The sequence below is a fragment of the Undibacterium sp. Rencai35W genome (assembly GCF_049340185.1).
Taxonomy (GTDB): domain Bacteria; phylum Pseudomonadota; class Gammaproteobacteria; order Burkholderiales; family Burkholderiaceae_D; genus Undibacterium.
In genome coordinates this window covers 230687-288357 of record NZ_JBMPPC010000001.1, presented here as the reverse complement: position 1 = coordinate 288357, position 57671 = coordinate 230687, and the positions used below count along the sequence as shown (strand labels likewise).

At 46.4% G+C, this 57671-nt stretch carries 52 protein-coding genes and 8 tRNA genes (2 of these 60 running past the window's edge); 9 read left to right on the top strand and 51 right to left on the bottom strand.

The features are described from left to right. Positions 1-298: the 3' end of an MASE3 domain-containing protein gene (locus ACO0K3_RS01270; RefSeq protein ID WP_422981157.1), read on the top strand. The gene continues 1658 nt to the left of window position 1, outside the view; the window shows 298 of its 1956 coding nt (coding positions 1659-1956); its start codon lies beyond the left edge, outside the window; its stop codon occupies positions 296-298. Between the two features lie 97 nt (positions 299-395). Then, positions 396-722 (top strand): flagellar basal body rod C-terminal domain-containing protein, encoded by a 327-nt coding sequence (locus tag ACO0K3_RS01265; RefSeq protein ID WP_422981155.1) that lies wholly within the window; start codon positions 396-398, stop codon positions 720-722. A 74-nt stretch (positions 723-796) separates the two neighbouring features. Here ACO0K3_RS01265 and ACO0K3_RS01260 read toward each other — a convergent pair whose 3' ends face one another. The 12 genes from ACO0K3_RS01260 to ACO0K3_RS01205 form a co-directional block, all read right to left on the bottom strand. Beyond that, positions 797-1615, bottom strand: a complete 819-nt coding sequence (locus ACO0K3_RS01260) for a sulfite exporter TauE/SafE family protein (RefSeq protein WP_422981153.1) — start codon at positions 1613-1615, stop codon at positions 797-799. Between the two features lie 188 nt (positions 1616-1803). Next, positions 1804-1971, bottom strand: a complete 168-nt coding sequence (locus tag ACO0K3_RS01255; RefSeq protein ID WP_422981151.1) for a hypothetical protein — start codon at positions 1969-1971, stop codon at positions 1804-1806. Between the two features lie 146 nt (positions 1972-2117). After that, positions 2118-2660: a FixH family protein gene (locus tag ACO0K3_RS01250; RefSeq protein ID WP_422959986.1), complete on the bottom strand. Its 543-nt coding sequence runs from the start codon at positions 2658-2660 to the stop codon at positions 2118-2120. Positions 2661-2669: 9 nt separating this feature from the next. Then, positions 2670-4082, bottom strand: a complete 1413-nt coding sequence (ccoG, locus tag ACO0K3_RS01245; protein WP_422981149.1) for a cytochrome c oxidase accessory protein CcoG — start codon at positions 4080-4082, stop codon at positions 2670-2672. A 110-nt stretch (positions 4083-4192) separates the two neighbouring features. Continuing rightward, positions 4193-5203 carry a cytochrome-c oxidase, cbb3-type subunit III gene (ccoP, locus tag ACO0K3_RS01240; RefSeq protein WP_422981147.1) on the bottom strand — a complete coding sequence of 337 codons (1011 nt, stop codon included), beginning with the start codon at positions 5201-5203 and terminating at the stop codon, positions 4193-4195. A gap of 2 nt (positions 5204-5205) precedes the next feature. Beyond that, on the bottom strand, positions 5206-5358 hold the full coding sequence (locus ACO0K3_RS01235; protein ID WP_422959983.1) for a cbb3-type cytochrome oxidase subunit 3: 153 nt from the start codon (positions 5356-5358) through the stop codon (positions 5206-5208). 105 nt (positions 5359-5463) lie between these two features. Then, positions 5464-6081, bottom strand: a complete 618-nt coding sequence (ccoO, locus tag ACO0K3_RS01230) for a cytochrome-c oxidase, cbb3-type subunit II (RefSeq protein WP_422981145.1) — start codon at positions 6079-6081, stop codon at positions 5464-5466. 23 nt (positions 6082-6104) lie between these two features. Beyond that, positions 6105-7544, bottom strand: a complete 1440-nt coding sequence (gene ccoN / locus ACO0K3_RS01225; RefSeq protein ID WP_422981143.1) for a cytochrome-c oxidase, cbb3-type subunit I — start codon at positions 7542-7544, stop codon at positions 6105-6107. Positions 7545-7754: 210 nt separating this feature from the next. After that, a complete protein-coding gene (locus tag ACO0K3_RS01220) occupies positions 7755-9677 on the bottom strand; it encodes a SurA N-terminal domain-containing protein (RefSeq protein WP_422981141.1) in 1923 nt (640 codons plus the stop codon). A gap of 72 nt (positions 9678-9749) precedes the next feature. Further along, positions 9750-9826: transfer RNA gene (locus tag ACO0K3_RS01215), tRNA-Asp, on the bottom strand. Between the two features lie 27 nt (positions 9827-9853). After that, positions 9854-9929 (bottom strand) — tRNA-Val (locus tag ACO0K3_RS01210). A 48-nt stretch (positions 9930-9977) separates the two neighbouring features. Further along, positions 9978-10250, bottom strand: coding sequence for an HU family DNA-binding protein (locus ACO0K3_RS01205; protein WP_262836663.1), 273 nt, complete (start codon positions 10248-10250; stop codon positions 9978-9980). A 353-nt stretch (positions 10251-10603) separates the two neighbouring features. Here ACO0K3_RS01205 and purT point away from each other — a divergent pair, with 353 nt between their 5' ends. Beyond that, entirely contained in the window at positions 10604-11815 is a 1212-nt protein-coding gene (gene purT, locus ACO0K3_RS01200) for a formate-dependent phosphoribosylglycinamide formyltransferase (RefSeq protein ID WP_422981138.1), read from the top strand. A gap of 184 nt (positions 11816-11999) precedes the next feature. After that, positions 12000-13604: an L-aspartate oxidase gene (gene nadB, locus ACO0K3_RS01195; protein ID WP_422959977.1), complete on the top strand. Its 1605-nt coding sequence runs from the start codon at positions 12000-12002 to the stop codon at positions 13602-13604. A 189-nt stretch (positions 13605-13793) separates the two neighbouring features. Here nadB and nadC read toward each other — a convergent pair whose 3' ends face one another. The 25 genes from nadC to aroC form a co-directional block, all read right to left on the bottom strand. Next, complete coding sequence (gene nadC, locus ACO0K3_RS01190; RefSeq protein WP_422981136.1) at positions 13794-14657, bottom strand: carboxylating nicotinate-nucleotide diphosphorylase; 864 nt, start codon at positions 14655-14657, stop codon at positions 13794-13796. 8 nt (positions 14658-14665) lie between these two features. After that, the gene (gene nadA / locus ACO0K3_RS01185) at positions 14666-15805 is read right to left on the bottom strand and encodes a quinolinate synthase NadA (protein ID WP_422981134.1); all 1140 of its coding nucleotides are present in this window, start codon (positions 15803-15805) and stop codon (positions 14666-14668) included. An 89-nt stretch (positions 15806-15894) separates the two neighbouring features. After that, positions 15895-15987, bottom strand: a tRNA-Leu gene (locus ACO0K3_RS01180). A gap of 68 nt (positions 15988-16055) precedes the next feature. After that, positions 16056-16129: transfer RNA gene (locus tag ACO0K3_RS01175), tRNA-Cys, on the bottom strand. A 127-nt stretch (positions 16130-16256) separates the two neighbouring features. Further along, positions 16257-16332: transfer RNA gene (locus tag ACO0K3_RS01170), tRNA-Gly, on the bottom strand. Positions 16333-16364: 32 nt separating this feature from the next. Further along, a tRNA-Gly gene (locus ACO0K3_RS01165) sits at positions 16365-16440 on the bottom strand. 28 nt (positions 16441-16468) lie between these two features. Continuing rightward, positions 16469-16544 (bottom strand) — tRNA-Gly (locus ACO0K3_RS01160). Positions 16545-16585: 41 nt separating this feature from the next. Next, entirely contained in the window at positions 16586-17170 is a 585-nt protein-coding gene (gene pgsA / locus ACO0K3_RS01155) for a CDP-diacylglycerol--glycerol-3-phosphate 3-phosphatidyltransferase (RefSeq protein WP_422959963.1), read from the bottom strand. Between the two features lie 49 nt (positions 17171-17219). Beyond that, positions 17220-19103: an excinuclease ABC subunit UvrC gene (uvrC, locus tag ACO0K3_RS01150; RefSeq protein WP_422981132.1), complete on the bottom strand. Its 1884-nt coding sequence runs from the start codon at positions 19101-19103 to the stop codon at positions 17220-17222. Then, positions 19096-19500 carry a holo-ACP synthase gene (gene acpS, locus ACO0K3_RS01145; protein WP_422981130.1) on the bottom strand — a complete coding sequence of 135 codons (405 nt, stop codon included), beginning with the start codon at positions 19498-19500 and terminating at the stop codon, positions 19096-19098. Before acpS ends, uvrC begins: the two co-directional genes overlap by 8 nt. A 10-nt stretch (positions 19501-19510) precedes the next feature. Beyond that, positions 19511-20269 carry a pyridoxine 5'-phosphate synthase gene (pdxJ, locus tag ACO0K3_RS01140; protein ID WP_422981128.1) on the bottom strand — a complete coding sequence of 253 codons (759 nt, stop codon included), beginning with the start codon at positions 20267-20269 and terminating at the stop codon, positions 19511-19513. Continuing rightward, positions 20266-21129, bottom strand: a complete 864-nt coding sequence (gene recO / locus ACO0K3_RS01135; RefSeq protein WP_422981126.1) for a DNA repair protein RecO — start codon at positions 21127-21129, stop codon at positions 20266-20268. Before recO ends, pdxJ begins: the two co-directional genes overlap by 4 nt. A gap of 7 nt (positions 21130-21136) precedes the next feature. Continuing rightward, a complete protein-coding gene (era, locus tag ACO0K3_RS01130) occupies positions 21137-22039 on the bottom strand; it encodes a GTPase Era (protein WP_422959958.1) in 903 nt (300 codons plus the stop codon). Then, positions 22036-22908 (bottom strand): ribonuclease III, encoded by an 873-nt coding sequence (rnc, locus tag ACO0K3_RS01125; protein WP_422981124.1) that lies wholly within the window; start codon positions 22906-22908, stop codon positions 22036-22038. The genes era and rnc overlap by 4 nt, the downstream gene beginning before the upstream one ends. 11 nt (positions 22909-22919) lie before the next feature. After that, on the bottom strand, positions 22920-23315 hold the full coding sequence (locus ACO0K3_RS01120; RefSeq protein ID WP_422981122.1) for a DUF4845 domain-containing protein: 396 nt from the start codon (positions 23313-23315) through the stop codon (positions 22920-22922). 20 nt (positions 23316-23335) lie between these two features. Continuing rightward, a complete protein-coding gene (gene lepB / locus ACO0K3_RS01115) occupies positions 23336-24247 on the bottom strand; it encodes a signal peptidase I (RefSeq protein WP_422981120.1) in 912 nt (303 codons plus the stop codon). Next, positions 24244-26037 (bottom strand): translation elongation factor 4, encoded by a 1794-nt coding sequence (lepA, locus tag ACO0K3_RS01110; protein ID WP_422981118.1) that lies wholly within the window; start codon positions 26035-26037, stop codon positions 24244-24246. Before lepA ends, lepB begins: the two co-directional genes overlap by 4 nt. A 217-nt stretch (positions 26038-26254) precedes the next feature. Beyond that, positions 26255-27073, bottom strand: a complete 819-nt coding sequence (truA, locus tag ACO0K3_RS01105; RefSeq protein ID WP_422981116.1) for a tRNA pseudouridine(38-40) synthase TruA — start codon at positions 27071-27073, stop codon at positions 26255-26257. A 78-nt stretch (positions 27074-27151) separates the two neighbouring features. After that, complete coding sequence (locus ACO0K3_RS01100) at positions 27152-29986, bottom strand: FimV/HubP family polar landmark protein (RefSeq protein WP_422981114.1); 2835 nt, start codon at positions 29984-29986, stop codon at positions 27152-27154. A 303-nt stretch (positions 29987-30289) separates the two neighbouring features. Next, positions 30290-31417, bottom strand: a complete 1128-nt coding sequence (gene asd / locus ACO0K3_RS01095) for an aspartate-semialdehyde dehydrogenase (RefSeq protein ID WP_422981112.1) — start codon at positions 31415-31417, stop codon at positions 30290-30292. A 55-nt stretch (positions 31418-31472) separates the two neighbouring features. Next, a complete protein-coding gene (leuB, locus tag ACO0K3_RS01090) occupies positions 31473-32543 on the bottom strand; it encodes a 3-isopropylmalate dehydrogenase (protein WP_422981110.1) in 1071 nt (356 codons plus the stop codon). Positions 32544-32559: 16 nt separating this feature from the next. Further along, on the bottom strand, positions 32560-33207 hold the full coding sequence (gene leuD / locus ACO0K3_RS01085) for a 3-isopropylmalate dehydratase small subunit (RefSeq protein ID WP_422981108.1): 648 nt from the start codon (positions 33205-33207) through the stop codon (positions 32560-32562). Positions 33208-33209: 2 nt separating this feature from the next. Continuing rightward, on the bottom strand, positions 33210-33332 hold the full coding sequence (locus ACO0K3_RS01080; RefSeq protein ID WP_422956494.1) for an entericidin A/B family lipoprotein: 123 nt from the start codon (positions 33330-33332) through the stop codon (positions 33210-33212). 21 nt (positions 33333-33353) lie between these two features. Continuing rightward, positions 33354-34757: a 3-isopropylmalate dehydratase large subunit gene (leuC, locus tag ACO0K3_RS01075; protein WP_422981106.1), complete on the bottom strand. Its 1404-nt coding sequence runs from the start codon at positions 34755-34757 to the stop codon at positions 33354-33356. Positions 34758-35384: 627 nt separating this feature from the next. Further along, positions 35385-36473 (bottom strand): chorismate synthase, encoded by a 1089-nt coding sequence (aroC, locus tag ACO0K3_RS01070; protein WP_422981104.1) that lies wholly within the window; start codon positions 36471-36473, stop codon positions 35385-35387. A 313-nt stretch (positions 36474-36786) separates the two neighbouring features. Here aroC and ACO0K3_RS01065 point away from each other — a divergent pair, with 313 nt between their 5' ends. The 4 genes from ACO0K3_RS01065 (at position 36787) to ACO0K3_RS01050 (ending at position 42469) form a co-directional block, all read left to right on the top strand. Further along, positions 36787-39024, top strand: a complete 2238-nt coding sequence (locus tag ACO0K3_RS01065; protein ID WP_422981102.1) for a bifunctional diguanylate cyclase/phosphodiesterase — start codon at positions 36787-36789, stop codon at positions 39022-39024. A gap of 373 nt (positions 39025-39397) precedes the next feature. Further along, positions 39398-40738, top strand: a complete 1341-nt coding sequence (locus tag ACO0K3_RS01060) for a sensor histidine kinase (protein ID WP_422981100.1) — start codon at positions 39398-39400, stop codon at positions 40736-40738. Positions 40739-40756: 18 nt separating this feature from the next. Beyond that, positions 40757-41515 (top strand): LytR/AlgR family response regulator transcription factor, encoded by a 759-nt coding sequence (locus tag ACO0K3_RS01055; protein ID WP_422959942.1) that lies wholly within the window; start codon positions 40757-40759, stop codon positions 41513-41515. Positions 41516-41956: 441 nt separating this feature from the next. Further along, on the top strand, positions 41957-42469 hold the full coding sequence (locus ACO0K3_RS01050) for a hypothetical protein (RefSeq protein ID WP_422981098.1): 513 nt from the start codon (positions 41957-41959) through the stop codon (positions 42467-42469). Positions 42470-42609: 140 nt separating this feature from the next. On the opposite strand, the gene ACO0K3_RS01045 is transcribed toward ACO0K3_RS01050, so the two are convergent. The 7 genes from ACO0K3_RS01045 to rpsF all read right to left on the bottom strand — a co-directional run bounded on the left by ACO0K3_RS01045 (position 42610) and on the right by rpsF (position 47597). Beyond that, positions 42610-43620, bottom strand: a complete 1011-nt coding sequence (locus tag ACO0K3_RS01045; RefSeq protein ID WP_422981096.1) for an inorganic phosphate transporter — start codon at positions 43618-43620, stop codon at positions 42610-42612. Between the two features lie 168 nt (positions 43621-43788). After that, positions 43789-44415, bottom strand: a complete 627-nt coding sequence (locus tag ACO0K3_RS01040) for a DUF47 domain-containing protein (protein WP_422981094.1) — start codon at positions 44413-44415, stop codon at positions 43789-43791. A 118-nt stretch (positions 44416-44533) separates the two neighbouring features. Further along, positions 44534-45922 (bottom strand): replicative DNA helicase, encoded by a 1389-nt coding sequence (locus ACO0K3_RS01035; protein ID WP_422981092.1) that lies wholly within the window; start codon positions 45920-45922, stop codon positions 44534-44536. 203 nt (positions 45923-46125) lie between these two features. Next, positions 46126-46578 (bottom strand): 50S ribosomal protein L9, encoded by a 453-nt coding sequence (gene rplI, locus ACO0K3_RS01030; protein ID WP_422956484.1) that lies wholly within the window; start codon positions 46576-46578, stop codon positions 46126-46128. Between the two features lie 27 nt (positions 46579-46605). Further along, a complete protein-coding gene (gene rpsR, locus ACO0K3_RS01025; RefSeq protein ID WP_126773305.1) occupies positions 46606-46890 on the bottom strand; it encodes a 30S ribosomal protein S18 in 285 nt (94 codons plus the stop codon). A 9-nt stretch (positions 46891-46899) separates the two neighbouring features. Beyond that, positions 46900-47199 (bottom strand): primosomal replication protein N, encoded by a 300-nt coding sequence (gene priB / locus ACO0K3_RS01020; RefSeq protein WP_422981090.1) that lies wholly within the window; start codon positions 47197-47199, stop codon positions 46900-46902. Between the two features lie 29 nt (positions 47200-47228). Further along, the gene (rpsF, locus tag ACO0K3_RS01015) at positions 47229-47597 is read right to left on the bottom strand and encodes a 30S ribosomal protein S6 (RefSeq protein ID WP_422956482.1); all 369 of its coding nucleotides are present in this window, start codon (positions 47595-47597) and stop codon (positions 47229-47231) included. A 277-nt stretch (positions 47598-47874) separates the two neighbouring features. Between rpsF and lexA the strand changes: the two genes are divergently transcribed. Next, the gene (gene lexA, locus ACO0K3_RS01010) at positions 47875-48543 is read left to right on the top strand and encodes a transcriptional repressor LexA (RefSeq protein WP_422981088.1); all 669 of its coding nucleotides are present in this window, start codon (positions 47875-47877) and stop codon (positions 48541-48543) included. A gap of 71 nt (positions 48544-48614) precedes the next feature. Here lexA and ACO0K3_RS01005 read toward each other — a convergent pair whose 3' ends face one another. The 7 genes from ACO0K3_RS01005 to ACO0K3_RS00975 form a co-directional block, all read right to left on the bottom strand. Beyond that, entirely contained in the window at positions 48615-49268 is a 654-nt protein-coding gene (locus tag ACO0K3_RS01005; protein ID WP_422981086.1) for a C40 family peptidase, read from the bottom strand. 124 nt (positions 49269-49392) lie between these two features. Continuing rightward, complete coding sequence (gene lon / locus ACO0K3_RS01000; protein WP_422981084.1) at positions 49393-51801, bottom strand: endopeptidase La; 2409 nt, start codon at positions 51799-51801, stop codon at positions 49393-49395. A gap of 208 nt (positions 51802-52009) precedes the next feature. Beyond that, positions 52010-53281 carry an ATP-dependent Clp protease ATP-binding subunit ClpX gene (clpX, locus tag ACO0K3_RS00995; protein ID WP_422956479.1) on the bottom strand — a complete coding sequence of 424 codons (1272 nt, stop codon included), beginning with the start codon at positions 53279-53281 and terminating at the stop codon, positions 52010-52012. Positions 53282-53476: 195 nt separating this feature from the next. Next, on the bottom strand, positions 53477-54103 hold the full coding sequence (clpP, locus tag ACO0K3_RS00990; RefSeq protein WP_422959934.1) for an ATP-dependent Clp endopeptidase proteolytic subunit ClpP: 627 nt from the start codon (positions 54101-54103) through the stop codon (positions 53477-53479). 14 nt (positions 54104-54117) lie between these two features. Next, positions 54118-55461: a trigger factor gene (gene tig, locus ACO0K3_RS00985; RefSeq protein WP_422981082.1), complete on the bottom strand. Its 1344-nt coding sequence runs from the start codon at positions 55459-55461 to the stop codon at positions 54118-54120. 29 nt (positions 55462-55490) lie between these two features. Beyond that, a tRNA-Leu gene (locus ACO0K3_RS00980) sits at positions 55491-55577 on the bottom strand. 225 nt (positions 55578-55802) lie between these two features. Next, on the bottom strand, positions 55803-57671 hold the 3' portion of the coding sequence (locus ACO0K3_RS00975; protein ID WP_422981080.1) for an efflux RND transporter permease subunit. 1224 nt of this gene lie beyond the right edge of the window; the window shows 1869 of its 3093 coding nt (coding positions 1225-3093); its start codon lies beyond the right edge, outside the window; it ends in the stop codon at positions 55803-55805.

The following is a 57671-nucleotide window of genomic DNA, read 5'->3' as shown; positions in this document are numbered from 1 at the left end:
GATCTTCCGGATTATCCAAGAATCACTGACGAACGTAACGCGGCATGCTAAGGCGAATAAAGTCGTGATTGAGTTTGAGCGTACGACGGACGAGCTGAGCTTCTCCATCAGTGATAATGGTCGCGGCATTGAGGAAGAAGATATGCGCAAATCACGTTCGTTTGGACTGGTAGGAATGCGCGAACGGGTAAAAGCAATGCAAGGTGAATTTTCAGTCGGCAGCAATCATGGTGAAGGTACGCGGATAGAAATCCATTTGCCGCTGGCAAGCACCGTATTTAGTGAATCCGGCGCGTGAATTACCCGAAATTTGAGTCGTCATTTGAACAATCACAGGAGTCAGCTTAAAAGCGTAAAGTGGCGTATCCTGACGATGTATTTTCTGGAGAATGATTATGTCGATTTCAGCCCTTAATGCAGGTTTATCAGGCTTGCAATCTTATCAACGCGCCTTGGATAACTCCGCAAACAGTGTTGCGAATGCCAGTACTAATGGGTTTCAAGCGCAACAAGTGTCATTTCAGGAGCAAAAAAATGGCGGCGCTACTATCACAATCAGTAATGGCGTAGAAACAGATGGCAGTTCCACTTCCCCGAGCAGCACGGATCTGACCAAAGAAATTATTCAATCTTTAGAGTTTAAAGCAGGATTTGACATCAACGCAAAAGTCGTCAAAACGGCAGATGACATACTTGGCACGATCATCAATATCAAAGTGTAATCGTTAACTACTTCCGACTGTGTTTGGCGGTGTTTTGGCAGCTTACAGCTGAGTCGCCCGCCAATCCGGCAAACTCATCTAGGCGTGATGCACAAAAAATCAGGCATCAGCGACATATCAAAATACCATAAACCTGAGAGTCCGATTGCCAGTAGCAAGCTCGCTGCAACAACACGGACATATCGCGCATAGCGGCTAATTTTTGCATATCGTATGAGAACTGGTGCCATTAACAAATAGGGCAAGGCACTCAGACCAAAAATCAACATCAACATCGCACCAGACCATGCGTCACCCGCCAGCAAAGCAAACGGTGCAACACCATACAATAAACCGCAAGGTAAACATCCCCAAGCCATACCGGTAAAAAACGGATACCGGGATGCATTACACATCGCCAAGCTCAGGATATTAGCAACAAATGAGTTCAGGCGAGCAAATAACGATGACGACGGAATCAGTGCCCGAACCAGATCTGTCCAGCCTAACAAACGCATTCCCAAATAAATTAATGCGAGATTCCCAACTACAAATAAGATTTGCTGAACTGGTAGATAAGGTCTGAACAGCATACCGGCAGTCCCCAGACTGCCAAATAATGCACCAACCAGCATATAAGTAAAAATGCGCCCGGCATGCCTTAAGATTAATGGGGGAATGACCGGGGCAACGCTGTGTACAGTAGCTTGACTGCTAGCATCAGGTGCGGTGTCCTCTACTTGGATATGGATCACTTTTTTTTGGGCAGCGTCACCCGATGATTTCTCATCACCGAGGCGTTCACTATCCGCATCACCCAGCAGACTGGCGATACCTCCGCACATACCGACGCAGTGAATCCCGCCTGCCAGACCAGCGGACACTGCAGCAGTGACGAGTGGCAAAGTCAACATAAGCAATGAAGAGTAAAGCGACGAGTGACGAACCAATAGCCCGTATGTTCTGTCAGATTGGGCATGACGATCTGTCCTTGATTCAAGTTGGATTTTTCGTCAGAACAACGGCGATGGCGGATTCTCTTGGAAGCAGCATGCCATCCGCATCTCTATGAGGTAATAGCGGTCTAATGAAAAATCCGGGTTCAATGCGTTTCCGTCATTAACAAAGCAGTTAAGCCACTGGATAATATTCCCAGCAACCAGAAGGAGAAAAAACCGATGGTATAAACACCGGTGATATGTATCTTGATGCGTTCATCCAGAATGATCAACTCCATAGGATCAACCAGACTGAAAAATAAACCTGTCATGACACAAGCCATTAAAAAAGCTGGCCACAACACGACCATCAATAATGATCGTACCCGTGTTTGGCGGTGAGTCGAATTGTGCGATTCCAAATCCTGTCCCCTTTTATTCAATGTCAAAGTTAACAGTCTCGATACTATGAGTAAAGTTATTTTGCTGCTTGTAGTTGTAAGGGTTTTTGCTCTGGATTAAACCAGTCGCCTGTCAGACGCCATTCGCTTGTCTCCAGCTTGGCGTGAAATAACTTAACCTCATTGAATGACGATGATGATTGTGCTGGCAGATGACCTTCATAACTCCCCGGCACAATTTGCTTCAACGGCAGACGCCTGACTAACTCATTCACCGACGTTGCATTTGCTGCGGCATTCGCCAAACTCAACTGAACTGTATCAGGCAATACACCATTACCGGATAGCTGCATCAGTACACGTCCGGAGGAATCTAATGTAATTGACGAGGTCAATTGAAGTGCTCGGGCACGGGCATCTCTTTGAATATCTTTATTGATCATCAAGCCTTGCTTGTAATAGTCCTCAGCAATAACTTTGTCTGCACCACGCCACGCAAGAAATCCTGTGAACAGACTTGCACACACCACAATTGCAGGCCCACCAACAACCAGCAGAAGCCAAGGTTCTTTGTACCAACGGTCGGCTTTTGGTTTTACCTGCATGAATATCGCACTCATATCATTCTCCTATTTTGGCACCAGGAACACAGCCTTTTCAGTGACTGTGATATTGGCAGCCTTACTATCCTTGACGACAAATCTGATACGGTTAGAGCCTGGCTCCGCCGCGCCGGGAGGTATGCGAACGCGCATTGGTATTGCTTTAGTCGTTGCCGCGTTAATACTCACCGTTGTCTCGCCTACGATGCGAATACCGTTGATACCTTTGACTTCAAACTGCACTTCTTTGGCAAGCTCTTCCGTATTCATGATCTGAATTTTGTAGACATTATCAATCGCACCGGTTTCCGTCACAAGCGGCATGCCACGGTCGCGGATCACATCCACTTTTAAAGGAACATGCAAAGCCAAAGACAGTCCGGCTGCGAGAATGATGAGGCCGAGAATACCGGAATAGACCAAAGTACGCGGACGAAAAACACGTCGCCACATCGCATTAGAATCAAGTTGTTTAGTCAGTGCATGATCCGTGGTGTAGCGAATTAAACCACGCTCATAACCCATCTTATCCATCACCTGATTACAACCGTCAATGCATGCTCCGCAGGCAATACATTCATATTGCAAGCCATTACGGATATCAATTCCCGTCGGACAAACCTGTACACAAATACCGCAATCGACGCAATCACCCTTGCCTTCCGCCTTGTAATCGACTTTTTTATTTCGCGAACCACGAGGTTCGCCGCGTGCAGTATCGTAAGTAATTGTCAGCGTATCTTTATCAAACATCGCGCTTTGAAAGCGGGCATAAGGACACATATATTTACAGACCTGCTCACGCATCCAGCCCGCATTGCCATAAGTTGCAAAGCCATAAAAGAGTAACCAGAACGTTTCCCAAGGGCCTAGGGTAAAGCTGAATACTTCCGCTGCCAGTTGATGGATTGGTGTGAAGTAACCGACAAAAGTAAATCCTGTCCATAAAGATAAAATAAGCCACACACCGTGTTTCAGTGATTTGATACCAAATTTACGTACGGATATAGGGGACGCATCAAGCTTGATACGCGCATTACGATCACCTTCGAACTTGGCTTCTATCCATAAAAATATCTCGGTATAGACCGTTTGCGGACAGGCATATCCGCAAAACAAACGACCTGCAATGGCGGTAAACAAAAATAACGATAATGCGGAGATCACCAGCAAGATCGCCAGATAAATGAAATCTTGTGGCCACAGAACCAATCCAAAAATATAAAACTTTCGTGTGACCAGATCAAACAATACCGCCTGCCTGTCATTCCAAGTAAGCCAGGCGGTACCGTAAAAAAGAGCTTGAGTAAAAAATACCAGTACCCAGCGCCAACTGGCAAACCATCCTTTTTGTGAACGCGGATATATTTTGCGACGCTCTTCAAATAAGGCTATTTCAGCCTCTTCTATCGGTACCGGTATGATGGGAATATGCTTCATAGTTTCTATCAAAGGAAGTGATGATATGAATTGCGAATACCCTCGCAACGACATCAGCGCTTCTGATCATTCAGTGCCAGAACGACTGACACTGAATTTATTGTGACATCTTATTTTGCTGCATCTGATGTAGTGGCCGGAGCACTTGCAACTTCTGCTATTTGCTGAACGGCGGCTACCTCTGCCGTTTTTATCACTGCCGACGGATCATTTGATAAACTCCACACATAAGCAGCGAGCAAATGAATTTTTGCAGGCGTCAAAATAGTTTTATGTGCTGGCATTTGATTATTACGACCTTTGTTAATGGTTTCCATCACGGTATCAATACTGCCACCATATAACCAGATTTTATCGGTCAAATTCGGTGCACCCAATGCCTGTGTTCCTTTACCTTCAGCGCCATGACAGGCGGCACATGCTGCAAATTTGGATTTACCCAATGCGGCCTTGATCGGGTCATGAGTGGAATTGGATAAGCTCAATACGTAGTTGGCGACATTACGCACATCATCATCGGTACCCAACGCAGCACCCATCGGCGGCATCTGGCCATGACGTCCCTCAGTAATTGTCGTCACGATCGTTTGCGGATCACCACCATATAACCAGTCACTATCAGCTAGATTTGGATATCCCTTACCACCTTGTGCATCAGAGCCATGACACTGTGAGCAAGTATTCAAAAACAGACGCTGACCAATTTCTTTTGCCTGCGGATCCTTGGCAACTTCTTTGATGTCCATCGCCAGATACTTGTTAAAGATAGGTCCGTATTGCGCTTCACCATCCGCCATTTCTTTTTCATACGCTCCGGCCTGACTCCAGCCGAAACTACCTTGCCGATCACCAAGGCCAGGATAGACAATCAAATAGCCGATGCTGTAAATAATGGTGAGATAAAACAACCACATCCACCAGCGTGGCAAGGGATTATTTTTCTCTGTTAAATCACCGTCCCATACATGACCCGTTGTTTCGGCCGGCAATGGTTTGCCGTCACTACCTATTTTTACTTTAACTGTAGATTGCGACCACAGCAACAATCCGCATGCAAAAATACTGATTGCAACCAATACTGCAATCCCTATACTCCACCATTGGTTAAAAAAATCTGCCATGATTATTTTCCGTTCTCATTCTCAATTGGCAAGCGTGCCAGCTCTTCGAATCGGGCTTTGTTTTTACTACTGAATGCCCAGTAGAGAATACCCAAAAACACGATCAGGCTGATCACCGTCACAACACTGCTGACGATGGTGAAATTAATGTCCATGTTTCATCCTCTCTCTTAGAAATCTGACTTGCTAACAGTCGTGGAATCCGGATAACGACAACGCCATTAACAGGCATAGTTCAAATTGTCGTATCCTGAATTTCCTTAATTTTTATTTTTGATCGACGTACCTAAAATCTGTAAATAGGCGATCAATGCATCGAGCTCTGTTTTATCGGCAATCTCATCCGGAGCAGCCGCGATTTGCTGATCTGTATAAGGCACGCCCAAGGTTTTCATCGCCTTCAACTTCGGAGTGATCTCTGCTTTATCGAGTTTCGTTTTTGCCAGCCAGGAATACGAAGGCATATTCGACTCAGGAACAACTGAACGTGGATCATTCAGATGATCTCGGTGCCAGGCGTCGCTGTAACGACCGCCAACCCGAGCAAGATCGGGGCCGGTACGCTTGCTACCCCACTGAAAGGGATGATCGTAGACAGACTCTCCTGCTACCGAGTAGTGGCCATAACGCTCGGTTTCTGCACGGAATGGACGAATCATTTGTGAGTGACAGCCGTAGCAGCCTTCACGCAAATAGATATCCCGTCCGGTCAATTGCAATGGTGAATATGGCTGCATCCCCTGCACTGGCTGCGTTGTCGATTTCTGGAAAAATAAGGGAACGATTTCTACCAGTCCACCGATGCTAATCGTCAGTATGACCAGTACCAATAACAGTCCCACATTTCGCTCAATCAGATCATGAGTAAAATTACGCATATAAATTCTCCTTATTTCTCTGATCAGGCATGAGCCGCAACTGGGCTCAACACGGGAATCGCATTGTTGACAGGCTTTGCAGCAGCGACGGTTTTTACAACGTTATATGCCATCACCAACATGCCACTGAAATACATCAGGCCACCAGTCATACGAATGACGTAGTACGGATAGGTTGCCTTCACTGTCTCTACAAACGAATAAGTCAAGGTGCCGTCTTCATTCACTGCGCGCCACATTAAGCCTTGCATCACGCCAGCAATCCACATCGAAGCGATGTATAAGACCACACCAATCGTTGCCACCCAGAAGTGCACTTCGATCAACCGCTTGCTATACATCTCTGTCTGACCAAATAATCGCGGAATCAAGTAGTACAAACTACCGATAGAGATAAAACCCACCCAGCCCAACGCCCCAGAATGTACGTGCCCGACAGTCCAGTCTGTGTAATGAGATAAAGCATTGACTGTTTTGATCGCCATCATCGGGCCTTCAAAGGTAGACATACCGTAGAAAGACAAGGAGACGATGAGAAAACGCAGGATAGGATCAGAACGCAGCTTGCTCCAGGCACCGGATAAAGTCATGATGCCGTTGACCATGCCGCCCCAGGATGGTGCCAGCAAAATCAGGGAAAACACCATACCGATAGACTGCGCCCAGTCAGGCAATGCGGTGTAATGCAGATGATGAGGACCGGCCCACATATAGGTAAAAATCAATGCCCAAAAGTGAACAATAGACAGTCGATAAGAATAAACCGGACGCTCGATTTGTTTAGGAATGAAGTAATACATCATGCCCAGGAAACCTGCCGTCAAAAAGAAACCGACTGCGTTATGCCCATACCACCACTGCACCATTGCATCCTGTACACCGGCATATGCAGAATAAGACTTGGTCAGAGATACCGGAATAGCCGCGCTATTGACGATGTGCAATACGGCCACAGCAACGATAAAGGCACCATAAAACCAGTTGGCAACATAGATATGTTCAACCTTGCGCTTGACTAGCGTACCAAAAAAAACAATGGCATACGCAACCCACACCACAGCGATCAGGATATCAATTGGCCATTCCAGTTCAGCATATTCCTTACCCTGGGTATAGCCAAGAGGCAAGGAAATGGCCGCGGCCAGAATAACGAGCTGCCAACCCCAGAAGGTAAAGCCCGCGAGGGCATCAGAGAACAGGCGCACGTTCGAAGTACGCTGCACCACGTAGTAGGAAGTACCCATCAAGGCACAACCACCGAATGCAAAAATAACTGCATTGGTATGTAAAGGTCGCAGCCGCCCGTAACTTAGCCAGGGTATTCCTGAAAACAACTCCGGCCAGGCAAGCTGTGAAGCGATAATCACGCCCACCAGCATACCAACTATTCCCCATACGACTGCCATGAGAGAGAATTGGCGCACTACGCGATAATTGTAAGAACTTTCTTTAGATATCGTCATGATCTCACTCTGTTAATAGAATTCATTGACAGAATAGCGAGCATGCTTACACGCGATATTGATACAAATCAAAAAGTAGGAATTAGGAAAAAAATTTGAGAAAATTTTAATCAATAATTTCCGTGATATCTGAATTTATTGAGCTTTTCATGCTTAAAGCAGACGTAAAAAAAGCACCTTACGGTGCTTTTTTTACCAAGTAAGATCCGGTTATTGCGGAGCTGCTACAGGAGGAGCAGAAACAAGCGTCTTATTGATAGTAACTTTAGATTTTTGCTTAAGCGCCTCTACATAAGAGAACATATCGTTTTGCGCGATGGCATCAGCAAACTGCGATTGCTCAATTTTACGTCGTCCCGCATCTATCGTACCGGCATTCACCTTCGCAATACGGTAAATGCTATAACCAGAGCCAGGCGTTTCAACACCAACGAATGCGGGCAATTTTTGCAGATCGGCTTTCATAACTTCAGCAAAAACTGCTGGTGCAACATCTTGATTTTTCAACCGGGATACTGTCTTACTTTCTGAGAAACCAGCAGCATTATCCGCCAATTTCAATGCCTTCAGTTTGTCCTCACCGGCTTTTTTTGCAAGAGCAACTGATTCTGTCAAAGTAACACGGGCAAGTATGATCGCTTTTACTTCTTCGAACGGACGTTTGCTCGCCGCTTTGTACTCAACGACACGACCGGAGACCAGTGTGCTAGGCGCTACTTCAACAGCTTCTGTATTGTGTTTCTTCTTGACGGACTCATCAGAAAAAATCGCCTTCAAAAACTTTGGATTATTAAACAAAGCCACTGCTGGTAAAGCAGGATTCGGTTGACGGGTCAGCACATTGGTCGTTTGTACTTGCAGCTTCAGTTTATCGGCAACTGGCTTCAAGCTATCTGCCTGTTCGTAGACGGTATTGGTAAATGTTTCTGCTGCTTCAGCATAAGCTTTAGCTGCTTTTTGTTTTTTGATGTCTGCCACGATTTGTGACTTCATCTCTTCCAAAGACTTCACACTCGCTGGTTTAATCGCCGTCAACTGGATGATGTGATAACCGAATTCTGTTTGAACGAGCTCACTGATTTCACCTTGTTTCAACTTGAATACAGTGTCTTCGAATGCTTTAGTCATTGCACCCTTACCAAAGTAATCCAGATCTCCGCCACGCTCTGCTGACACCGGATCCTGAGAATTTTCTTTGGCTAATTTTGCAAAAGATTCAGGGTTCTTGCGCACGTCAGCTAACAGCTTTTCAGCCTTCTGTTTGGCTGCCGCTTTATCTGCATCTTTTGCATCTTTGTTGGATGCAATCAAAATATGGCTGGCACGACGCTGCTCTTCAGTCGTAGCAAACTTTTTATTTTGTTCGTAAAAAGCTTGTACCTCTGCGTCGGACACAGTGATTTGCGAACTCAGCACGTCATTGTTCAATACAACATATTCAGCTTTGATGGTTTCAGGGATTTCAAACTGAGCTGAATTTTTTTCGTAGTAGGACTTCAACATCTCATCCGTCACTTTTACCTGTGAGGCAAAATCAGCTGACTGAAAATTCAAAGCCTGAACTTCTCTTTCCTGCTCGTTAATGACAGACAAAGAATTAGCGACCGTTTTTGGAACGATTGCAGTGGACTGCACGGCACCCAGTAATTGCTGAAGTGACATACTTTGACGCAAGCGCTGTGCGTAACTCTCTGGCGTCATTCCCTGCATTGCCAATAATTTTTTAAACTGCTCAACGTCACGAGTGCCATCAGGCTTGAGCAAAGCTGGCTCTGCCAAAATTGCCTGCTGCAATGCTTCATCAGATATGCTCAAGTGTTGATTAGCTATTTCGACATTAATCACCTTACGTGTGATCAGATCATCCAGAATATTTTGGCGAGCCTCAGCGGTATTCAACAACTTGGAGTCGAATTGCGGACCATACATTTGGCGCAGACGCTCCAACTGGTCACGCTGGGCTGTATCAAACTCTTGCTGACTAATCGATTGTCCGGCTACCGTCGCAACAGGCTCATTAGCGCCGCGTGAACGTGTATAGCTTTCCAGACCAAAAAAGGCGAAAGAAGGGAAGATAATCAGCAGCAATAAAAACTGCATCAATCGTTGGTGTGTACGAATATACTCAAACATGGTCAACCGATCACTCTGACGAACTGTTACCGAATATGAAAAAAGGTGAACTTGCGTTCACCTTTTTAATCTTGGCGGAGCGGACGGGGCTCGAACCCGCGACCCCCGGCGTGACAGGCCGGTATTCTAACCAACTGAACTACCACTCCTTATGTACTGCAAATGCTGAAAATTTGTGGTGGGCGCTGAGAGGCTCGAACTCCCGACCTAAGCCTTGTAAGGGCTCCGCTCTACCAACTGAGCTAAGCGCCCCATCAAATTTACAACAGTGTGGTGCTTGTCACTGCACCACGAAGTCCATTAGTTTACCGCATCTTTCAAAGCTTTGCCAGGCTTAAATTTAGGAACCTTAGCAGATTTGATCTTGATTGCTTCACCAGTGCGTGGATTACGGCCTGTTCTTGCTGCGCGTTTACCAACAGAAAATGTGCCAAAGCCGACCAGAGTCACTGTGCCATTTTTTTTCAACGTTGTTTTAACTGCGCCAATCACTGCATCTAATGCACGTGATGATGCTGCCTTTGAAATATCAGCTGTTTTCGCAATGTGATCGATCAATTCAGTTTTATTCACTTACGTCCTCCTCACAAAAGTCTAGTTTAACTTCGCGATGATGTATTCGATTATTTATTGGTCGGCCATCTATCACGGCAGGCAGAAAATCTGCATCCGGTATTAAATCAAGCCGGAAAGCCTTGTGTCAAGCGGTTTGCAGCGTTTTCCTACAATCTTCTTGGGTTTTCTTTGTGAAATCAAAAGTATAATTTCGAAATTCGGATTTAGCATGCATTTACCCTCAAAACAGCATCATCGGACAAGATCAGGCCTGTTGTTTTAAACCATCGAATCAAACTATTTAATCAAAACGCTATTTTTGATCGAAGAAATTATTCCGCAAATTAATCAATCATCCCGAGAAACAATTTATGAAAACCATACAGCAATTCGGCACACCTCTTTCCGCAAATGCGACCAAAGTCATGCTCCTCGGCTCGGGCGAATTAGGCAAAGAAGTCATCATTTCTCTGCAACGTCTGGGGATCGAAGTCATCGCAGTTGATCGCTACGAAAACGCGCCCGGGCACCAGGTTGCGCACCGCGCCTATGTAATAGATATGACAGATGGCGCGGCACTTGCCAGCCTGATTGAAAAAGAGCGGCCCGATCTGGTCGTCCCGGAAATCGAAGCAATCGCTACGCCCATGTTGATGGAATTAGAAAAAGCCGGCAAAGCCCGCGTCATCCCTACTGCTCGCGCTGCGTGGCTAACAATGAACCGCGAGGGCATTCGACGCCTTGCTGCTGAAACTCTGGCACTGCCAACCTCCCCCTATCGCTTTGCCGACAGCCTTGCAGAACTGCAGGCAGCATGTAATGACATCGGCTTTCCGTGCATTATCAAACCAGTTATGTCCTCCTCAGGCAAAGGTCAATCCAAGATTGATAGCGCAGATGAAGTGCAGGCTGCATGGGATTACGCAGCGGCAGGTGGTCGCGTAAACTCCGGTCGCGTCATTGTTGAGGGTTTCATTGATTTTGAGTACGAAATCACACTGCTGACGATACGTGCGATGGGTCGCGATGGTCAGATCGAAACGCATTTCTGTGAGCCTATCGGCCATGTTCAAGTACAAGGCGACTATGTCGAGTCATGGCAGCCGCAAATTATGCATAACAAAGCATTAGAACGGGCTCGTGATATCGCAAAGAAAGTGACCGATGATCTGGGTGGACTTGGATTGTTTGGCGTCGAATTATTCGTCAAAGATGAGATGGTCTGGTTTTCAGAAGTCAGCCCTCGCCCGCATGACACAGGCATGGTAACCATGTCGAGCCAGGTGCAAAGCGAATTTGAATTACACGCCAAGGCCATCCTTGGATTGCCAGTCAATGTCAGCTTGCGCAGTCCTGCCGCCTCTGCCGTCATCTACGGACAACATAACCACAAAGCGATTGCCTTTGAAGGCGTGGCAGAAGCATTACAGGTTGAAGGTACGGATATCCGCCTGTTTGGGAAGCCAGAGTCCTTTAGCCGCCGCCGCATGGGCGTGGCACTGGCAACAGCCAAAGATACCGATACGGCAAGAACGCTCGCTAAAGCAGCAGCAGCAAAAGTACGACCGGTGATTATTGATTGATGTGTTGAGAAATCGAAAAAATTTCTGGACGCATACCACTTAGTGAATATTTGATATCCCTAAAAGCCTGCTTTGCCAGGCTTTTATTTCAGCTTAGCATTTTGTGTGTTTCCTCCAACTTTCTTGATTTCGCCTATAGTTAGTGTTTTCGTCGTTGTTTGTTCAACATGCTCAAAGAATATATATGAAATTTGATGTTGCAATTGTAGGCAGTGGCCTCGCTGGTTTATCCGTCGCGCTGCATCTCGCCAAAACCCGTAAAGTCGCAGTGATTTCAAAACGCGCCTTGCTGGATGGCGCCAGTGACTGGGCACAAGGCGGCATTGCCGCAGTACTTGATTCGCACGACAGCCATGAACAACACATCTCCGACACATTGATCGCCGGTGGTGGCTTGTGTGACGAAGGTGCCACCCGCTACATCATTGAACATGGCCGCGAAGCAATTGACTGGTTGATTGAGCAAGGCGTGCCATTCACACGCGACGACGACGCCGAACTGGGCTTCCATCTGACGCGTGAAGGCGGTCATAGCCAGCGCCGTATCATTCATGCAGCGGATGCGACGGGCCATGCCGTACAACTGACTCTAGAGCAAATCGTGCGTGCGCATCCGAATATCAGCTTGTTTGAACACCATTACGCCATCGACGTCATTACCTCTGCCAAATTAGGCGAGACCTCGGCAACCCCGCGCTGCCTGGGCTTGTATGTACAAGATGTTAAAACCGGAAAAGTACATACCTTTGAGGCACAACATACCGTGATGGCGACTGGCGGCGCGGGTAAGGTCTATCTCTATACAACCAATCCGGATACCGCGACAGGCGACGGCATTGCAATGGCATGGCGCGCTGGCTGCCGCGTTGCAAATATGGAGTTCATGCAATTTCACCCAACTTGTCTGTATCACCCTTACGCTAAATCGTTTTTGATCACCGAAGCTGTGCGCGGCGAGGGCGGTATTCTCAAACTGCCCGCCGAAGCAGGCACGAGTGCCGGTGCGCGTTTTATGCTGGATCATGATGCACGCGCAGAACTTGCGCCACGCGATGTAGTTGCGCGGGCAATTGACTTTGAGATGAAAAAGCGCGGACTGGACTATGTCGAACTGGATATCACACATCAGCCGCCGGAATTTTTAAAAGAACATTTTCCAATGATTTATGCCCGCTGTCTGGAGCTGGGTATCGATATCACAAAACAAGCTATTCCCGTCGTCCCTGCCGTGCACTTCACCTGCGGCGGCATCGTCACCGACACGACTGGCAGAACGGATTTACCGGGCTTGTACGCCGTTGGCGAGACTGCTTATACCGGACTGCACGGAGCGAACCGGCTTGCCAGCAATTCTTTGCTCGAATGTCTGGTCATCGGCAAAGCCACAGCCCAACATATCGCAGCACAAGAACAAACTGCCTCACCAAACCTGCCTGCCTGGGATGAAAGCCGTGTATCCGATGCAGACGAAGAAGTCGTGATCGCTCACAACTGGGACGAGTTGCGACGCTTTATGTGGAATTACGTTGGTATCGTCAGGACCAATAAACGACTGGAGCGCGCCAAACACCGTATCCGTTTGCTGAAGGAAGAGATCGATGAGTACTACGCAAATTTCCGTATCTCAAACAATTTGCTTGAATTGCGGAATCTGGTTGATGTCGCCTCACTGATCGTGAATAGCGCGCTGTCGCGTAGAGAAAGCCGTGGCCTGCATTTTAGTCGCGATTATCCAGATACGTTGCCAAAAGCGCTGCCGACAGTCTTGTCACCGAAACGGAAGAAATAGTCTGCAGTGCTACAAAAATCAAAACGCGCTACCGTGTTATCACCAACACGGTAGCGCGTTTTTTATCTACTCTGGATTACAGAAAAGTGCCAAAAAGAATATACTGCCACCCAGTATTATTTAACATCCCCATCAAATAGTGCGAATCAAGCCTATTTTTATGTCGGTAGGTGGGGAGTATCGTAAAAATCAGATAATGCGCAATGAATAATCCGTGGCCTTGATATCTTTGGTCAGACTACCGATCGAAATCCTGTCCACACCTGTTTCAGCAATCGCACGTACTGAACTCTTATCGACACCACCAGATGCTTCCAGCAAAGCACGACCCGCATTCAGATCCACAGCAGCCCGCATCATCTCGGTACTAAAGTTATCCAAAAGAATCGACGCAGCACCTGCACGCAAGGCCGTTTGCAGCTGCTCCAGACTTTCGACCTCAATTTGTATGCTTACATCTGCCTGCAAGGCGTGCGCAGCCTGCATTGCTGCCTCGATACCACCTGCCGCTGCAATATGATTTTCTTTGATGAGAATACCGTCGTATAAAGCCAGACGCTGATTTTTGCCACCACCCACTCGCACTGCATATTTTTGTGCGAGACGCAGCCCTGGCAAGGTTTTTCGGGTATCAAGAATCGCCGCAGCAGTGCCCGCAATCAAGGTCGCGTACTGACGCGTTACCGTTGCCACACCAGACAGCAATTGCAAGAAGTTCAACGCGCTGCGCTCAGCAGTCAGCAAGGCACGTGCAGGAGCTGTAATTTTGCACACCAGGCTATTCGCCGTCATCAACGCACCCTCCTCCCACATCCACTCGACTTTAATACGACTATCCAGCGCTGCCATCACGGCATCAAACCAGGGTGCGCCGCACAGCACCGCCTCTTCGCGCACGATCACTTGCGCCAATACCATCTGGTCTTCCGGAACCAGCAACCCAGTCACATCACAGTCGCCTACATCCTCGGCAATAGCATCTGCGATATTACGTTCAAATGCCGCTGACAAATCCGCATCAAACGGTGCGAATACATTTTTCAGATTACTCATGGAATGACTCATGCCGGACCTATCCCTGAAAACAATTTTTGCTCTTTAGCCAAATCTGCGCCAGGGCGCACATTCGCTTTTTTTGCCGCTGCAAAATCCAGCATACGATCGATGCACAATTTTGCCTTGACACTGACTACAGGATCGACCTGAATTTCATTATGCCCCTGCTCAAGTACCTGCAATAAATTACGCAAACCATTCATCGCCATCCATGGGCAATGGGCGCAGCTCTTACAAGTGGCACTATTGCCCGCAGTCGGTGCGACGATAAATTTTTTACCGGGCGCTGCCATCTGCATTTTGTGTAAGATGCCGTTGTCCGTCGCCACAATGAATTCTGTCGCATCCATAGTTTTAGCCGCATGAATCATTTGAGACGTTGAGCCAACCACATCTGCCAGCGCCACCACTGCCGCCGGCGACTCCGGATGTACCAAAACCTTAGCGTTAGGATGCTCTGCTTTTAACACATCAAGCTCAATCCCTTTAAACTCATCATGCACCAGACAGGACCCCTGCCACAGCAACATATCAGCGCCCGTCTTCTGTTGAATATAAGAACCCAAGTGCTTATCTGGTGCCCACAGAATTTTTTTACCTTGCGCATGCAAATGCGCCACGATATCCAGACCGATACTTGATGTCACCATCCAGTCGGCACGCGCCTTGACAGCGGCGCTGGTATTGGCATACACCACCACGGTACGATCAGGATGCGCATCACAAAACGCAGCAAACTCATCCGACGGACAACCGAGGTCTAGCGAGCAGGTCGCGTCGAGATCCGGCATCAAAATCGTTTTTTCAGGGCTGAGGATTTTTGCTGTCTCCCCCATAAATTTAACACCTGCAACGATCAAAGTTTTTGCCGCATGATCACGCCCAAAGCGTGCCATCTCTAGGGAATCAGAGACGCAACCGCCCGTCTCTTCGGCCAGATCCTGTAAGTCAGCATCAACATAATAATGCGCAACCAAGACAGCCTGTTTTTCGCGCAGCAATTGTTTGATGCGCGCTTTCAGTTGCTCTTTTTCTGCCGCATTGGGCGCATCCGGGACACGCGCCCATGCCGCGGCAGTACAACTGGTTCCAGAATCCATTTGCGGACGTTCAAATTCAATGACTTTGGTTGCTTCCATATGCATTCTCAACAGGGTCAAAAACTTAGTGTAACAGCATAAAAAAACCCGCGCTCCTGTGACCAGAAGTGCGGGTTTATATTTCTTGTAGCGATTGGTGCCCGAGGCCGGAATTGAACCGGCACGCCCCGTTTAAGGAAAGCGGCGGATTTTAAGTCCGATGTGTCTACCAATTTCACCACTCGGGCACGCTACTTAAGGAACAGTGCTAATGCACCATCCATCAAAGCCTATCAAACGCCTGAGGCGCTATAAATGGAGGCGGGAAGCGGAATCGAACCGCTCTAAACGGCTTTGCAGGCCGCTGCATAACCTCTTTGCTATCCCGCCAAAACTATAATTTTAAAGTGAACAACCTAAACTTGAATTATCAAATCACGGAGACCACTTTACATCTAAAACTTAGTTCAGCCAACTCGCTGAATAAAAAAGGGAAGCTCTGCTTCCCTTCAAATTCTGGAGCGGGAGAAGAGTCTCGAACTCTCGACCTCAACCTTGGCAAGGTTGCGCTCTACCAACTGAGCTACTCCCGCATTCGAAACAAACTATACATACTTAAAAAATCTGGAGCGGGAGAAGAGTCTCGAACTCTCGACCTCAACCTTGGCAAGGTTGCGCTCTACCAACTGAGCTACTCCCGCAGAATTTTTTCTTACATTCTGTCATTAATGGAGCGGGAGAAGAGTCTCGAACTCTCGACCTCAACCTTGGCAAGGTTGCGCTCTACCAACTGAGCTACTCCCGCATCAACGACAGGCGCACATTATATATCAGCCAATTACTCTGTCAAGACATTTTGTCCGTTGTCTCTTTGATTAAAGGCCATGCGCGCCGCAAATAATAAAACATAGACCACACAGTCAACACAGCTGCAATCAGGAGCAGCCATGCGCCCCAGTACGCTGTATCAATCACATTAAAGAGTACATCGTAATACAGCAACATGGGGATAGCGACCATTTGTGCGGTCGTTTTAATCTTACCTAACGAGCTTACAGCTACCGATTTTGACGCCCCGATTTGCGCCATCCATTCTCGCAATGCAGAGATCGTGATCTCACGTCCGATGATTACAAAAGCAATGACTGCGTTGACACGATCCAGCTGAACCAGCACCAACAAAGCGCCTGCCACCATCAATTTATCAGCAACCGGATCGAGGAAAGCACCAAACGCAGAGGTCTGGTTCCAGCGACGTGCGAGAAATCCATCAAACCAATCAGTAACTGCCGCGACGATAAACACCAGAGTAGAGGCCAGCCCCCTGTCAAAAGAACTCAGCCAGGTATCAGGCAAATAAAAAACGCCGACTACTAGCGGAATAAGCGCGACGCGTAACCAGGTGAGCAAGATGGGAATATTGAAAGGCATGGATGATTTGCGTAAGGTATTTACCTATTAATTTTTGTATTATATTTGTCTAACGCAATCGCTTGTAAATTTCTTCAGCTAATTGACGGGAAATGCCGTCGACTGAAGCCAAATCATCCACACTCGCATCGGAGACTCCCTTTAACCCGCCAAACCTTACCAATAATCGTTGCCGACGCTTTGGTCCGACGCCTTCAATTTCTTCTAGCTGTGATGTTTGCCTTGCCTTAGCGCGCTTGGCGCGCATGCCGGTAATAGCGAAGCGATGTGCTTCATCGCGGATTTGCGCGATTAACATCAGCGCAGCTGATTCCTTACCTAATTCTTTCTCTGTTCTGCCATCTACAAAAATCAGCGTCTCTAAACCTACTTTACGCCCCTCACCTTTCGCAACTCCGACAATCAGGCTGATATCTAGTGCCAGTTCGACAAACACTTGCCGTGCCATTTCGACCTGTCCTTTACCCCCATCAATCAGAACGACATCCGGCATCACGCCATCGCCATTCGCGACTTTCTCATAACGCCGCATCAAGACCTGACGCATGGCGGCATAATCATCGCCGGGCGTAATGTCATTGATGTTATAGCGACGATATTCCCCGTTCTGCATTGCATGGTGATGAAATACCACGCAGGAGGCTTGCGTGGCCTCGCCCTGAGTATGACTGATATCAAAACATTCTACGCGCAGCGCCTCAAGGTCCTCCACCTCTAGCTCCAGCACACTGACTAACGCACGGGTTCTAGATTGTTGCGACCCTTGTTCAGACAGCATCCTCGCCAAAGCCAGTTGTGCGCCCTTGACTGCCATTTCCAACCAGGCACGGCGCTGCTCCTGAGGCTGAAACGATAGGTGAATTCTATGCCCGCATTGCGCTGTCAGCGCCAGAATAAGATCTGGGGCATCCAGCTCAATATTTAAAATCAAAGTCGAAGGAATAAACTGATCGACGTAATGCTGCGCCAGAAAAGCCGATAACACTTCGACTTCAATCGAGTCTTCCATCGCTAGTTGCGCATCATCGACGTGAGCAGGAAAATAAGCACGATCACCAAGATGGCGACCGCCGCGCACCATGGCCAGATTCACGCAAGCACGTCCGCCTTCGACAATTACTGCAATGATGTCTATATCTGCATCACCTGTCGTTTCCATGCTTTGCTGATGCAAAACCTTTGACAAGGCAGACATTTGGTTTCGTACAATCGCAGCTTGTTCAAATTTCAGATCTTGCGCATACGCCAGCATTTTCCGCTCTAGCGTTTGCATCACTTCAGACTGTCGCCCACGCAAAAATTTGGAAGCATTTTCAACATCTTCCATATAGTCTTCATGTGAAATAATGTCGACACAAGGTGCACTACAACGATGAATCTGATGCAATAAACAAGGGCGAGTACGATTAGAAAAAACGCTATCCTCGCAACTGCGTAGCAAGAACACTTTCTGCAAAATTTGCATTGACTCCTTGACCGCCCAACCGGAAGGAAATGGCCCGAAGTATTGATGTTTTTTATCGACCGCACCACGGTAGTACGTCATCCGCGGCGATGTTTGATTTGTTATCTTTAGATAAGGATAAGATTTATCATCGCGAAATAGTATGTTATACCGCGGACGCAAAGCCTTGATCAGATTATTTTCAAGGATCAAGGCTTCTGCCTCACTACGCGTTACTGTCGTTTCCAATCTGGCGATTTTTTCGACCATCATGGCAATACGGGGACTGCTTAAGGTCTTTTGAAAATAACTGGAAACACGCTTCTTCAGATCACGTGCCTTGCCAACATAGAGCACCTGATTTTGCATATCGAAATAGCGATACACACCAGGCAGATTCGGGAGTTTGGTAACGGTATCTAGCACCGCACTGCGCGCATCTACCGTTGAAGCCGGGATTGCCGGAGATTGTGGAGACTGATCAGACATGTGAACTATTTTTTTCAACAATCACAAATGCCACAGCATAATCAGCCTCATCGGTGATAGAAACTCTCGCCGTTAAGCCTTGCTCGCGCATCCAATCGGCTAATGCGCCATGAGTTACCAAAATCGGCTGCCCGCTAAGTGCGTTTATAATTTGTGCAGATCGCCAGGTCATCGGCATGCGCATACCTAAGCCAATTGCTTTGGAAAAGGCTTCTTTCGCCGCAAAACGAGTTGCCAAAAAACGTAACCCTCGGATCTCCACTTTAGCCTTGCGACTATAGTATTTTTTTAATTCTTCGGGGCCTAAAATCTTCTCTGCAAATCGATCACCATGACGCTGCAACGCAGCTTCGACACGTGAAATTTGCAGAATATCGGTACCAATACCGTAGATCATTTATATCCGATTAGAGGTGATTCAATCTGGCTTGCGTCACGATCGCTTTCATATCGCTGACTGCTTTTTTCCAGCCAACAAAAACTGCCTGGGCAACGATAGCATGTCCAATATTGAGTTCAGTGATATCAGGAATCGATGCAATAGCCTGAACGTTCGAGTAATGCAAACCATGTCCGGCGTTAACCTTGAGTCCACGCCTGATTCCCTCAAAAGCACCGAGTTTGACACGCTGCAACTCAGCTAATTGCTGCGCTTCATCATGCGCATCAGCATAACGACCGGTATGAATCTCAATCACTGTAGCACCGGTTTCCGACGCAGCTTGGATTTGTTGAATGTCGGAATCAATAAATAGACTGACGCGTATGTTTTTTTCTTGCAACTGACGCACTGCAGCTTGTACCTGGACAAAATATTTCACCACATCCAAGCCGCCCTCCGTAGTGACTTCCTCTCTACGTTCCGGCACCAGACAGACGTCTTGAGGCAGGATCTTGCAAGCGAAGTCAATCATTTCATTGGTGACCGCGGCCTCAAGATTCATGCGGGTGATCAGGCGAGGACGAATACGCTCAACATCTGCATCTTTGATATGACGTCGATCTTCACGCATGTGCAGGGTAATGCAATCCGCACCCGCCTCCTCCGCCATTAAGGCAGCATCTAAAGGATCTGGATAACTCGTACCACGGGCATTTCGCAAGGTAGCAACATGATCGATATTAATACCCAGGTCAATTGTTTGAGTTTGTTGATGTATGTTCATAGATTCTGCAGATCAATCAGAATTTGGCGCGTATTCAGAGACGCGCCATGTAAATGATGCGCCAGCAAAAAGCGCATCAACATTTTACTTTGAGATTGCGTTGTAGGATCCTGATAATCGCCTGCACGCATATCCAACAGAGTTTTACCTTTCACCCTAGGGCTGGTATCCGCAACTCTGGCAGGCCGGGCTCCACGTTCAGGATCCACCACATAATTTTCTTGAGGAAAAACAGCCATTTGGGTCAGAGTGCAGCGGGTAAGATCCCCGACCAGACCGGACTGCTGTAATAAGGTATGTTCAAATTTTCTCAATACAGTCAGCGCAGGCTCATTATGCGCAAGCTGATTGAGTGTTGACACATATTGATCAAATAACTCAAGATGAGGCTCGTCCCGGACTAAAAACTTGACGAGCAATTCATTCAGATAAAATCCGCACAGCAACGCCGATTTCTCTAACGGCAGCATGCCACCTACCCACTCTGCTGCGCTCAGCGTCTTGATATCTGACTTCCCGCTCCAGGCCATCGTTAACGGTTGAAAAGTTTGTAAGATATTGCGCAATTGAGAATGTGGTCGCTTTGCTCCCTTTGCCACTAAAGCCAAGCGACCGTAATCACGCGTGAATACATCGATGATCAGACTAGTTTCTTTATAGGGATAGGAATGAAGCACGAAACCGGGTTGACCAAAAATACGAATATCTTTGGTAACAATTCTTACTGGACGCGCAGTCGAGCTTGTTTTTTTTGCAGGCACCTTCGCTGTCTTTGGGCCTACTTCAGTCAAAGGTACATCTGCAATGCTATCAAGCGGCATTACATCATCTATCTTCAGGTCTATCACCTGGGTATTCATAGATACATTATTCGTAACCGTAGGCACGCAAACCAGCTTCGTTATCCGCCCAACCAGATTTTACTTTTACCCAGATTTCAAGATAAATAGGGCCGCCAAATAGTTTCTCCATGTCTTGCCTTGATTGCGTAGAAATCTCTTTCAATCTCGCACCCTTATTACCGATGACCATTGATTTATGTGTATTTCTATCGACCAGAATAGCCACGAAAACGCGCCGCAAATTACCTTCCTGTTCAAATTTTTCAATCAGCACCGTGCTGGTATAGGGCAGCTCATCTCCAACAAAACGAAATAATTTCTCCCGAACGATTTCCGTTGCCAAAAATTTTTCACTACGATCGGTAATATCATCTTCAGCAAAAATCGGCGGATTGAACGGCAAATATTTCTTAATTTCGCCTTCTAAATTCTCTAACTGAAAACGCAAAGTTGCAGAGACTGGCACTACCGCAGCGAAAGGATATAAAGCCATAATTTTCTGTGCAAAAGGCATCATGACGGCCTTGTCCTTGACACGATCAGACTTATTAATCACCAAAATGCAGGGCACGTTCTTCGGCAACAAATCGATGACTTGCTGATCCGCAGCACCAAAAGTACCCGCCTCAATAATAAAGAGAATTACATCAGAAGCGGTCAAGGTATTCGTGACCGTGCGGTTCAAGGTGCGATTTAAAGGATTCGAATGTCTGGTCTGAAATCCTGGCGTATCGACATACACATATTGAGTATTATCTTTGGTCTGAATACCTGTAATCCGATGACGTGTAGTCTGCGCCTTGCGAGAAGTAATGCTGACTTTGGCGCCAATCAAGGTGTTCATCAAAGTCGATTTACCAACGTTCGGGCGACCAACAATGGCGATATAGCCGCAGCGGAATTCGGTGTTATTCAATGGATCTATCATGCAGTTTTTGGGCGTTGGGTAGGTACGCTAAGTTCAGCGGAGGGCACAACTTGATCATTTGCGGTATCCAGCAACGATTTTTGTGAGGCACTATTCAATTTTTTTTCGTCACTGCCTTCAGTTTGGACAGTAGCAATGCCAGCAAGTTTTAATTGAGAGGTACGAGGTTTAGCTTTGCGTGATGCAGGTGATTTTGCTAATAGCCTTAGCGCTGTTTCTAACGCGAGTTTCGCCGCGGCCTGCTCTCCCGCTCTACGACTGCCGCCAGCACCAAAAACCTGGATTTCTAGCTTTGGCACCAAACATTCAATTTCAAACTCTTGATTGTGGGCAGCGCCATGAGTGGCGACTACGTTATATTGAGGTAAAGCGATTTTTTTACTCTGTAGAAATTCTTGAAGTAAGGTTTTCGCATCTTTACCCAGTGTAGTAGGGTCAACAGTGCTTAGTACCGGTGCATATAATGACTTAATCACCTCGCGGGTAGCGTCAAATCCGGCATCAAGAAAAATCGCCCCAAACAAGGCTTCAAGCGTATCTGCCAATATGGAGGGGCGACGAAACCCTCCTGACTTTAACTCCCCCTCACCCAAACGTAAAAACTGAGATAACTCTATTCTTTGAGCAATTTCATATAAAGATTGTTGCTTTACTAAATTGGCACGCACACGTGATAAGTCACCTTCATCGATATTTGCAAAACTATCAAATAACAAAGAAGCGATAACGCAATTTAAAATTGAATCACCTAGAAATTCCAGGCGTTCGTTGTGCAAACCACTGTGACTGCGGTGCGTCAAGGCCTGTTGCAGTAGCGCCGCATTTGAAAACTGATGCCCCAGTCTTTTTTGCAATAATTGGTCGTTCATATCAGCTCTGATTATTCCAGCCTTTTAGCGGGGGTACCGCCTTTAGCCGTTGTTCCCTCGTATTCTAGCAATAAGCTTGCAGGGCCAAATAAGGGGATTTTCTTTGTATAAGCAAAACTAACATCCATGCCATCATTACCTTTTACTATAGATAAATCTTTGCCGCCTATAGCATCAAAATAACCTGCGGATAACTGCTTGTCGAAAGCATTCTGGATATCCCGAACAGTATCTCCAGATTGCTTCGCAGAGACGATTGCTTTTTTTATTGACATATATTCAACAACAGTTGGTACCACTTTCATACCTAGCATAGCAACCATGAACAAAATACCTAAAGTAAGTATCAATCCAATAAGCGAAATACCGCGTTGATAAGTCAATTTTCTATCATTCATAGCTTGCATAATATGTCCGCTCCAATCAATTATTTAAAACTGCCAATTCTTTTCAGATGGCTAAAATTCATCCAGATTGCGAAAGCCTTACCAACAATATTCTGGTCGGGTACAAACCCCCAATAACGGCTGTCCAAACTATTATCCCGATTGTCGCCCATCATAAAATATTGTCCAGCAGGGACCGTACAGCTAAATCCTTCGTTATCATAATTACATAACTCTCGTAAAGGAAATGGATGGGGATCGCGCACGAACGCTGGTGATTGCTCGTCATTCAAAATACTATGTTGTACGCCAGTTAAATCTTCTTTTAGTTGCTTTGAATAACTCAGTCGCTCCTCGTCGAGAAAATCAGGTAAGACCTCATAAGAAATATCTTTACCATTTACAGATAATCGTTTGTTTTTATAAACTATTTTATCACCCGGAACACCAATCACACGTTTAATATAGTCCACTCCCGGATTTTCTGGGTACTTAAACACCATGACATCACCACGCTGCGGGTTATTAATTTCGATGACTTTTTTATTGAGAATTGGCAACCTAATACCATAGGTAAACTTATTGACCAGAATCAAATCTCCAACAAAAAGTGTCGGCAACATCGAGCTAGATGGAATCTTAAACGGCTCATACAAAAATGAACGCAAAAAGAACACCAAGGCAATCACGGGGAAAAAACTACCGGAATATTCAACCCAGGTTGGCTGCTTCAGAAGTCTTGATTCCAATTCGTTACGACCACCTTCTTCAACACGAATTCCTTCGGAAGTTAACTTAGCTTTACGTGCATCAAACTCAGCAAGCGCCTGATCTGCTGTAAGCCGTCGCTGCTTACTCCATACGAACATGTCCAAAAACCAGATAATTCCCGTCGAAATGGTAAGTACGAAGAGAATCAGTGCAAAGTTACCCAAAATCGATTGAAAACTCATTTCTCATCCACTTGTAAAATTGCCAAAAATGCTTCTTGTGGAATTTCCACAGAACCAACTTGTTTCATACGTTTTTTACCTGCCTTTTGCTTTTCAAGCAGTTTACGCTTACGGCTTATATCTCCGCCATAACATTTTGCCAATACGTTTTTACGCAAAGCTTTGACGTTCTCTCGAGAAATAATGTTTGCACCAATCGCTGCCTGAATTGCCACATCAAACATTTGACGAGGAATCAACTCACGCATTTTCGCTGCAACTGCGCGACCGCGATATTGACTATTGGCACGATGAACAATAATTGCCAGCGCATCGACTTTTTCACTATTAATCAGCATGTCAACTTTGACAACATCTGCTGCGCGATATTCTTTAAATTCGTAATCCATCGATGCATAACCACGTGAAGTCGATTTCAAACGATCAAAAAAGTCTAGTACGATTTCAGCCATCGGCATTTCGTAGGTCAGCTTCACCTGCCGCCCGTGATAATTCATGTCGAGCTGCACGCCACGTTTTGAAGTACAAAGAGTAATGACAGCGCCTACGTACTCTTGCGGCATATAAAGATTCACCGTCACAATGGGTTCACGAATCTCCTCTGTTCGTGATGGCTCAGGCATTTTGGACGGATTATCCACCATCAGAATACTGCCATCGCCCATGACAACTTCGTAAATTACGGTAGGTGCTGTCGTGATCAAGTCCATATCGAACTCGCGCTCAAGGCGCTCCTGCACAATCTCCATATGTAAGAGGCCAAGGAATCCACAACGGAATCCAAAGCCCAAGGCCTGTGACACCTCGGGCTCATACATTAAAGCAGCATCGTTCAACTTTAACTTTTCCAGAGAATCGCGCAAGGCATCATACTGATTTGCTTCAACCGGAAATAATCCAGCAAAAACTTGCGGCTGAACCTCTTTAAATCCAGGTAATGGCTCTTTGGCTGGCTTACCAACGATAGTAATCGTATCGCCAACCTTGGCTGCTTTGAGCTCTTTAATGCCGGCAATAATGAAGCCAACTTGACCCGCAGTCAGTTCGGTACGAGATAATGATTTTGGAGTAAATACGCCGACGCTTTCAACCAGATGCTGCGCTTCGGTTGCCATAAACAAGATTTTGTCTTTAGGACGCAAAGTTCCATTGACAATGCGGACCAACATCACCACACCGACATAGTTATCAAACCAAGAGTCAACAATCAACGCCTGCAGTGGCGCATCAGGGTCTCCTTTTGGTGGTGGTACTTTTTTGATCAATGACTCGAGTACATCCTGTACGCCCAATCCGGTCTTAGCAGAGCAATGCACAGCATCACTAGCCTCAATCCCAATCACCTCCTCAATTTCATTGATGGCATTATCCGGATCAGCAGAAGGCAAATCAATTTTATTCAGGACAGGAACGACCTCCACACCTAGTTCAATTGCTGTATAGCAGTTTGCAACGGTTTGCGCCTCTACACCTTGCGATGCATCCACCACTAGTAGCGCACCTTCACAGGCAGATAGGGAGCGACTTACCTCATAACTAAAATCAACGTGACCAGGTGTATCGATCAAATTCAAGTTATAGATCTGTCCATCGAGAGACTTGTAGTGCAATGCAGCAGTTTGTGCTTTGATTGTAATGCCACGCTCACGCTCGATATCCATCGAGTCCAATACCTGAGCTTCCATTTCGCGATCGGACAATCCGCCGCACAATTGGATAATTCGATCAGCAAGTGTAGATTTACCGTGGTCAATATGGGCAATGATTGAAAAATTGCGAATGTTCTTCATTAGGGGGACAGGAGGCCTATTACAAAAAAAGCGCTCTTAGCCGGGCAAAAAATCCCTAGGCGAGCGCCTTAATATTGGGTTATGCAAAATGACATTTTACCGGATTTCGCCACAGAAAGCCCAAAAATGATGTTGCAGCGGGCAAACGTTAACCACAATGAATTAAATCAATGACAATAAAACAAATTAAAAGAATACACAAAATCAAATTAAACACTTATACAAAAGGAGAAAAATGAAAATCTGCCTCCATTTTACGCTGTGGCAAACACCATTTAGGGTCGTAATCTATACGAGCAAGGTAAAGCCCGTCAGGCATAAAGGTGGGGGCTGACAGGCTGCGATCACGACTCGATATCAATTCCTCAATCCACGCTGGTTCACGCTTACCGGTGCCGACAAAAATCAAGGCGCCAACAATATTACGGACCATATGATGCAGAAAAGCGTTCGCTCGCAGACTAAAAATAAACAGAGATCCCTCCTGTTTTATTTGAACGTCATACATGTGTTTAACCGGAGATTTTGCCTGACATGCTGCAGCACGAAAAACGGTAAAGTCATGCTCGCCGACTAAAAAAGGTATCGCTGCTTGCATGCGTTCAAGATCTAAAGGCCGAAAAACCCAGCCTGCTCGTTGCGATAACAGCGCTGACCTCACTGGATTGTTATACAAAACATAATGATATGTTCTTGCATAAGCACTGAATCGCGCATGAAAATTATCGTGAGCATCAGGATCGGCAAAAGGGACTTCCGTCGCCCATTGAACTGATACCGAATCGGGCAAAAAAGCATTCACACCGTTGACCCAAGAATACATTGACCGGTCAAGCTCAGTATCGAAATGCGCTATCTGCTCTACCGCATGAACGCCGGCATCCGTACGACCTGCGCAAGCAGTGATGATTGGCGTTTGAGCAAAAGAAGAAAGTGCTTTCTCTAATTGATCCTGAACCGTTTTACCCGACGGCTGTGTTTGCCAACCCTGCCAGCAGCTACCGTCATATTGCACACCCAATACCAAGCGCTTCAATTCAAATCCATTTATTAGTCGTTAAAATAAAAACGGGCGCAGGCAAAATGCCGCGCCCGTCGTTGCGTCAGTGCGGACTCAGGATAATTGAGCCAGCATCTCCTGTGCTTTGACTATCTGATCTGGTGTTCCGCCCTTGACAACCTCATCCAGTAATTCACGCGCACCATCCTTGTCGCCGATTTCGTGATAAGCAACAGCAAGATCAAGCTTGGTTGCCATTTCAGCATTATAAGCCGGCGACTCTTGGTGATCCAAATTAACTACTTCGGACTTACTCGCTTCCGGCTCGAGATCCAGATCAATGCCGGACAAATCAAATTCAAAAGCAGCAGGCGCATCAGGAACAATCGCTTGCGACACTACATGCTCAGCAACCTCAGATACGGGCATATGCAGTTCTGGCTGTGCCGAAGACTCAAAAGCAATGTCACTTAGATCATCTGAAACGCTCTCAGGTGAGTTCAAATCTAAAGACAAATGATCAATATTAAATTGATTATCAGCATGCTCGGCATGAACTACAACAGGAGTATCGACAACTGCAGGCTCAGCAACGTGTGCATCTCCGCCCATGTCAAAATCAATTGAGGCAAAATCAACGATTTCTTCAGCAACTGGCTCTACATGTTTCGCGGCATGAGAACTTGCGGATGTGTCAGGTATTTTCGGCACTTCCAACTCAGCCAACGCCGGAGCAGTATCGGCTCCTGGTATTTCCAGATCAAAATCCAATGCACCCAAGCCCGCATTTGTATCAACTGCATTGAAGCTCATGTCTTCCTGATGCAATTCAGGCGCTTTTTCATCACCTAAACCATGAGCAGTATCAATGATACTGATAGATTCCAACATATCATGAGTCAAAGAATTTGCTAGTAGTGCATCAGGATCCAGATCCTCCAATGGCTGAGTCCCCGACCCCATCACGCCAGTCGCATCCACAGGCGCCTTACCACCGGCATACAACGGATTCGTTGGATCCAATGATATACCCATAGAAGCAGCTTGAGCCCAATCATCGCCCTCACCGCTGGTCATACCATACAATTCACCTGCCAGACGCTCGAATGATTTAGCATCTTTGCGAGTGAAATAAATTTCCAACAACTTCACTCTGACTGCATGTCTGTCCGGTTGAGTACGTAAAGCCTCCTTCAGAATTTCTTCTGCTTGGGAGTCACGTCCATAGGCAATATACACATCTGCTTCAGCAACCGGATCAACCTCATTCGCGTCCAACTGACTTGCCGATGGTGCGAAATTTGAGTTAAAGACACTATTGTTAGTGTCGACACTCTGACCGCCGGTAGAGCCAAACATTGAGTTGGCTTTCATGCTGGAACCAGTCAGGATGCTATCCTCAAACTGTTGTAATTTTTTCTTACGCTGGCTTGCGAAAATACCGTAACCACCAAGTAAAGCCAATAACACACCTGCACCAGGTAGCAGGAAACCACTATCCATCAAGCTGTCAAAAAATCCTGGCTCAGGAGGCGGTGGAGGTGGCAATATTTTTTTCTTGACCGGTGTTTTTACAGGTGGCGCAGATGCGGCACCATCTGCACTGGCCACGCTAGCAATTACAGGCGCCGGACTGGACGCGACAGCTGGTGCTACAGCCTGCACTGGAGTAGAAGCTGACGCTGGCACCGATGCCGCTGGCAATGGGGAAGACGCAGAAGCAGTTTTCGCTGATGCTGATGCCAATTTTGCGGCAGCTTGTTTGTCACTTAAATCCTTGTTTTTAACTTCAAGAATTTTTTGTAAGCTTTCAACGTTCTTCTCTAGCTCTTTTACTCTGGCATTTGCATCTGCTATTGCTTTGTCTTTTGCAATTTTATCCTCATCGATCGCCTTGCCTGTCGCCGATTTCGCTGAAGCACTAGGAGCCGCTTTTGACAATTTCAGCTTATCCAGTGACTCATTCGTTGCCGTAGGAACTTCTCTAACTTTGGCGGTAATAACACCACTGGCAGTTTGCTTAGTGGTGGCTACTTTCTCCGCCGGGGCAGTCGCGACTTGTCCTGCGAGTTTATTTCTATACGAGCTAAAGTCGTTGGCATGCGCCATGACGACTGAATGCGCCTCTGAAGTATTGATTGAAGAACGACTAGTCTCACCATCGGGCACAGTTAAAATCTGCCCACTCTTCAAGCGATTCATGTTATTGCCAGCAAATGCTTGCGGATTAGCTTTATATAAGCTGACCAGCATCTGGTCCAGAGAAACGCCTTCTGCCTTATAACTACCGGCGATTTTGCTCAAAGTATCACCAGGCTTTACCTGATAGTCTCCGGCTGGCTTGGATTGTGCTGCCGTTTCGTTTTTTGATGTTGATGTTTTGCGTTCTACGGGTGCGGGCTGTTGAGCTGGTTGCAGGGCCGAATTCGTGGCAGGACGCGTCTGCACAGCATTGGGTGCCGTTGACTGTGTCGAACCAGCAACAGTCACAGGATTCGCCACCTGTGCTGACTGACTATTCCTTAATTCGGCAGGGTCGAGCAAGAACGTATATTCACGCAACAATTTACCATTACTTGAATTCAGTTCCAGCAACATATCGACGAAAGGCTCGTTCATCGCCTGATTTGAACTGATACGTATCACATATCCAGCCCCACGTTGTTCGACACTAAAGCGCAAAGACAATAAGGCAGGATTAAAATCAATGCTTGCCTGGCGGAAAGATTCTGATGATGCCAGTTTTGGCACGAGTGAACCAATCTCATCCTTATTGGGAGATGTCAGCTCAATCTCTGCACGCAGAGGCTGCCCCAAAGAGGAAAGGACAGTTAATTTCCCCAGGCCTGTTGCATAGGCACTGGACAACATGAACAAAGATGAGGCTACCGCTGCACCCAGCATTTTGCCTCCCAGAGAAATGACTGGTGAGCGTTTATAGTTATGCATTTTATAGGACATATTTGGGTAATTTGGTCAATCCAGTTGGCGATAGCAATCACATCAAATAAGGGATGGATGCATCATATTGTCGCAAGATAACATTACAAACTTAGCCGTGCAAGCTTAACTCGATTTGTCAGTATGGTAAATACATTAAGAGGTCAAACTATTTGCGTTTAGTATAAATCGTTGTTGCAGTTTGACAATCCAGAGAGAAGAACGGTAAAAACCCCTCAGAAAATTAAAAAAGGAGTGAATTCACTCCTTTTTATCGTACTGGCTTAAAGCATTCAAAATGACATATCGTATTTATTCTGCAACCAAGAGACGTAACATACGACGCAAGGGCTCTGCAGCACCCCACAATAATTGATCACCCACCGTGAAAGCAGATAAGTATTCGCCACCCATCTGCATTTTACGCAGGCGTCCGACAGGAATAGTTAGGCTGCCAGTCACTGCGGCAGGAGTCAAGTCACGCATAGAAGCTTCACGCTCGTTGGGTACGACTTTAACCCATTGATTATTTTGCGCGATAATGTCGTTGATTTCATCTAAAGGCACGTCCTTTTTGAGTTTGATGGTCAATGCCTGAGAATGACAACGCATCGCGCCGATACGGATGCACAAACCATCGACCGGGATTGCCTCAGAACCAAAGGCAGCGCCTTTACCTAAGATTTTGTTAGTTTCAGCACCAGCTTTCCACTCTTCTTTAGAGACGCCATTTCCCAGATCTTTATCAATCCAAGGAATTAGATTACCTGCTAATGGCACACCAAACTGCTTCGTTTCATCGCCAGTAAATGCATGCTGCTTAGCCAGCACTTTGCGATCAATTTCCAAAATTGCCGCGGCCGGATTATCCAGCAAAGCCTTAACTTCGGCGTTAATACTGCCAAATTGCGCCAACAACTCGCGCATGTGTTGCGCCCCACCACCCGAAGCAGCCTGATATGTCATGGAGGACATCCAGTCAACCAGGTTATGCTGGAACAGACCGCCCAAGCCCATCAACATGCAGGAGACCGTGCAATTACCACCGATATAATTCTTCACACCACGACTTAATGCAGTCTTGACCACATCGAGATTAACCGGATCAAGAACGATCACTGCATTGTCATCCATACGCAGAGTGGATGCCGCGTCAATCCAGTAGCCGTCCCAGCCCGATGCACGTAATTTAGGGAAAATTTCCGTCGTGTAGTCGCCGCCCTGGCAGGTAATAATAATGTCGCACTTCTTCAGCGCATCAATATCATTTGCGTCTTTCAATGTTTTTTCATTTTTTGCCATCGCAGGGGCTGTACCACCTGTATTGGATGTCGAAAAAAACACGGGTTCGATATGAGCGAAATCGCCCTCTTCCTGCATGCGCTGCATCAGGACTGAACCCACCATTCCACGCCAACCTACCAGACCAACTAGTTTCATCGTCTTTCCCTAAAATTTGCAGGCAATCCCTGCTGATTTACATACCAAACACTTTCTAAGTCAACGCACTTACTACCGCATTACCCATTTCAACGGTACCAACTTTCGTTGTACCTGCCTCATAAATATCCGGTGTACGCAAGCCTTGTGACAATACCTTCTTGACGGCATTCTCAATACGGTCAGCCTGCTCAGCTTTACCCAGAGAAAAACGCAACATCATGGCCGCAGAGAGTATTGTTGCCAAAGGATTTGCCACGCCCTTACCGGCGATATCCGGTGCAGAGCCGTGGGAAGGCTCGTACAGGCCCTTATTATTTGCATCCAGAGACGCGGATGGCAGCATGCCGATAGAACCAGTCAGCATTGCCGCCGCGTCAGACAAAATATCACCAAACATATTGCCAGTCACAATCACATCGAATTTTTTCGGCGCGCGTACCAGTTGCATCGCGGCGTTATCAACATACATATGATCCAGAGCCACATCAGGATATTCTTTATGCACGTCGGTCACGATATCTTTCCAGAACTGAAAAGTCTCCAGCACGTTCGCTTTGTCCACGCTGGTCAGACGTTTAGAGCGTTTTTGCGCTGCCTGAAAAGCGACATGCGCGATACGACGAATTTCACCCTCGGCGTACCGCATGGTATCGAAACCTTCGCGCTGACCTTTAAACGGGCCATCCGGGCATTCTCTGACGCCACGCGGCTGCCCAAAATAAATATCACCGGTTAATTCACGGATAATCAATATATCCAAACCAGAAACTACTTCAGGTTTTAAAGTCGAAGCGCCCGCAAGCTCAGGATATAAAATCGCTGGACGCAGATTTGCGAATAGATTCAAGTTTTTACGCAAGCCAAGAATCGCCTGCTCCGGGCGCAACGCACGCTCTAGTGTGTCGTACTTCCAGTCACCGACCGAGCCAAATAGCACCGCATCCGCATCCAGCGCCAGCTTCAGCGTTGCTTCTGGCAGAGGATGCCCGCTCGCTTCGTAGCCGGCGCCACCAACTGGCGCTGTTTCCATTTCAAATGACTCACCCAGCACATTCAAAACTTTTACCGCTTGTTCGATAATCTCAGGGCCAATGCCGTCACCCGGCAAAATTGCTATTTTCATGTTTTATCAAATTCAATTAAATCGTATTAGCCAACCAGGGTTGCATTGCGATATGACGCTCTTCAAATGCGCGGATTTTGTCGGCCTGACGCAAGGTCAAACCGATGTCATCAAGGCCATTGAGCAAACAATATTTGCGGAAGGTATCCACGTCAAACGGGTAACTCACACTCCCGCTCGATGTCGTCACGACTTGTTTTTCCAGATCCACGATCAGGCGAAAACCGGGAAAAGCCTTGACCTCGTTAAATAACTGATCAACTTGCGACTCGCTCAAAACAATCGGCAGCAAGCCATTTTTAAAACAGTTATTAAAGAAAATGTCCGCAAAACTAGGCGCAATCACCGCACGAAAGCCATATTGATCCAACGCCCAAGGTGCGTGTTCACGAGAAGAACCACAACCAAAATTTTTACGCGTCAGCAGAATCGAAGCACCTTGATAGCGCGCCTGATTCAACACAAAATCAGGATTTAACGGGCGCTTGGAATTATCCATTCCGGGCTCACCGTGATCGAGATAACGCCACTCATCAAACAGGTTAGGTCCAAAACCACTACGCTGTATTGATTTTAAAAATTGCTTAGGAATGATGGCATCAGTGTCGACATTGGCTCTATCCATAGGCGCAACGAGACCATCAAGAACGGTAAATTTTTCCATGATTATTTTTTACCAGCACCTTCAACCACTTCGCCTGCTTTTTTGACGTCTTTACCAATGCCTTGCACGGTATTGCAAGCAGCCAGAACAAACACGCAGATAGCCAAAGTAAATAATTTTTTCATGTTAATTCCTTCAAATAAAAATTAGCGCAAAGCGCGGACATCAACAAAATGACCAGCAATACCTGCCGCAGCAGCCATCGCAGGAGACACCAGATGAGTACGGCCGCCCTGCCCCTGACGACCTTCAAAATTGCGATTGGATGTGGAGGCGCAACGCTCACCCGGCTCCAAGCGATCTGCATTCATAGCCAAGCACATCGAGCAACCTGGCTCACGCCATTCAAAACCTGCATCACGGAAAATTTTATCCAGACCTTCTCGCTCAGCCTGATCTTTGACGAGACCAGAGCCTGGCACCACCATCGCCAGCTTGACGTTCGACGCACGGAATTTGCCGCGCACCACAGCTGCAGCAGCGCGCAAATCTTCGATACGTGAATTAGTGCAAGAACCGATAAATACTTTGTCGATACGGATATCTTCAATTGGCGTATTCGGCTTCAATGCCATGTAGACCAAAGCCTTTTCCATTGCATCGCGTTTAACAGCATCTTTTTCCTGATCTGGATCTGGTACGCGAGCATCGATACTGACCACCATCTCTGGGGATGTACCCCAAGTAACTTGTGGCTTGATCTCGGCAGCATTCAGTGTCACAACCATGTCAAATTTTGCACCGGCATCAGTGTGCAAGGTATTCCAATAAGCGACAGCGGTATCCCAGTGCGGGCCGACCGGCGAAAACGGACGGCCTTTTACATACTCAATCGTGGTCTGATCGACCGCGATCATTCCTGCACGGGCACCTGCCTCGATAGCCATATTGCATACGGTCATACGACCTTCCATCGACAGACTGCGTATTGTTGAGCCAGCAAACTCAATCGCATAACCGGTACCACCGGCCGTGCCAATTTTGCCGATGACGGCCAGCACAATATCCTTTGCGGTAACGCCTGCTGGCATTGCACCGTCCACCTGAATCAGCATGGCTTTGGACTTTTTAGCAATCAGTGTTTGCGTGGCCAATACATGCTCGACTTCGGACGTACCAATGCCATGCGCCAGGCAGGCAAACGCACCATGAGTCGAGGTGTGTGAATCGCCACAGACAACCGTCATACCGGGCAAAGTGGCACCCTGCTCCGGTCCGATGACGTGCACAATACCCTGACGCTTATCGTTCATACCGAAATAAGTCAGTCCGTATTGCTTTGCATTAGCATCCAGCGTCTCTACTTGCAAACGCGAGGTAGGATCGTCAATACCGTTAATACGATTCGTCGTTGGCACATTGTGATCTGCGACGACTAAATTCGCGGACAAACGCCAAGGCTGGCGCCCCGCCAGTTTGAGCCCCTCAAAAGCCTGCGGGCTGGTAACTTCATGCAGTAAATGACGGTCTATATACAAGATGGCCGTACCATCGTCGTCGGCATGAACTACGTGGGACTCCCACAGTTTGTCGTAAAGCGTTTTAAGCATGATCTAAAGCCTGCGCAATGATTTAAAAAGCGATAAGTGATGAAGAACGAAACCGTATGCTGTGCAAACAAAATGAACAAACGGCAGAAATAGGCCAAGAATTGATCACCAGAGACACAACACATGCACAGAGGGATGCCGGACATCGATTCGCTTAATCTGGTTTGAGCAACAGCTAAACGAACACAAAGAATCAAGCGTGATGAATGAGCGAATTTACACAGCGCTGTCGGATGACTATGCAGCAAAACCGATCAATCGTGCACCACGCAAGTGATTTTGTGGCCTTGAAGACCGAGTCCGGGAGACTCTTATGCAAGATTTGCGTCTGATTATGCCACAATTGTGCATTGCAGAACCGTATCACGCATCAATTTAAGGCATCCAAGTTTCAATATAAAAAACCCGAATAGCGACTTAAATCAAAATTTTTGTTGGAAAAATCAAGGGAATCAGAAAAATTCCCCTATTTTATTTGGCGAAGCAGGCGCATCGAGATAAAACAATGCGTCCTGGACAAACCTGCGGAAAATTAAACATACTCAGGGTAAGTATATATTTCAACACCAATAAAGAACAGCGCAATTGAAGGTGTTTTTAAACATACTCCCCTTATTTCATATTTTTCTATTTAAAAGCGGTGACTTGCACATCACCGCATTGCGCCCTGTGCCTCAAGGCGTGATCCATCAGCACTAATGCCAGCATGGCCTCAGCGATCGGCGTGGCGCGAATACCGACACATGGATCGTGACGACCAAAGGTTTCCACCATCACAGGATTGCCGTCCTTATCAACTGATCGGCGCGGGGTCCTGATAGAGGAAGTAGGCTTGATCGCGATCGACACAGTAATGTCTTGCCCCGTTGAAATCCCACCTAAGACGCCACCGGCATTATTGCCAACAAAACCTTCCGGCGTTAACTCATCGCCATGTTCGGAACCGCGCTGAGCGACGCATTGAAATCCAGCGCCGATTTCTACACCCTTGACCGCATTAATCCCCATCATGGCATAGGCAATCTCGGCATCCAGCTTGTCATAGATAGGCTCACCCAAACCAACTGGCACACCACTCGCGACCACATCGATACGCGCGCCGATAGAGTCTCCGTCTTTACGTAGCGTATCCATATAATCCTCAAGCTGGGTAATCAACGCCACATCATTGTTTGGTGCAAAAAATGGATTTTTAGGCACATGATCCCAGGACTGGAAGGGAATCACGATATCGCCCAACTGACTCATGCCACCCTTAAACGTAGTGCCATATTGCTGATGCAACCATTTTTTGGCAATCGCGGCGGCACCGACAACAGGCGCAGTCAAACGTGCAGAGGAACGGCCACCACCGCGCGGATCACGAATGCCGTATTTGTTCCAATAGGTAAAATCAGCATGTCCCGGGCGAAAGGTTTCGGTGATATTGCCATAGTCCTTACTACGCTGATCCTGGTTACGGATTAGCAAAGCAATCGGCGTCCCCGTTGTTTTGCCTTGATATACACCCGACAGGATTTCTACAGTATCCGGCTCCTGTCTTTGCGTGACATGACGCGAGGTACCAGGTTTGCGACGATCCAGTTCCGGCTGAATATCCAGCTCAGACAACTCTAGACCCGGAGGACAACCATCAATGACACAACCAATCGCTGGTCCGTGAGACTCGCCAAATGTGGTTACAGTAAATAAAGTTCCAAAAGTATTACCGGACATAGTGTTCTGCAAAATTTTATTCAGGATTGACGCAATTTTAACAGCGATCCCCCATTAACCGGACAAAATCCCTGAAACAGACCCATCCAAAACATCAAAAAACAGCCACAAAACACCTAGTGACCCCGACAAAATCAGTTTTTATAGAGACAAACTGCGATTTATTAAGTTTTCTTGTTTTATACTGAGTACACAGAGCATTTGTGACTTGGCTGTTTGTAAATTTAATGCGATAGTTCCATACAAACATAATCGTTAAGATTTGTAGTCAAAATATAAATCCATTCTTGGAGTCGCTTCTCAGATGAATGCAATGATCCACTCTTCCGAAGATGATCTGGTCTTTCTGGATGAACCAGAGGCAAGTGACGCTTCGACAGTGACCAAGCTTCACCCAACGTGGCGAATCATGATCATCGACGATGATCCGGATGTACATTCAGCAACAACGTTTGCCTTAGGTAGCCTGGAGATCCAGCATCGTCCGCTAAGTTTCTTACATGCGTATTCAGCTGCCGAGGCACGCGACATACTGCAACACGAAACAGATATAGCGATCATTCTGCTAGATGTCGTGATGGAGCAAGAAGATGCGGGACTCCAGCTCGTCAGCCACATACGCAAGACACTGGGACTCGCCGATGTACGTATTATCCTGCGCACAGGCCAGCCAGGCTACGCCCCTGAGATAGACGCTATTCGTGATTACGACATCAACGACTACAAAACCAAATCTGAACTAACCCGTACCAAACTCTACACTGCAGTCACATCCGCCATCCGCTCCTACGAACAAATTTGCGCGATCAGCGCCAGCCGTCGCGGACTTGAACTGATTATCAACGCCAGCACTGAGCTGATGGCATTACGTGGTTTGCAGAATTTTGCCTCAGGCGTGCTCACCCAAATCTCAGGTCTGCTTGGCAATCAGGCAGAAGGCTTTGTCTGTTCACAGCAAGGTGTCGACGGAGATAAAGAACTTAAAATCATCGCCGCGACGCACTCGTTCCAACACCTGATCGATCATCCGGTCAGCGATGTCGTCGATGAGAAAGCGAATGCGATCGTACAAAGGTCAATGCAGGAGCGCTGTAATTTATACGAGGCTGAATCAACAACACTGTACTTCAGCAATGTTGCAGATCGCGACCTGACGGTCTACCTGAATATTGGACTGAACCTGAGCGAGATGGACAAACGTCTGCTCGAGGTCTTTTGCAATAATGTCTCGGTTGGTCTGGATAACGTCATGCTGACCTCGCGGTTACACAGCTATGCGTTTTATGACCCGCTCACCAGTCTGGCAAACCGGCTCAAATTATTGCAGACATTAAATGAAACTCTGCAATCGCCGCTCAAAAAACATAGTGCCCTGTCATTGATTGACATCGATCATTTCGCCGAAACCAACGACGCCCTAGGCCATCAGTTCGGTGACATGCTGCTGTGCGCTGTCGCCCAGCGTCTGGTCAAACATTTTGGCGAAGATTGTCAGCTTGCCCGCGTGGGCAGCGATACTTTTGCGCTACTGGGTGACGAAGAAATGGTGTGTCCGCAAGCGATCCTGACCTTGTTTACGCCACCCTTTCAGGTCGATCGACAGGATGTCCAATTATCGGCAACCATCGGCTTAGTTGAACTATCTGACTACGATGGTGACGGGTCCGAAGCCCTCAAAGACACCAACATTGCACTCAAGCGTGCAAAAACACATCAGCGTGGTAGCTTCGTCTACTTCACACGAGATATGGGCGTGGAAATACGTGAACGTGTGCGCCTGATGCACGCTTTGCGCGCAGCATTTGAAAATGAAAAATTGTTTCTGGTGTTCCAGCCACAAATTGACATGTCAAATGGACAGGTAGTCGGCGCAGAAGCCCTGCTCCGCTGGAAAACCGAGGAAGGCAAATTTGTTCCGCCCGATTTATTTATTCCTATCGCCGAATATTCTGGCCTGATCGTTGACATCGGGGAATGGGTACTGCGCACGGCATGCCGCGAATTAGTTCATTTGCGCAGCTTGGGGTATAACGACTTTCAGATGGCGATTAACGTCTCCCAGGCACAATTCTCTCATCCGCTGTTTATGCAATCCCTCAACAGCGCCTTGCTAGATACTCAGGCACCGCCAGAATCGATTGAGTTGGAAATCACCGAATCGATGGCAATGAAGGACCCGGAACTGCTAATCAAAACGCTGCATCAGATTAAACAACTGGGCATTAAGATTTCGATTGATGATTTTGGTACAGGATTCTCTTCACTGAGCCATTTACAAAAACTCGATATCGACAAACTGAAAATTGACCGTGCTTTTGTCAATGAAATCAGACAAGACTCAGGCGAAGGCAGCATTGCCAAAATGGTCGTTCAACTAGGCAAAAGCTTAGGTATCGCCATCATCGCAGAAGGAGTAGAGAGCGAGATGCAAGCGCAGACGCTGCTCTCATTCGGCTGCCATTTAGCGCAAGGCTATCTGTATGCCAAACCAATGACCAGAGAAGACTTGCACCCCTGGTTGGAAAATAAGCGGCAACTCAAGAGTAATTAATTTCCCGAATTTAAAAATGGCATATGTGATGGCTGAAGCCAGTACATGTGTCATTTTTATCATATTGCACACAAATGAATTGTGTAGCCATAAAATGGCTTATTTCACCATAACTCACCGTCATAAAAAAGTCTAAGGGCCAAGAGCTATATTTTATCTGCGCCTTCATCTGTGTTTTCGCCTGTATTTTCATTTGCATACCAGAATGGAATTTTCCATTTCTATTCCCCCGATTTTGCAGACTGTCGCATGCTGATGGTAATCGCCACTCTATTTCTTTAGAGTGACAACATGCCGCAAAACAGTATGCAATGCCTGATCTCAACTTGATTGGCAAAGCAAAAAAAGTAAATCATTATCAGAAAGCCTCATCATGAATCCCAACGCGACCCAAACCATCAAAGAACTTATCACTGCATTCTTGCATTGGTTAAGTAAAGCGTTTGACAAGACCGCTGCCTGGGTGACAACCTTATCCTGGTGGAAATTTTTTCTATTCGCGTTAATCATGATGATTGCTGGCTCCATCTTTCAGGACAATATTCTGAACTCAGACGATGGCGTCATTGTCACCAATAAAAAAGCTGCGAAAAAAGCAAGCAAAACAAAAAGTATCAACGATGGCGATACGAATATTGAGATCGACGGCACCGGGATTCATATCCGCAAAAATAAGACCGATGGTGGTGGCAAGCAGATCGAAATTGATGAAAATGGCATCCGTGTTCTGAAAGAGGGCAGCTCCTCCACACCACCTGCTCCGTCAGCAGTGCCGGCACAACCTGAGCCACCCAATGCATCCAATCCGACCTCACCACCAAGCCCTCCGGCAATGCCAGACATGCCCAAAGCAGGCCAGGATGACATCCATATCAAACTACCGCCAGACATTGCCCAGGAAATCAGTAATGACATTGAAGATGCTGTTGCCGACGCGGCTGATGAAGAAGTAAAAAGCTACCAGAAGAAATCATCTAAATGGTTTATGAACTTTGTCATGCTTTTGATCTTCGGTCTTCTCGGAATGAAGGCGTTAATGGGCGGCAAAGTTCGCGCTGAAGAAAAAGCCAAAGAAGCCAATCTGTCCGCAGAACGGGAGTCTTTATTACGTCAGGTCAGTGAGGCACAGATGCAGATGATGCAGGCACAAGTCGAGCCACATTTCCTCTTTAACACGCTGGCATCCGTCGAGTATTTAATCGAGACAGATCCGCCAAGAGCCGCAGCGATGCAACGCAGCCTGATCTCCTATCTGCGTGCCGTGTTACCACAAATGCGTGAGAATGCTGCAAAAACGAATCTGGGACGCGAAGCCGATATGGTGAAGTCTTATCTCGAACTCTTAAAGATGCGTATGGAAGAACGCCTGGAAGTCGACTTTAATATGCCGGAAGGATTACGTAGTGCCTCATTCCCACCGATGATGTTGCAATCACTGGTTGAGAACGCGATCAAACATGGATTAGAAGTCAAAGCGGAAGGTGGCACCGTACACTTTCATGCCGAGGTCGCGCACAATAAATTACGCGTCTCAGTCAGTGACAATGGCCTCGGTTTCGGCGCAATGCCTAGCAACGGCACCGGTCTGGGCTTGCAAAATATTCGCGAACGCTTGAAGCTCATTTACAAAGAAAAAGCACAAATGATCATTACACCCAATCAACCGACAGGAGTTTGCGTTACTATAGAAATACCTTATGAGTTAGCCAACTAATTAACCAGAATTTTTACTATGCCTACAGCAATACTAGCCGATGATGAAAGACTGATGCGTGACCAGTTAAGGTCGCGCCTGGAGCAGGTCTGGCCAGAATTGCACATTCTTGATGAAGCAAAAAATGGTGAAGAAGCCATACAGCTAGTCGATAGCCTGACACCGGACTTCGTATTCCTGGACATACGCATGCCAGTCAAAACCGGCTTAGAAGCAGCGAAAGAAATCGGGGGCAAGGCACATATCGTTTTCATTACGGCGTACGACCAATACGCAATTGAAGCATTCGATCACGGCGCGGTCGATTATGTATTGAAGCCGGCAGACATAGACCGTCTGACCAAAACAGTCGAGAGATTAAAAGCACGACTGAGTAGTAAAGATGAACCAAATGACATGAGCAATATGTTGGCGCAGCTTGCCAAGCAGATGGGTATCGGTACCAAGGTCAATTATTTACAATGGATACAGGCATCGATCGGGCAGGAACTACGCCTGATTCCGGTAGAAGAAATTTTATTTTTTCAGTCGGATGAAAAATATACCCGTGTACAGACAGCAAGCTATGAGGCATTAATCAGAAAACCGGTTCGCGATCTCGCCGAAGAGCTTGATCCCGCCTTATTCTGGCAAATCCACCGCGCTACATTAGTGAACGCAAAAGCAATATCAGGTGTTGTCCGTGATTTAAGAGGTCGCCACTTGGTACAGATAAAAGGACTGACAGAGAAACTAGAAGTTAGCCGCAGCTTTGTGCATTTGTTTAAGCAGATGTAGTCTGGCATTTTTCGAATGCGGCTCCCATAGCATAAGTAAAGAGACATTCATAACCAAACTGCTCTATATTGAGCCACTACAGGACAAAACATATTCCTTTAGTCCAAAAAATTACCTATATTGATCATGTTGATTTGCCAGATGAAAATCATGATGCCTAAGGCACATTCAGCTGGCTTGCGTAAGGATGTTCTGCTCCGAAGATCAAACATCCGCTCATCAATATAGCGATCAATAACGAGGAGAGTGGCCATGAGGAAAAGTCAACTATTGTCGATATTGCTTCTTTGTCTCTCAGGACTATTCAATGATGCCGCCTTGAGCCAAAACAATTTCGAATGGCGCTGTAACAGAGAATTATCACAAACCAGCATCGTAGTCTCTGAGTCTGAAGGTCCCTACTTCATACACAATAACGTCAGTAGCAAAAAATTGCGTACCATGAGCACGAAAACTTATTCCACCGACTATATTCTCGGCCTCACTGCAAGACATAGTATTATTCAAATCGATTTTGAAGGTCCGATCATTGATGACAAGGATAGCGATCAGGAATGTTTCGCTCCACACATTGAAATAAATATGGAACATCCTGCAATCAATGTATATGTAGGCAAAGAATTTCCAGAAAATTCTTGCGTGTATAACGAAATTCTCGACCATGAAATGCAGCACGTAAAACTCTACAAAGAGAAATTACCTGCTTTAGCTAACCTAGTACGAGCAAAGATGGACAGACGCTATGCAAACACGCCTTTGATCGGCCCGATTGGAAAAACCAAAGCACAGTTAAACGATGAAATTAACCGTGTGTGGATGCCATTCATTAAGGATGAACTGGAGAAAATTGAAGACTTACAAGCAGCTTTAGATTCAGAGGATGAATACACCAGGCTCAGTTGGTCTTGCCTTGGGCAAGTACAAACAACATTAGGATTCCGAGACCGGCGGTGATCGCTCCCAAAAATACAAAAGCCGCCACCATATTGAATGGCTGCGGCTTTAATTAGGAAACATACTCCCCCTCTGTATTCTTTAAAGAGCCCCATCAATAAAGCGGAACAGCTCTGTTTGCATTGATTCAACAGGGAGTATTATAGAATATGCCGCCCTATCCACCATGCAATCGCCGCAACAAATGCACTGGCCGGAATAGTCAAAATCCAGGCCCACACAATATTACCGGCAACACCCCAGCGGACGGCAGACATTTTCTGCGCTGAACCAACGCCGACAATGGCGCCCGTGATGGTGTGTGTTGTTGATACCGGGATACCGAAATGAGAGGCAACAAATAAAGTGATAGCGCCACCGGTCTCAGCACAAAAACCACCGACAGGTTTTAGTTTAGTGATTTTCTGACCCATAGTTTTCACGATGCGCCAGCCACCGAACAGAGTGCCCAGTCCGATGGATGCGTAGCAGGAAATGACAACCCACATTGGCGGTAAGGCATCGCTATTTGACACATAGCCAGCAGACACCAGCAACATCCAGATAATACCGATGGTTTTTTGTGCATCATTGCCCCCGTGACCAAGGCTGAACATTGAGGCGGAAACTAATTGTAAACGCCGGAACCATTTATCAACCTTCAATGGCGTCGATTTCACAAACAACCATGAGACGATCAACATCATGACCGATCCCAGCACGAAGCCTAGTAGCGGAGATAACACAATAAAAGTAATCGTGGTCCACAAGCCTTTGGAAACTAAAGCACCGGTACCCGCTTTGGCTACGGCAGCCCCAACCAGGCCGCCGATCAAGGCATGCGATGATGAGGATGGTATCCCAAAATACCAGGTAACCAGGTTCCAAAAAATAGCACCGACCAGCGCACCGAAAATCACATAGTGATCAACCACGGATGGGTCGATAGTGCCTTTGCCGATGGTTGCAGCAACTTTCAGCTGAAAAAACAAAACAGCGATGACATTAAAAAATGCTGCCATCGCGACCGCTTGTTGCGGCTTTAAAACTCCTGTCGATACCACTGTCGCAATCGCGTTAGCAGCATCATGGAAGCCATTCATAAAATCAAATAACAAAGCCAGGATCACCAGTAAGGCGATGACGTACAGGCTCATGTGGACGGTTTGCATGGAATTCACTTCTCTTTTAAGTTCTCATGTCAATTCTCTACACTCTGACCAGTAGAGAACGAGTACTTGTTAAATCTAAATCTATTAGCGTATCTGCCCTGTCGACCAGATGAGGGCAAATACAAACCAAGGCAGTTAAGGCGATCCAATCACCCTCGCAGCTCAGATTTATGCGTTTTCAACAATGATACCTTCAATGATATTGGCGACATCTTCGCAACGATCAGTGACGGTTTCGAGAATCTCGTAAATCGCTTTCAGCTTGATCAGATTGCGCACATCCGGTTCATCACGGAACAGCTTGGACATCGCAGCACGCATGACGTGATCTGCATCGGACTCCAGACGATCGATTTCTTCGCAAATCGATAGCATCTGACGTGAATTCGCCATGTTAGGCAACAACGCCACGGCATCTTTCACTTTTTCAGCGCAGGCCAGGCAGAGCTCGGCAAGACGTTTGGCCTCAGGCGTGATCTCACGGATATCATACAAAGAAATCGTCTGGCCAGCATCTTCCAGCAAATCCAGAATATCGTCCATACGAGTGATCAGCTTATGGATGTCATCTCTATCTAGCGGCGTAATGAATGTCTTATGAAGAAGCTCGATTGTATTGTAGGTGACGGTATCTGCCTGTTTTTCAATCGCTTCAATCGCATGAACCCTGATTTCCAGATCATCGAAATTAGTCATCAGAGCGACCATTTCTTTCGATCCTTTTACGCATAACTCAGCATGCTGATTAAAGAGTTCAAAAAACTTTCCCTCTGTGGGCATCAATCGTCCAAACATTTTTTTCTCACTAAAGTAGTAACACTAAAATTGTGTCGAAGCTACAGGAACGTGTCCTGCAACTCCAGACGCTGCTTCATATTGAATAAATTTGCTAAAACCAACTACGAAAATTTAATTATTCGTTATCGCCATACACAGATAATGATCCGGTGTAATTGTCAAATTTGGTGTACTCACCCAGGAATGTCAGGCGTACGCTGCCAATAGGACCATTACGCTGTTTGCCGATGATAATTTCTGCGGTACCTTTATCGGGCGAGTCAGGGTTGTAGACCTGATCACGATAAATAAACAAGATCACGTCTGCATCCTGCTCAATCGCACCAGATTCGCGCAAATCCGACATAACAGGCCGCTTATTAGGACGTTGCTCAAGCGAGCGATTCAACTGGGACAATGCGATAACAGGACACTGCAACTCCTTCGCCAGCCCTTTTAAGCTACGAGATATTTCAGAAATTTCTGTCGCACGGTTTTCACCGCCAGAGTTACCTGACATCAGTTGCAAGTAATCGATAATGATCAATCCCAATTTGCCACATTGACGTGACAAACGACGTGAGCGGGCACGCAACTCAATAGAACTCAGTGCCGGCGTTTCATCAATGTACAATTGCGCATCGTTCATTTTTTGAATCGCATGCGTTAAGCGAGGCCAATCCTCATCAACCAGGCGCCCGGTACGTAACCGGTGCTGATCCAGGCGGCCAACAGAACCCAGCATACGCATTGCTAATTGCGCGCCGCCCATTTCCATCGAAAACACGGCGACTGGCAAACCACTTTCAATAGCGACGTTTTCACCAATGTTAATAGAAAATGCCGTTTTACCCATCGATGGACGACCTGCAACAATAATCAAATCACCAGGTTGCAATCCTGATGTCATACGATCCAAATCAGCAAAGCCAGTAGGAACCCCAGTAATATCACTGCTGTGATCACGGTTGTATAACTCATCAATCCGCTCAACAACTTGCGTCAACAAAGGCTGAATCGCCGTAAAGCCTTGAGCTCCACGCGCACCCTCTTCCGCAATCGCAAAAATCTTCGATTCAGCTTCGTCAAGCATTTGCTTAACTTCTTTGCCTTGCGGATTAAACGCATTCCCGGCAATTTCGTCAGAGACCGATATCAGTTTACGCAAGACACCACGATCGCGCACAATCTCTGCATAACGACGAATATTGGCTGCAGACGGCGTATTTTGTGCTAGTGCGTTCAGATAGGTCAGGCCACCTGCATCATCAGCCTTATTGATTCCAGTTAGGGCCTCATATACCGTAATGACGTCAGCGGGCTTTGTCGCATTAATCAGCTTAACAATCGCCTGAAAAATAATACGGTGATCATAACGGTAGAAATCATCCTCACGAATGAAGTCAGCGATCCGGTCCCAGGCAGCATTGTCCAATAGTAGCCCCCCAAGCACAGACTGCTCTGCCTCGATGGAATGTGGGGGAACGCGAATGGAATCTAATTGCGGATCGGAAGGTGCTTTCATGGCGCGCATTATACCTTTTTATTCCACTTCAAAAACAAAGAAAGCAAAGCAGATGCCTTACCCAGACCGCACGTACTTGACGTATCAAAGATAGACCAAACATACAAAACACCATCAGAAAAAATCACCAAACATATATCAAACTGTTATTAACGTAAAAAAGCCGGGCAAGCCCGGCTTTTTATACAACTGAAATGAGCGTATTAAGCGTGCTCGCCCAATACAGCAACAGTCACATCAACAACGACGTCTGTGTGCAATGCAACAGCAACAGAATGATCGCCAACAATTTTCAACGGACCTTGTGGCATACGAATCTGCGCTTTTTCAACCGCGAAACCTTGTTTTACCAGAGCTTCAGCGATGTCAAAGTTAGTCACAGAACCGAACAAACGGCCATCAACACCAGATTTTTGCGAGATCTGAACTGTCAAACCTGACAGTTTTTCACCAGCAGCTTGCGCTACAGCCAAGCGTTCAGCAGCAGCTTTTTCTAAGTCTGCACGTTTCGCTTCGAATTCAGCGATTGCAGCAGCTGTTGCACGACGAGCCATACGTTGTGGGATCAAGAAGTTACGTGCGTAACCATCTTTAACTTTAACTACATCGCCCAGATTGCCGAGATTAACGACTTTATCAATCAGAATAACTTGCATATTTTTCTCCTAGTACCTTGTCGTCAATTACGCTGTGTGCAGATCAGTGTACGGCAGCAACGCGAGGTAACGTGCGCGTTTGATCGCCGTGTCAACTTGACGTTGGTACAGTGCTTTAGTACCAGTCAAACGTGCTGGCATAATTTTGCCGTTTTCTTGCACGAAATCTTTTAATGTGTCGACGTCTTTGTAGTCAACTTGCGCTACATGTGCTGCTGTGAAGCGGCAGAATTTTTTGCGTTTGAACAAAGGATTTTGTTGCTGACGCTTTTGTTTCAGTTTGCTTTTGTCAAATTTTTTACCGAATGCCATTTTTGGCTCCTAATCTAGTAAAGTCGTCTCGAAATCAGTGATGTGAAATACGAGACTTTTGCTGTTACGGTTCTTGCGCGACAAAAAACCTGTGAATTGCATAACTACTCCCAGCTCTATCTCTAAAAATCGTTTTGAAATATTACCTGCTGCAATGGCATTAATTTCAAATTCGACTACACGCTGAGTATTCGCCTGCTCTTGCTTTGAAGAATGCGTCAGTACCGCAGAAGCTATCGGAATTCCTGCTGGCGTATAGCGCAGCGCCGATTTTTCCAAAATACTGGCAACAACTTTAAGCTGATTCACTGATTTATGTTGCGTCCTCTAAAGGTCAATTATGCCGCTGGCGCTTCTACGCGTTGCGTTTTAGCAGCATCTTCTTTCTGTACAGCTTTCATCATTGGAGATGGTGCTGTTTCAGCTTTTTTCATTTTGACTGTGAGGTGGCGCAGAACTGCATCATTGAATTTGAATGCGGTTTCCAACTCGAGCAGAGTCTCAGCATCGCACTCAATGTTCATGCAAACATAATGTGCTTTAGCCAGTTTTTGAATCATGTAAGCCAATTGACGACGGCCCCAGTCTTCAACGCGGTGTACTTGGCCGCTGCGTGCTACTACAGAAGCTTTGTAACGCTCGATCATTGCAGGCACTTGCTCGCTTTGATCAGGATGTACGATAAATACGATTTCATAATGACGCATATATTCTCCTTGTGGACAATAAAATAGCCCGCCTCGGCGTCAAGACGAGTGCGGGAAGAGGAAAAGCCCATGACTATACTGCACTTTTTGAATTTACTCAATAGTTTCAAGCACTTATTGCGGACACAGAAAAAATTATTGATCCAATACCCTTTTCCGATTCAGGCTCAGGTTCTAAATGAAAAAATTTTGGCTATTCAGAAATTTATGTTTATACTGTACAAAAATACAGGCTGCATATAAACCCAGCCAAACTTTACCCAATTGGAATTCTGACATGCTAAAACTTACTGCCCGCCAAGAACAGATTCTGAATTTGATTAAAGATGCCATTCAAAATACCGGCTTTCCGCCGACGAGAGCAGAAATTGCTAACGAACTAGGATTTCGCTCAACCAATGCAGCCGAGGAACACCTGCAAGCACTAGCCCGCAAGGGAGTTATAGAAATAGCTCCAGGAACATCGCGTGGCATCCGCCTGCTTGACTCTGCTTTGAGCAATCTTAAAGGGAAATTTAGTGGTGGAACACAAATGGCATTGCCCCACCCTGCTTTGATGCAACTCAGTCTGCCTTTAGTTGGCAGAGTGGCTGCCGGCTCACCTATTTTGGCTCAAGAACATGTAGACACAAATTACCAGGTTGACCCTGCATTATTTTCTGCAATACCTGACTACTTACTCAAAGTCCGCGGGATGTCTATGCGTGACGCAGGTATTTTTGATGGCGATTTACTCGCGGTAAAAAAATCGAGAGAAGCAAAAAATGGACAGATCGTTATTGCTCGCATGGGTGACGATGTGACTGTCAAACGATACAAAAAAACTGGCAGTATCATTGAATTACTTGCTGAAAATCCCGACTATCCCAACATTAAAATTGCTGAACAAGATGAAGATTTTTCTCTGGAGGGCTTGGCCGTTGGCTTGGTTCGTGCCTGGACTTAACCAAACTTAGCCAGACTCTAAACATGCACAAGTAAGCAACTGATTTGTGCATGTTAATCAAAATAGTGACTTTATCCTTCAACTATAGCCGCTACCTGCAGCACCTCATAATCCGCAAGAAATTCAGCCATTGATTGACGGGTAATACCCCACTCAGAATGAGCATGCCACACATTACCCTCAAAATATATGCCAACGTGGTGGATACCTCTGCCACCTTTTCTTGTACAAAAAATTAGGTCATGATTGACCACTTCTGCGAGTTTTTTTGAACGACCAAGGCGACGTTGATCGTAAGAATTTTTAGGAATACTCTTAGCTAAAACATCATAATAATAGCGTTGAGTAAAACCAGAACAGTCAATCCCTGCACGAGTTATACCGCCCCATATATAAGGCGTTGCATACCAATATTGAAAAAATACATCAGAGCTTTGGCCTAAAGATTCAACAGAAATATAGGCATGAATATCTGCATCAATATTAACTGCAGCAGCAGGAACCCAACCTATCACTCCATCCCACTTCATGACTAAAGCAAAATCAAGGTGAGTACCAAGTATGCGAACAACCTCTTCAACATCACACTGAGTTTGACGGAACCGGTCTTTTTCATCGGAGCTCATCGATGAGTAAGTCGGCTCAGGATGCCTCAATACATCCATTAAATATAGGGCCCTTCCATACACATCACTGAACCATTGATCTTTTTCAATATGAACCATTATTTGATTTCTCAATTAAACCCAAAATAAATTCATGGCATCGTGATTAAAATTACGATGCAAATAAAATAGCCGCTGATTTAAACAGCGGCTATTTTGAGGCAAAACCTAGGAGATTAAACAATCAATGTTTTACGACGCCAGTGTCACCGACAGTTTCTGTTTTGGCTGCGGCAGCAACCAAAACTTCTTCATCAGTTAACGCAACAGGCATGCGCTCAAGTGCAATTTCCAAAACCTTGTCAATCCAGCGCACAGGAATAATTTCCAATTTATTTTTTACGTTATCAGGAATATCGGCTAAATCTTTGGCATTTTCCTCTGGTATCAATACAGTCTTAATACCACCGCGATGAGCTGCTAATAATTTCTCTTTCAATCCTCCGATAGGCAGAACTTCGCCACGCAAAGTAATTTCGCCAGTCATCGCGACATCAGCACGTACAGGGATACCCGTAAAAACAGATACCAGTGCCGTCGTCATCGCAATACCGGCTGAAGGACCATCCTTAGGAGTCGCTCCCTCTGGCACATGAATGTGAATGTCACTTTTTTCAAAAACATCATTCTTGATACCTAGGCGCTTAGCGCGGCTACGAACTACTGTACGAGCAGCTTCAATTGACTCCTTCATGACATCGCCCAAAGTGCCTGTACGTATTACGCCGCCTTTTCCGGGCATTGCAACTGCCTCAATCGTCAACAGATCTCCGCCAACCTCTGTCCATGCCAGACCAACCACTTGCCCAACTTGATTTTCTTTCACTGCGACGCCAAAATCATAGCGACGAACACCAAGGAACTTATCAAGATTCTTGGAGGTGATCGTTGCTTTTTTCTCGCTCTTTTTCAATAAAAGCATCTTCACTACCTTACGACAAATCTTGGAAACTTCACGTTCCAAGGAGCGCACACCAGCTTCTCTGGTGTAGTAACGAATGATGTCGCGAATCGCACTTTCGGATACATTAATCTCACCGTCTTTTAAACCATTATTCTTAATCTGTTTTGGCAACAAATAACGCTGAGCAATACTAGTCTTTTCATCTTCGGTATAACCTGACAGACGTATGACCTCCATCCTGTCTAACAAAGCGGGCGGAATATTGTACGAATTAGAAGTCGCCACAAACATTACATCGGACAAATCGAAATCAACTTCAATGTAATGATCTGAAAAAGTATGATTTTGCTCAGGATCCAAAACCTCCAGCAATGCAGACGACGGATCACCGCGGAAATCAGCCCCCATTTTGTCGACCTCATCCAGCAGGAATAATGGGTTGCGTACGCCAACCTTAGACAAACTCTGCAAAATTTTACCTGGCATAGAACCGATGTAAGTACGACGATGGCCGCGGATTTCAGCTTCGTCGCGCACTCCACCTAAAGCCATACGCACAAACTTGCGATTTGTTGCACGGGCAATCGACTGTCCTAGCGAGGTCTTACCAACCCCCGGAGGACCCACCAGGCACAAGATCGGAGCTTTTAACTTATCGACGCGCTGCTGAACGGCAAGATATTCCAAGATCCGTTCTTTGACCTTATCTAAGCCATAGTGATCATCTTCCAACACTTTTTCTGCATTGGTCAGATCATTATTAACTTTGGATTTTTTCTTCCACGGTAAATTAACGATGGTATCGATATAATTTCTTACTACGGTCGCCTCTGCCGACATGGGAGACATCATCTTGAGTTTTTTCAACTCAGCCATCGCCTTATCGCGCGCCTCTTTAGGCATTTTGGCGGCAACAATTTTCTTTTCCAGCTCGTCGATATCTGCGCCCTCGTCGCCCTCGCCCAACTCTTTCTGAATCGCTTTAACCTGCTCATTCAAATAATATTCGCGCTGAGACTTTTCCATCTGACGCTTGACTCGTCCACGGATACGCTTCTCTACCTGCAGAATATCGAGTTCACCTTCCAATTGTCCAAGCAAATGTTCGAGCCGCTTAGATACACTGAAGATTTCCAAAATAACCTGCTTCTGTTCAAGCTTTAATGGCAGATGAGCGGCAATCGTATCGGCAAGACGACCAGCGTCGTCAATACCAGATAAGGAAGCCAAAATTTCAGGAGGAATTTTTTTATTCAATTTGACGTATTGGTCAAATTGCTGGACGATTGCGCGGCGCATCGCCTCAACTTCGGAGTCATCACCCTCTTCTGGAGGTACGGGCGTGAGATCCGCCGTAAAATGCGATTCAGTTTCGGTAATTTTATGGATGCGTGCACGCTGCGCGCCCTCGACCAATACCTTGACGGTGCCGTCAGGTAGTTTCAACATTTGCAAAATGTTAGCGATACAACCGATCTCGTAAATATCGTCAGCGGATGGTTCGTCCTTGGCAGCAGCTTTTTGGGCTGCGAGCATGATGCTCTTTCCCTGCTCCATTGCCGCTTCTAAAGCCTTGATAGACTTTGGCCGGCCAACAAACAAGGGTATAACCATATGCGGGAAAACTACCACATCGCGCAAAGGCAATAACGGCAATTCTGTTTGTTCAGTGATTATGGAAGTTGTCATGGCGCACCTTATTCAAAATTTCTAGTAGATAGATTGGCGCACTAGGCCAAAACTCAAGCCCGTCATCCGAAAAACAATAAAAAAAGCCACTCAGAGGAACCTCCGGGTAGCTTTTCGATTGAAGCTCAATTTTATTGTGTAATTAATTGTACTGCGTATTCCTGATATTCGCGGATCAATTGTGACATTCACCCACACTTTTTAGGAATTAAGACTTCACGCCCGAAACTTTCGGTTGCTCGTCATAAATCAACAAAGGCTTAGCGCCATTATTGATCGTATTTTCATCAATCACAACTTTTGATACATTTTGCTCGCTTGGCAAGTCATACATAATGTCAAGCAAAGCATGCTCAAGAATCGAACGTAATCCGCGCGCACCCGTTTTCCGGGCAATCGCTTTCTTCGCAATCGCTTGCAATGCTGCAGGACGAATCTCTAGTTCAGACCCTTCCATTTCCAACAGTTTTGAATACTGTTTGATCAACGCATTTTTTGGTTCTACCAAAATCTGAATTAAGGCAGCCTCATCCAATTCATTCAGCGTGGCAATAACCGGCAAACGACCAACTAATTCTGGAATAAGACCAAACCGGATCAAATCTTGCGGTTCAGCATCCTGCATAACCTGACTAGCACTTTTTTCCGACTGACTTTTTACGCTCGCACCGAAACCGATACCGCTGCGCTCAGAGCGATCAGAAATGATCTTGGCAAGGCCATCAAAAGCGCCGCCACAGATGAACATGATGTTAGTTGTATCAATCTGAATAAAATCCTGATTGGGGTGCTTACGACCACCTTGTGGTGGCACGGAAGCCATAGTTCCCTCAACCAATTTCAACAGAGCTTGCTGAACACCCTCACCAGATACATCGCGTGTAATCGATGGATTATCTGATTTACGCGAAATCTTATCAATTTCATCAATGTAGACAATCCCTTTTTGGGCACGTTCAACTTCATAATTGCAATTTTGCAATAATTTTTGAATAATGTTTTCAACGTCCTCACCGACATAACCTGCTTCGGTTAATGTCGTTGCGTCGGCAATAACGAAAGGAACGTTCAGCATACGGGCTAGTGTTTGCGCCAGCAAAGTCTTGCCTGAACCGGTTGGACCTACTAGCAGAATATTACTTTTAGCCAGTTCAACATCATCTTTTTTGCCGAGATGCTTAAGACGTTTGTAATGATTATAAACAGCAACAGCCAAGATACGCTTAGCCGTCACCTGACCAATCACATATTGATCTAATAAGGCCGTTATTTCTGATGGAGTTGGCAAATCAGTTTTAGCACTGGAAATGGATTCCAGATTACTAACTTCGTCACGAATAATGTCATTACATAAGTCGATACATTCGTCGCAGATGAAAACAGAAGGCCCGGCAATCAGTTTTTTAACCTCATGCTGACTCTTGCCACAAAAGGAACAATAGAGCAGTTTTTCGCCAGTGGAGGATTTTTTATCGGGCATAGTACTTAGGTTCTTAACGAAAATTTAGCGGATTTGTTTTTGATATTACCTGCAAATTCGACATAAGTCATCGAACATGTTTAGGTTATAAATGATTTAAAAAATCTTGCCACAGTTATTTTGTAGCGTTCAATAAAAAACGCCCGGACTTGTAAGTGCGGGCGCTTTCTCTATTTTCAATATTCTTTCAGTACATCAAGCGCGATGAGTCAGAACTTTATCAATCAAACCATATTCTACGGCGGCATCTGCTGACATAAAATTATCACGGTCAGTATCTTTACCTATCTGCTCAATAGTTTGGCCTGTCTTATCAGCCAGAATACCGTTCAGGCGTTCACGCAAATACAAAATCTCGCGAGCCTGAATTTCGATATCTGATGCTTGTCCTTGCGCACCGCCCAAAGGCTGGTGAATCATAATTCGTGAGTTCGGCAAAGAGAAACGTTTACCTTTCGCACCTGCAGCCAGTAAGAAGGCCCCCATTGATGCAGCTAAACCTGTACACAAGGTTGAGACGTCTGGCTTAATAAACTGCATCGTGTCGTAGATCGCCATACCAGCAGACACTGAACCACCAGGAGAGTTAATGTAAAGTGAAATATCCTTATCTGGATTTTCACTTTCCAAAAACAGCAATTGCGCTACGATCAGATTAGCTGCCTGATCATTCACAGGACCAACCAGAAAAATCACACGTTCTTTCAACAAACGGGAGTAGATATCGTAAGCACGCTCTCCACGACCACTTTGCTCTATGACCATCGGCACCATGCCTAGCATGTTGGTATCTAATGCTGAATTCTGAATGATGCCTGTCATGTGATTTCCTTTAATTATTGCGCGTTGTTACCCATTAATTCGTCGAATGGCAGCACTTTATCTGTAACCTTCGACTTACCTAATACGTAGTTAACGACGTTTTCTTCTAATACAAGGGCTTCGACTTCCGCCAAACGATTACGATCACTGTAGTAGTACTTTACGACTTGCTGCGGATCTTCGTAACTCTGTGCAAAATCTTCTACTTGCGCTTTGATCTGCTCTGGAGTTGCCTGCAAATTGTTGGCCTTGACTAACTCAGCCAAGATCAAACCCAGGCGAACACGACGCTCAGCTTGCGCTGTAAATAGCTCTGGCGGGAACGGAACATCTTTGACGTTCATACCGCGTTGAGCCATATCTTGGCGTGTCATTTCAGCTAAGCGCTGACCATCTTGCTCTACGAGAGCTTTAGGCACATCAAACTCAACCGCTTTCACTAAAGCATCCATCACACTATCTTTAGTTTTTGCTTTTACACGACCTTTAACTTCACGCTCTAAATTTTCTTTGATGTCCGCACGCATTTTAGCCAGGTCGCCATCTTCTACGCCTAAACTCTTAGCAAACTCTGCATCAACCTCTGGCAAATGTGCCCACTCCAATTTTTTCAGAGTGATAGTGAACTCAGCAGTTTTTCCTGCCACATCCTTACCGTGATAGTCCTCAGGGAAAGCCAGCGGGAAAGTTTTGCTTTCGCCAGATTTCAAACCCAAAGTTGCCGCCTCAAATTCTGGCAACATACGACCTTCGCCTAAAACAAAAGCGAAATCATCCGCTTTGCCGCCAGCAAATTCAACGCCGTCAATCTTACCAACGAAGTCTAAGGTTGCACGATCACCATTTTGAGCAACTGGTTCACCGCCGTCACCATGAGCACCTTGCTCACCTTTAGTGTGGAAATGAACGCGTTGCTTGCGCAAAATATCGATCGTTTTATCGATCTCAGCATCAGACACTTCCGTTTTAACTTGCTCCACTTCTGCAGCAGACAAATCACCGACAACAAATTCCGGATAAATTTCGAAGGTTGCATCAAATGACAAACTGCCTTCAACAGCACCTTCAGCATTTTTTGGCTCAATCTTTGGGTAGCCAGCAACACGTAATTTATTTTCGTTTGCAGCAACGCTGAAAGCCTGACCTACTTTATCGTTCAGAACTTCGGTTTCCACTTGGTAGCCATACTGGGCTGCGACCATTTTCATAGGCACTTTGCCAGGACGGAAACCCGGTGCTTTTGCTGTACGCGCACGTACCTTCAAACGCTTTTCCACTTCCGACTGCACTTCTGAAATCGGGAAGGAAATAGTGATACGGCGTTCCAATTTATCTAAAGTTTCGACTGCAGTTGCCATGAAAATCGTCCAAATATAAAAAAATTCTGTGGTGCGAGGAGGGGGACTCGAACCCCCACACCATTGCTGGCGTCAGGACCTAAACCTGGTGCGTCTACCAATTTCGCCATCCTCGCGGGATGAGAATACTAACCAAATTAAAAACTGGCACAAAAGCAAAGGGCGACCCGAAATTCAAGTGTCGCCCAGAACTATCGTATGTGGCATTTCAACTCCAGCCGCGTATTCTACTGGATTTTAATCCCATGTGTCTCTTTTTTTCGTATTGATTTGCAATTAATCCTGTGCGGACTTGCTCTAAAAACGGTGAGCAAGCCCGCAACACTCATCTGACTATTTGGCTATGCCGGTTTTTTTACTCTGAACCAGGCGGCATATAAAGCCGGCAAGAATAATAACGTCAATGCAGTGGCGATAATCAAACCGCCCATGATCGCTACCGCCATTGGCCCCCAAAATACCGATCTTGAAAGAGGAATCATCGCCAATACAGCCGCCGCCGCGGTCAAGATAATTGGACGGAAGCGCCTTACTGCCGACTCAACGATCGCATCCCAGGCAGGTGCCCCCGCTTGAATATCCTGCTCAATCTGGTCAATCAAAATCACTGAATTCCGGATGATCATACCGAACAAAGCAATCACGCCGAGCTGAGCAACAAAGCCAAAAGGTCTTTGCAACAAGAGCAATGCCATTGCTGCACCGGCAACGCCAAGTGGACCTGTAAGGAATACCAGCAGAGAGCGAGAGAAACTATGTAATTGCAACATCAGTAAAGTAAAGATGATGAAAATAACCAAAGGTACGTTGGCAGCGATTGACTCCTGTGCCTTACCGCTATCCGCTGCTGCACCAGCCAGTTCAATCTTATATCCGGGCAAAAGTTCAGCACGAATCTTGTCCAGCTTGGGAGAAATCTGACTGGAAACAGTTGGACCCTGAATGCCATCCACTACATCTGACTGAACAGTGACAGCCCACTCACGCCCTTCTCTCCACACCACACCCGGTTCCCAGACTAGCTTAATACGCGCCAATTGCGACAATGGTACAGACTTGCCACTTGCCGTCGGGATATTCGCGTCACCTAGTGCATTTATCGTAGAGCGTTCATCAACAGGCTGACGAACAACGATATCGATCAATTTATTATCATCACGGAATTGTCCGACCGTTGTTCCTGTCAAGATCGTATTTGCTGCACGCATGACAGTTTGCGAGGTAACGCCTAAAGCACGCAATTTGTCCTGATCCAGGTCGATGCGTACCACCTTCACCGACTCATTCCAGTTGTCATTGACCCCTATCGCATTTGGATTGGCGCGCATCACGTCTTTTACGCGATCGGCGATTTCACGTACTTTCGCCACTTCCAGACCTGTGACACGGAACTGCACAGGATAAGGTACAGGTGGTCCGTTCGGCAGAATTTTTACCCGGCCGCGCACTTCAGGGAAATCGACTTTAAAAGCATTCACAATTTTCAAACGCAGCGCTTCCCTTGACTTCAGATTGACAGGAAGTACAACGATTTGCGCGACGTTAGTCTGAGGAAAAATCTGATCCAGTGGCAAATAAAAACGTGGACTACCAGTTCCGACATAGCTGGTAACGCTCTCAACACCCTCTTGTTTTTGAATGAAATTTTCAAATTTTTTCGCTTGAGCCTCGGTCGCAGCAAACGCGCTCCCCTCAGGCAGCCATAACTCCACCATCAGTTCAGGACGGCTTGAATCAGGGAAGAATTGCTGCTCAATGAATTTGAATCCAAGTATCCCCAGTCCAAACACAGCCAAGGTAATCACAATGGTCGTTTTACGCCACTCAACACACCAGTTCACCAACTTGCGGAAACGCGAATAAAACGGCGTATCAAACAACTCATGGTGGCCATCAGCATTCGCTGCCGGTTTGACTTTCAGCAGCAGATAACCTAAATAAGGCGTAAATAAAACGGCGGCCAGCCAGGAAATAATCAGCGCCAGCGCATTCACCGAAAACATAGAAAAGGTGTACTCACCCGCAGCAGATTTTGCCAGACCGATAGGTAAAAATCCTGCCGCAGTAATCAAGGTTCCCGTCAACATCGGCATCGCTGTTGAGGTGTACGCAAATGTCGCCGCGTCAAAACGTGAGAAACCCTCCTCCATTTTGCGCACCATCATTTCTACCGCGATAATCGCATCATCAACCAGCAAGCCCAAAGCGAT

Excerpts from the sequence above, each read along its gene's own strand:
- nadC (WP_422981136.1), bottom strand. The coding sequence starts at position 14,657 with ATGAGTAATCTGAAAAATGTATTCGCACCGTTTGATGCGGATTTGTCA.
- ACO0K3_RS01260 (WP_422981153.1), bottom strand. The coding sequence starts at position 1,615 with ATGTTGACTTTGCCACTCGTCACTGCTGCAGTGTCCGCTGGTCTGGCA.
- clpX (WP_422956479.1), bottom strand. The coding sequence starts at position 53,281 with ATGCCCGATAAAAAATCCTCCACTGGCGAAAAACTGCTCTATTGTTCC.
- ACO0K3_RS01235 (WP_422959983.1), bottom strand. The coding sequence starts at position 5,358 with ATGGACATTAATTTCACCATCGTCAGCAGTGTTGTGACGGTGATCAGC.
- ACO0K3_RS01220 (WP_422981141.1), bottom strand. The coding sequence starts at position 9,677 with ATGTTTGAGTATATTCGTACACACCAACGATTGATGCAGTTTTTATTG.
- ACO0K3_RS01060 (WP_422981100.1), top strand. The coding sequence starts at position 39,398 with ATGAATCCCAACGCGACCCAAACCATCAAAGAACTTATCACTGCATTC.
- nadB (WP_422959977.1), top strand. The coding sequence starts at position 12,000 with ATGAAATTTGATGTTGCAATTGTAGGCAGTGGCCTCGCTGGTTTATCC.
- ACO0K3_RS01100 (WP_422981114.1), bottom strand. The coding sequence starts at position 29,986 with ATGCATAACTATAAACGCTCACCAGTCATTTCTCTGGGAGGCAAAATG.
- leuD (WP_422981108.1), bottom strand. The coding sequence starts at position 33,207 with ATGGAAAAATTTACCGTTCTTGATGGTCTCGTTGCGCCTATGGATAGA.
- lexA (WP_422981088.1), top strand. The coding sequence starts at position 47,875 with ATGCTAAAACTTACTGCCCGCCAAGAACAGATTCTGAATTTGATTAAA.
- ACO0K3_RS01045 (WP_422981096.1), bottom strand. The coding sequence starts at position 43,620 with ATGCAAACCGTCCACATGAGCCTGTACGTCATCGCCTTACTGGTGATC.
- leuC (WP_422981106.1), bottom strand. The coding sequence starts at position 34,757 with ATGCTTAAAACGCTTTACGACAAACTGTGGGAGTCCCACGTAGTTCAT.
- acpS (WP_422981130.1), bottom strand. The coding sequence starts at position 19,500 with ATGATCTACGGTATTGGTACCGATATTCTGCAAATTTCACGTGTCGAA.
- ccoN (WP_422981143.1), bottom strand. The coding sequence starts at position 7,544 with ATGACGATATCTAAAGAAAGTTCTTACAATTATCGCGTAGTGCGCCAA.
- asd (WP_422981112.1), bottom strand. The coding sequence starts at position 31,417 with ATGAAACTAGTTGGTCTGGTAGGTTGGCGTGGAATGGTGGGTTCAGTC.
- nadA (WP_422981134.1), bottom strand. The coding sequence starts at position 15,805 with ATGCATATGGAAGCAACCAAAGTCATTGAATTTGAACGTCCGCAAATG.
- ACO0K3_RS01055 (WP_422959942.1), top strand. The coding sequence starts at position 40,757 with ATGCCTACAGCAATACTAGCCGATGATGAAAGACTGATGCGTGACCAG.
- lon (WP_422981084.1), bottom strand. The coding sequence starts at position 51,801 with ATGACAACTTCCATAATCACTGAACAAACAGAATTGCCGTTATTGCCT.
- ACO0K3_RS01250 (WP_422959986.1), bottom strand. The coding sequence starts at position 2,660 with ATGAGTGCGATATTCATGCAGGTAAAACCAAAAGCCGACCGTTGGTAC.
- aroC (WP_422981104.1), bottom strand. The coding sequence starts at position 36,473 with ATGTCCGGTAATACTTTTGGAACTTTATTTACTGTAACCACATTTGGC.
- clpP (WP_422959934.1), bottom strand. The coding sequence starts at position 54,103 with ATGACAGGCATCATTCAGAATTCAGCATTAGATACCAACATGCTAGGC.
- rplI (WP_422956484.1), bottom strand. The coding sequence starts at position 46,578 with ATGCAAGTTATTCTGATTGATAAAGTCGTTAATCTCGGCAATCTGGGC.
- tig (WP_422981082.1), bottom strand. The coding sequence starts at position 55,461 with ATGGCAACTGCAGTCGAAACTTTAGATAAATTGGAACGCCGTATCACT.
- rnc (WP_422981124.1), bottom strand. The coding sequence starts at position 22,908 with ATGAACGACCAATTATTGCAAAAAAGACTGGGGCATCAGTTTTCAAAT.
- purT (WP_422981138.1), top strand. The coding sequence starts at position 10,604 with ATGAAAACCATACAGCAATTCGGCACACCTCTTTCCGCAAATGCGACC.
- ACO0K3_RS01080 (WP_422956494.1), bottom strand. The coding sequence starts at position 33,332 with ATGAAAAAATTATTTACTTTGGCTATCTGCGTGTTTGTTCTGGCTGCT.
- lepB (WP_422981120.1), bottom strand. The coding sequence starts at position 24,247 with ATGAGTTTTCAATCGATTTTGGGTAACTTTGCACTGATTCTCTTCGTA.
- rpsR (WP_126773305.1), bottom strand. The coding sequence starts at position 46,890 with ATGGCATTCGGTAAAAAATTTGACAAAAGCAAACTGAAACAAAAGCGT.
- pdxJ (WP_422981128.1), bottom strand. The coding sequence starts at position 20,269 with ATGAACATACATCAACAAACTCAAACAATTGACCTGGGTATTAATATC.
- ccoP (WP_422981147.1), bottom strand. The coding sequence starts at position 5,203 with ATGGCAGATTTTTTTAACCAATGGTGGAGTATAGGGATTGCAGTATTG.
- recO (WP_422981126.1), bottom strand. The coding sequence starts at position 21,129 with ATGAATACCCAGGTGATAGACCTGAAGATAGATGATGTAATGCCGCTT.
- ccoO (WP_422981145.1), bottom strand. The coding sequence starts at position 6,081 with ATGCGTAATTTTACTCATGATCTGATTGAGCGAAATGTGGGACTGTTA.
- leuB (WP_422981110.1), bottom strand. The coding sequence starts at position 32,543 with ATGAAAATAGCAATTTTGCCGGGTGACGGCATTGGCCCTGAGATTATC.
- era (WP_422959958.1), bottom strand. The coding sequence starts at position 22,039 with ATGATAGATCCATTGAATAACACCGAATTCCGCTGCGGCTATATCGCC.
- lepA (WP_422981118.1), bottom strand. The coding sequence starts at position 26,037 with ATGAAGAACATTCGCAATTTTTCAATCATTGCCCATATTGACCACGGT.
- pgsA (WP_422959963.1), bottom strand. The coding sequence starts at position 17,170 with ATGCCTTTCAATATTCCCATCTTGCTCACCTGGTTACGCGTCGCGCTT.
- ACO0K3_RS01035 (WP_422981092.1), bottom strand. The coding sequence starts at position 45,922 with ATGAAAGCACCTTCCGATCCGCAATTAGATTCCATTCGCGTTCCCCCA.
- rpsF (WP_422956482.1), bottom strand. The coding sequence starts at position 47,597 with ATGCGTCATTATGAAATCGTATTTATCGTACATCCTGATCAAAGCGAG.
- ACO0K3_RS01040 (WP_422981094.1), bottom strand. The coding sequence starts at position 44,415 with ATGTTTGGACGATTGATGCCCACAGAGGGAAAGTTTTTTGAACTCTTT.
- ACO0K3_RS01265 (WP_422981155.1), top strand. The coding sequence starts at position 396 with ATGTCGATTTCAGCCCTTAATGCAGGTTTATCAGGCTTGCAATCTTAT.
- ACO0K3_RS01005 (WP_422981086.1), bottom strand. The coding sequence starts at position 49,268 with ATGGTTCATATTGAAAAAGATCAATGGTTCAGTGATGTGTATGGAAGG.
- ACO0K3_RS01255 (WP_422981151.1), bottom strand. The coding sequence starts at position 1,971 with ATGACAGGTTTATTTTTCAGTCTGGTTGATCCTATGGAGTTGATCATT.
- uvrC (WP_422981132.1), bottom strand. The coding sequence starts at position 19,103 with ATGTCTGATCAGTCTCCACAATCTCCGGCAATCCCGGCTTCAACGGTA.
- ACO0K3_RS01065 (WP_422981102.1), top strand. The coding sequence starts at position 36,787 with ATGATCCACTCTTCCGAAGATGATCTGGTCTTTCTGGATGAACCAGAG.
- ACO0K3_RS01120 (WP_422981122.1), bottom strand. The coding sequence starts at position 23,315 with ATGCAAGCTATGAATGATAGAAAATTGACTTATCAACGCGGTATTTCG.
- ACO0K3_RS01050 (WP_422981098.1), top strand. The coding sequence starts at position 41,957 with ATGAGCACGAAAACTTATTCCACCGACTATATTCTCGGCCTCACTGCA.
- ccoG (WP_422981149.1), bottom strand. The coding sequence starts at position 4,082 with ATGAAGCATATTCCCATCATACCGGTACCGATAGAAGAGGCTGAAATA.